The organism is Enterobacter chuandaensis, assembly GCF_003594915.1.
Taxonomy (GTDB): domain Bacteria; phylum Pseudomonadota; class Gammaproteobacteria; order Enterobacterales; family Enterobacteriaceae; genus Enterobacter; species Enterobacter chuandaensis.
The window spans coordinates 230686-286384 of record NZ_QZCS01000006.1; the positions used below are offsets into that span (position 1 = coordinate 230686).

Annotated in this window: 58 protein-coding genes, 3 tRNA genes and 1 pseudogene (2 of these 62 running past the window's edge); 39 read left to right on the forward strand and 23 right to left on the reverse strand. The window is 55.8% G+C overall.

The genetic code is table 11. The annotated features are described in order from the left end of the window. A protein-coding gene (gene deoC / locus D5066_RS12235; RefSeq protein ID WP_003856543.1) for a deoxyribose-phosphate aldolase crosses the window boundary here: on the reverse strand, nucleotides 1-549 show its 5' portion. The gene continues 231 nt to the left of window position 1, outside the view; 549 of the gene's 780 nt are visible here — the first part of the coding sequence; the start codon lies at nucleotides 547-549; the stop codon falls past the left edge of the window. 261 nt (nucleotides 550-810) lie between these two features. Here deoC and D5066_RS12240 point away from each other — a divergent pair, with 261 nt between their 5' ends. Together D5066_RS12240 and D5066_RS12245 are read left to right on the forward strand one after the other, a co-directional pair. Further along, on the forward strand, nucleotides 811-2346 hold the full coding sequence (locus tag D5066_RS12240; RefSeq protein ID WP_119916086.1) for a YjjI family glycine radical enzyme: 1536 nt from the start codon (nucleotides 811-813) through the stop codon (nucleotides 2344-2346). Then, nucleotides 2321-3181, forward strand: a complete 861-nt coding sequence (locus D5066_RS12245) for a YjjW family glycine radical enzyme activase (protein ID WP_119916087.1) — start codon at nucleotides 2321-2323, stop codon at nucleotides 3179-3181. Before D5066_RS12240 ends, D5066_RS12245 begins: the two co-directional genes overlap by 26 nt. On the opposite strand, the gene D5066_RS12250 is transcribed toward D5066_RS12245, so the two are convergent. From D5066_RS12250 to D5066_RS12285, 8 genes are all read right to left on the reverse strand, one after another. Beyond that, on the reverse strand, nucleotides 3176-3958 hold the full coding sequence (locus tag D5066_RS12250) for a TatD family hydrolase (RefSeq protein ID WP_080328971.1): 783 nt from the start codon (nucleotides 3956-3958) through the stop codon (nucleotides 3176-3178). The genes D5066_RS12245 and D5066_RS12250 overlap by 6 nt on opposite strands. Beyond that, entirely contained in the window at nucleotides 3955-5007 is a 1053-nt protein-coding gene (locus D5066_RS12255; protein WP_119916088.1) for a patatin-like phospholipase family protein, read from the reverse strand. The genes D5066_RS12250 and D5066_RS12255 overlap by 4 nt, the downstream gene beginning before the upstream one ends. A 120-nt stretch (nucleotides 5008-5127) precedes the next feature. Further along, complete coding sequence (locus D5066_RS12260) at nucleotides 5128-5289, reverse strand: DUF1328 domain-containing protein (protein ID WP_003856556.1); 162 nt, start codon at nucleotides 5287-5289, stop codon at nucleotides 5128-5130. A gap of 127 nt (nucleotides 5290-5416) precedes the next feature. Then, nucleotides 5417-6034 carry a molecular chaperone OsmY gene (gene osmY, locus D5066_RS12265; RefSeq protein WP_028016591.1) on the reverse strand — a complete coding sequence of 206 codons (618 nt, stop codon included), beginning with the start codon at nucleotides 6032-6034 and terminating at the stop codon, nucleotides 5417-5419. A gap of 300 nt (nucleotides 6035-6334) precedes the next feature. After that, complete coding sequence (prfC, locus tag D5066_RS12270; RefSeq protein ID WP_080328968.1) at nucleotides 6335-7924, reverse strand: peptide chain release factor 3; 1590 nt, start codon at nucleotides 7922-7924, stop codon at nucleotides 6335-6337. Nucleotides 7925-8015: 91 nt separating this feature from the next. Then, entirely contained in the window at nucleotides 8016-8693 is a 678-nt protein-coding gene (yjjG, locus tag D5066_RS12275; RefSeq protein ID WP_119916089.1) for a pyrimidine 5'-nucleotidase, read from the reverse strand. 19 nt (nucleotides 8694-8712) lie between these two features. Further along, entirely contained in the window at nucleotides 8713-9156 is a 444-nt protein-coding gene (rimI, locus tag D5066_RS12280) for a ribosomal protein S18-alanine N-acetyltransferase (protein ID WP_119916090.1), read from the reverse strand. Beyond that, entirely contained in the window at nucleotides 9125-9538 is a 414-nt protein-coding gene (locus D5066_RS12285) for a DNA polymerase III subunit psi (protein ID WP_119916091.1), read from the reverse strand. The genes rimI and D5066_RS12285 overlap by 32 nt, the downstream gene beginning before the upstream one ends. 102 nt (nucleotides 9539-9640) lie before the next feature. Between D5066_RS12285 and rsmC the strand changes: the two genes are divergently transcribed. From rsmC to D5066_RS12305, 4 genes are all read left to right on the forward strand, one after another. After that, nucleotides 9641-10669, forward strand: coding sequence for a 16S rRNA (guanine(1207)-N(2))-methyltransferase RsmC (gene rsmC, locus D5066_RS12290; RefSeq protein ID WP_119916092.1), 1029 nt, complete (start codon nucleotides 9641-9643; stop codon nucleotides 10667-10669). 174 nt (nucleotides 10670-10843) lie between these two features. Next, nucleotides 10844-10930: transfer RNA gene (locus tag D5066_RS12295), tRNA-Leu, on the forward strand. Between the two features lie 28 nt (nucleotides 10931-10958). Then, nucleotides 10959-11045: transfer RNA gene (locus D5066_RS12300), tRNA-Leu, on the forward strand. Between the two features lie 32 nt (nucleotides 11046-11077). After that, a tRNA-Leu gene (locus D5066_RS12305) sits at nucleotides 11078-11164 on the forward strand. A 41-nt stretch (nucleotides 11165-11205) separates the two neighbouring features. Here the strand turns inward: D5066_RS12305 and D5066_RS12310 are convergent. Beyond that, nucleotides 11206-11475: a DUF1435 domain-containing protein gene (locus D5066_RS12310; RefSeq protein WP_208861684.1), complete on the reverse strand. Its 270-nt coding sequence runs from the start codon at nucleotides 11473-11475 to the stop codon at nucleotides 11206-11208. Nucleotides 11476-11691: 216 nt separating this feature from the next. On the opposite strand from D5066_RS12310, the gene D5066_RS12315 reads away from it, so the two are divergent. Beyond that, the gene (locus D5066_RS12315; RefSeq protein ID WP_119916093.1) at nucleotides 11692-12756 is read left to right on the forward strand and encodes a GGDEF domain-containing protein; all 1065 of its coding nucleotides are present in this window, start codon (nucleotides 11692-11694) and stop codon (nucleotides 12754-12756) included. 94 nt (nucleotides 12757-12850) lie between these two features. Next, nucleotides 12851-13639, forward strand: coding sequence for a siderophore-iron reductase FhuF (fhuF, locus tag D5066_RS12320; RefSeq protein WP_119916094.1), 789 nt, complete (start codon nucleotides 12851-12853; stop codon nucleotides 13637-13639). 98 nt (nucleotides 13640-13737) lie between these two features. On the opposite strand, the gene D5066_RS12325 is transcribed toward fhuF, so the two are convergent. Continuing rightward, nucleotides 13738-15084 (reverse strand): PTS sugar transporter subunit IIC, encoded by a 1347-nt coding sequence (locus D5066_RS12325; protein WP_080328961.1) that lies wholly within the window; start codon nucleotides 15082-15084, stop codon nucleotides 13738-13740. A gap of 328 nt (nucleotides 15085-15412) precedes the next feature. Here D5066_RS12325 and D5066_RS12330 point away from each other — a divergent pair, with 328 nt between their 5' ends. Then, entirely contained in the window at nucleotides 15413-15871 is a 459-nt protein-coding gene (locus tag D5066_RS12330) for a YbaK/EbsC family protein (RefSeq protein WP_080328960.1), read from the forward strand. Between the two features lie 38 nt (nucleotides 15872-15909). On the opposite strand, the gene bglJ is transcribed toward D5066_RS12330, so the two are convergent. Together bglJ and D5066_RS12340 are read right to left on the reverse strand one after the other, a co-directional pair. After that, entirely contained in the window at nucleotides 15910-16545 is a 636-nt protein-coding gene (gene bglJ / locus D5066_RS12335) for a DNA-binding transcriptional activator BglJ (protein WP_119916095.1), read from the reverse strand. Beyond that, nucleotides 16542-17279: a helix-turn-helix transcriptional regulator gene (locus tag D5066_RS12340; RefSeq protein ID WP_080328958.1), complete on the reverse strand. Its 738-nt coding sequence runs from the start codon at nucleotides 17277-17279 to the stop codon at nucleotides 16542-16544. Before D5066_RS12340 ends, bglJ begins: the two co-directional genes overlap by 4 nt. A gap of 413 nt (nucleotides 17280-17692) precedes the next feature. Between D5066_RS12340 and D5066_RS12345 the strand changes: the two genes are divergently transcribed. The 10 genes from D5066_RS12345 to D5066_RS12390 all read left to right on the forward strand — a co-directional run bounded on the left by D5066_RS12345 (nucleotide 17693) and on the right by D5066_RS12390 (nucleotide 25723). Next, nucleotides 17693-18469 (forward strand): threonine/serine exporter family protein, encoded by a 777-nt coding sequence (locus D5066_RS12345; protein ID WP_080328957.1) that lies wholly within the window; start codon nucleotides 17693-17695, stop codon nucleotides 18467-18469. Continuing rightward, nucleotides 18460-18933 carry a threonine/serine exporter gene (locus tag D5066_RS12350; protein ID WP_119916096.1) on the forward strand — a complete coding sequence of 158 codons (474 nt, stop codon included), beginning with the start codon at nucleotides 18460-18462 and terminating at the stop codon, nucleotides 18931-18933. Before D5066_RS12345 ends, D5066_RS12350 begins: the two co-directional genes overlap by 10 nt. 67 nt (nucleotides 18934-19000) lie before the next feature. Further along, a complete protein-coding gene (locus D5066_RS12355) occupies nucleotides 19001-19642 on the forward strand; it encodes a TetR/AcrR family transcriptional regulator (RefSeq protein WP_080328955.1) in 642 nt (213 codons plus the stop codon). 41 nt (nucleotides 19643-19683) lie between these two features. After that, entirely contained in the window at nucleotides 19684-20136 is a 453-nt protein-coding gene (locus D5066_RS12360; protein WP_080328954.1) for a MarR family winged helix-turn-helix transcriptional regulator, read from the forward strand. Nucleotides 20137-20220: 84 nt separating this feature from the next. Next, a complete protein-coding gene (locus tag D5066_RS12365) occupies nucleotides 20221-20649 on the forward strand; it encodes an organic hydroperoxide resistance protein (RefSeq protein WP_080328953.1) in 429 nt (142 codons plus the stop codon). Between the two features lie 148 nt (nucleotides 20650-20797). Further along, nucleotides 20798-21343: a primosomal protein DnaT gene (gene dnaT, locus D5066_RS12370; RefSeq protein ID WP_080328952.1), complete on the forward strand. Its 546-nt coding sequence runs from the start codon at nucleotides 20798-20800 to the stop codon at nucleotides 21341-21343. After that, nucleotides 21340-22077 (forward strand): replicative helicase loader DnaC, encoded by a 738-nt coding sequence (gene dnaC / locus D5066_RS12375; protein WP_080328951.1) that lies wholly within the window; start codon nucleotides 21340-21342, stop codon nucleotides 22075-22077. Before dnaT ends, dnaC begins: the two co-directional genes overlap by 4 nt. An 83-nt stretch (nucleotides 22078-22160) precedes the next feature. After that, nucleotides 22161-22643: a YjjA family protein gene (locus D5066_RS12380; RefSeq protein ID WP_119916097.1), complete on the forward strand. Its 483-nt coding sequence runs from the start codon at nucleotides 22161-22163 to the stop codon at nucleotides 22641-22643. A gap of 270 nt (nucleotides 22644-22913) precedes the next feature. Beyond that, the gene (opgB, locus tag D5066_RS12385) at nucleotides 22914-25205 is read left to right on the forward strand and encodes a phosphatidylglycerol--membrane-oligosaccharide glycerophosphotransferase (protein ID WP_119916155.1); all 2292 of its coding nucleotides are present in this window, start codon (nucleotides 22914-22916) and stop codon (nucleotides 25203-25205) included. Further along, nucleotides 25205-25723, forward strand: a complete 519-nt coding sequence (locus D5066_RS12390) for a GNAT family N-acetyltransferase (RefSeq protein WP_119916098.1) — start codon at nucleotides 25205-25207, stop codon at nucleotides 25721-25723. Before opgB ends, D5066_RS12390 begins: the two co-directional genes overlap by 1 nt. Before the next feature lie 66 nt (nucleotides 25724-25789). Here the strand turns inward: D5066_RS12390 and tsr are convergent, their stop codons facing one another. Then, entirely contained in the window at nucleotides 25790-27454 is a 1665-nt protein-coding gene (gene tsr / locus D5066_RS12395) for a methyl-accepting chemotaxis protein (protein ID WP_119916099.1), read from the reverse strand. 84 nt (nucleotides 27455-27538) lie between these two features. Further along, complete coding sequence (gene hpaR / locus D5066_RS12400; protein ID WP_023334396.1) at nucleotides 27539-27979, reverse strand: homoprotocatechuate degradation operon regulator HpaR; 441 nt, start codon at nucleotides 27977-27979, stop codon at nucleotides 27539-27541. A gap of 271 nt (nucleotides 27980-28250) precedes the next feature. On the opposite strand from hpaR, the gene hpaG reads away from it, so the two are divergent. The 15 genes and pseudogenes from hpaG (at nucleotide 28251) to D5066_RS12475 (ending at nucleotide 45205) form a co-directional block, all read left to right on the forward strand. After that, nucleotides 28251-29528, forward strand: coding sequence for a 4-hydroxyphenylacetate degradation bifunctional isomerase/decarboxylase (gene hpaG / locus D5066_RS12405; RefSeq protein WP_119916100.1), 1278 nt, complete (start codon nucleotides 28251-28253; stop codon nucleotides 29526-29528). After that, the gene (hpaE, locus tag D5066_RS12410; protein ID WP_119916101.1) at nucleotides 29525-30991 is read left to right on the forward strand and encodes a 5-carboxymethyl-2-hydroxymuconate semialdehyde dehydrogenase; all 1467 of its coding nucleotides are present in this window, start codon (nucleotides 29525-29527) and stop codon (nucleotides 30989-30991) included. Before hpaG ends, hpaE begins: the two co-directional genes overlap by 4 nt. A 2-nt stretch (nucleotides 30992-30993) precedes the next feature. Next, a complete protein-coding gene (hpaD, locus tag D5066_RS12415; RefSeq protein WP_024908288.1) occupies nucleotides 30994-31845 on the forward strand; it encodes a 3,4-dihydroxyphenylacetate 2,3-dioxygenase in 852 nt (283 codons plus the stop codon). Between the two features lie 9 nt (nucleotides 31846-31854). Next, nucleotides 31855-32235: a 5-carboxymethyl-2-hydroxymuconate Delta-isomerase gene (locus D5066_RS12420; RefSeq protein WP_119916102.1), complete on the forward strand. Its 381-nt coding sequence runs from the start codon at nucleotides 31855-31857 to the stop codon at nucleotides 32233-32235. A 106-nt stretch (nucleotides 32236-32341) separates the two neighbouring features. Further along, nucleotides 32342-33145, forward strand: a complete 804-nt coding sequence (gene hpaH / locus D5066_RS12425) for a 2-oxo-hept-4-ene-1,7-dioate hydratase (protein WP_023305397.1) — start codon at nucleotides 32342-32344, stop codon at nucleotides 33143-33145. Between the two features lie 9 nt (nucleotides 33146-33154). Further along, complete coding sequence (gene hpaI / locus D5066_RS12430) at nucleotides 33155-33952, forward strand: 4-hydroxy-2-oxoheptanedioate aldolase (RefSeq protein ID WP_119916103.1); 798 nt, start codon at nucleotides 33155-33157, stop codon at nucleotides 33950-33952. 21 nt (nucleotides 33953-33973) lie between these two features. Continuing rightward, entirely contained in the window at nucleotides 33974-35320 is a 1347-nt protein-coding gene (gene hpaX, locus D5066_RS12435) for a 4-hydroxyphenylacetate permease (protein ID WP_119916104.1), read from the forward strand. Continuing rightward, nucleotides 35292-36182: pseudogene (gene hpaA, locus D5066_RS12440) on the forward strand (4-hydroxyphenylacetate catabolism regulatory protein HpaA). Before hpaX ends, hpaA begins: the two are co-directional and overlap by 29 nt. Before the next feature lie 195 nt (nucleotides 36183-36377). Further along, on the forward strand, nucleotides 36378-37940 hold the full coding sequence (gene hpaB, locus D5066_RS12445) for a 4-hydroxyphenylacetate 3-monooxygenase, oxygenase component (RefSeq protein ID WP_119916105.1): 1563 nt from the start codon (nucleotides 36378-36380) through the stop codon (nucleotides 37938-37940). 17 nt (nucleotides 37941-37957) lie between these two features. Beyond that, nucleotides 37958-38470 carry a 4-hydroxyphenylacetate 3-monooxygenase reductase subunit gene (locus D5066_RS12450; RefSeq protein WP_119916106.1) on the forward strand — a complete coding sequence of 171 codons (513 nt, stop codon included), beginning with the start codon at nucleotides 37958-37960 and terminating at the stop codon, nucleotides 38468-38470. A gap of 176 nt (nucleotides 38471-38646) precedes the next feature. Beyond that, the gene (locus D5066_RS12455; protein ID WP_119916107.1) at nucleotides 38647-39564 is read left to right on the forward strand and encodes a helix-turn-helix transcriptional regulator; all 918 of its coding nucleotides are present in this window, start codon (nucleotides 38647-38649) and stop codon (nucleotides 39562-39564) included. A gap of 191 nt (nucleotides 39565-39755) precedes the next feature. Next, complete coding sequence (locus D5066_RS12460; protein ID WP_119916108.1) at nucleotides 39756-41909, forward strand: carbon starvation CstA family protein; 2154 nt, start codon at nucleotides 39756-39758, stop codon at nucleotides 41907-41909. Nucleotides 41910-42005: 96 nt separating this feature from the next. Next, on the forward strand, nucleotides 42006-42209 hold the full coding sequence (locus D5066_RS12465; RefSeq protein ID WP_003856610.1) for a YbdD/YjiX family protein: 204 nt from the start codon (nucleotides 42006-42008) through the stop codon (nucleotides 42207-42209). 10 nt (nucleotides 42210-42219) lie between these two features. Then, nucleotides 42220-43173, forward strand: a complete 954-nt coding sequence (gene yjiA, locus D5066_RS12470) for a GTPase (protein ID WP_119916109.1) — start codon at nucleotides 42220-42222, stop codon at nucleotides 43171-43173. 184 nt (nucleotides 43174-43357) lie between these two features. Continuing rightward, nucleotides 43358-45205, forward strand: a complete 1848-nt coding sequence (locus tag D5066_RS12475) for a 3'-5' exonuclease (RefSeq protein ID WP_119916110.1) — start codon at nucleotides 43358-43360, stop codon at nucleotides 45203-45205. A gap of 71 nt (nucleotides 45206-45276) precedes the next feature. Here the strand turns inward: D5066_RS12475 and D5066_RS12480 are convergent, their stop codons facing one another. Further along, complete coding sequence (locus D5066_RS12480; protein WP_133300910.1) at nucleotides 45277-46635, reverse strand: esterase-like activity of phytase family protein; 1359 nt, start codon at nucleotides 46633-46635, stop codon at nucleotides 45277-45279. Between the two features lie 410 nt (nucleotides 46636-47045). Here D5066_RS12480 and D5066_RS12485 point away from each other — a divergent pair, with 410 nt between their 5' ends. Both D5066_RS12485 and D5066_RS12490 read left to right on the forward strand, forming a co-directional pair. Continuing rightward, complete coding sequence (locus D5066_RS12485; RefSeq protein WP_119916112.1) at nucleotides 47046-47591, forward strand: YfaZ family outer membrane protein; 546 nt, start codon at nucleotides 47046-47048, stop codon at nucleotides 47589-47591. Continuing rightward, the gene (locus tag D5066_RS12490) at nucleotides 47591-47911 is read left to right on the forward strand and encodes a hypothetical protein (RefSeq protein WP_028015390.1); all 321 of its coding nucleotides are present in this window, start codon (nucleotides 47591-47593) and stop codon (nucleotides 47909-47911) included. Before D5066_RS12485 ends, D5066_RS12490 begins: the two co-directional genes overlap by 1 nt. A 45-nt stretch (nucleotides 47912-47956) precedes the next feature. On the opposite strand, the gene D5066_RS12495 is transcribed toward D5066_RS12490, so the two are convergent. The 3 genes from D5066_RS12495 to D5066_RS12505 all read right to left on the reverse strand — a co-directional run bounded on the left by D5066_RS12495 (nucleotide 47957) and on the right by D5066_RS12505 (nucleotide 50121). Continuing rightward, a complete protein-coding gene (locus D5066_RS12495) occupies nucleotides 47957-49327 on the reverse strand; it encodes an NAD-dependent succinate-semialdehyde dehydrogenase (protein WP_119916113.1) in 1371 nt (456 codons plus the stop codon). Nucleotides 49328-49544: 217 nt separating this feature from the next. After that, a complete protein-coding gene (locus D5066_RS12500) occupies nucleotides 49545-49847 on the reverse strand; it encodes a BrnA antitoxin family protein (protein ID WP_119916114.1) in 303 nt (100 codons plus the stop codon). Further along, complete coding sequence (locus tag D5066_RS12505) at nucleotides 49834-50121, reverse strand: BrnT family toxin (RefSeq protein ID WP_119916115.1); 288 nt, start codon at nucleotides 50119-50121, stop codon at nucleotides 49834-49836. The genes D5066_RS12500 and D5066_RS12505 overlap by 14 nt, the downstream gene beginning before the upstream one ends. A gap of 170 nt (nucleotides 50122-50291) precedes the next feature. On the opposite strand from D5066_RS12505, the gene D5066_RS12510 reads away from it, so the two are divergent. Continuing rightward, on the forward strand, nucleotides 50292-51560 hold the full coding sequence (locus D5066_RS12510) for a DUF445 domain-containing protein (protein WP_119916116.1): 1269 nt from the start codon (nucleotides 50292-50294) through the stop codon (nucleotides 51558-51560). Here D5066_RS12510 and D5066_RS12515 read toward each other — a convergent pair. After that, entirely contained in the window at nucleotides 51550-52413 is an 864-nt protein-coding gene (locus D5066_RS12515; RefSeq protein WP_119916117.1) for a LysR substrate-binding domain-containing protein, read from the reverse strand. The genes D5066_RS12510 and D5066_RS12515 overlap by 11 nt on opposite strands. A 97-nt stretch (nucleotides 52414-52510) precedes the next feature. On the opposite strand from D5066_RS12515, the gene D5066_RS12520 reads away from it, so the two are divergent. Beyond that, nucleotides 52511-52819, forward strand: a complete 309-nt coding sequence (locus tag D5066_RS12520) for a carboxymuconolactone decarboxylase family protein (RefSeq protein WP_119916118.1) — start codon at nucleotides 52511-52513, stop codon at nucleotides 52817-52819. Beyond that, nucleotides 52819-53199, forward strand: coding sequence for a tautomerase family protein (locus D5066_RS12525; RefSeq protein ID WP_119916119.1), 381 nt, complete (start codon nucleotides 52819-52821; stop codon nucleotides 53197-53199). The genes D5066_RS12520 and D5066_RS12525 overlap by 1 nt, the downstream gene beginning before the upstream one ends. Here the strand turns inward: D5066_RS12525 and D5066_RS12530 are convergent. The 3 genes in view from D5066_RS12530 to D5066_RS12540 are tightly spaced (each overlapping or abutting the next) and all read right to left on the reverse strand, a layout consistent with a single transcriptional unit that may run on beyond the window. Then, entirely contained in the window at nucleotides 53190-54254 is a 1065-nt protein-coding gene (locus tag D5066_RS12530) for a DUF2955 domain-containing protein (RefSeq protein ID WP_080328919.1), read from the reverse strand. The genes D5066_RS12525 and D5066_RS12530 overlap by 10 nt on opposite strands. Beyond that, entirely contained in the window at nucleotides 54244-55311 is a 1068-nt protein-coding gene (locus D5066_RS12535) for an HlyD family secretion protein (protein WP_119916120.1), read from the reverse strand. Before D5066_RS12535 ends, D5066_RS12530 begins: the two co-directional genes overlap by 11 nt. Further along, nucleotides 55308-55699, reverse strand: the 3' portion of a protein-coding gene (locus D5066_RS12540; RefSeq protein WP_080328917.1) for a MarR family winged helix-turn-helix transcriptional regulator. The gene runs 79 nt beyond the window's last position; 392 of the gene's 471 nt are visible here — the last part of the coding sequence; the start codon falls outside the window, past its right edge; it ends in the stop codon at nucleotides 55308-55310. The genes D5066_RS12535 and D5066_RS12540 overlap by 4 nt, the downstream gene beginning before the upstream one ends.

Below are 55699 nucleotides of genomic sequence, written 5' to 3' on the forward strand. Positions count from 1 at the left end.
GCGCGCGCTTTCCGGGGTTGCGTTGACCGGCACTTTACCGGTAGAGGTTTTGATGAAATCCGCACCGGCTTTGATGGAGATTTCAGACGCTTTACGAATCAGCGCCTCTTCTTTCAGCTCGCCGGTTTCGATGATCACTTTCAGCAGCACGTTTGCCGCTGCACATGCGTCTTTACAGGCTTTCACCAGGTCAAAACCGACCTGCTCGTTGCCCGCGATCAGCGCACGGTACGGGAACACCACGTCAACTTCGTCTGCGCCGTAGGCAATGGCCGCACGGGTTTCCGCCAGCGCGATCTCGATATCGTCGTTGCCGTGCGGGAAGTTAGTGACGGTTGCAATGCGCACGTCCGGCGTACCCTGCTCTTTCAACGTTTTGCGGGCAATCGGGATAAAGCGCGGGTAGATACAGACGGCGGCGGTGTTACCCACTGGCGTTTTCGCCTGATGGCACAGGGCGATGACTTTCTCATTGGTGTCGTCATCGTTCAGGGTGGTCAGGTCCATCAGTTTCAACGCGCGCAGGCTGCTTGCAGTTAAATCGGTCATAACATTCTCCAACGGCAGTGCCGTATAAATTTTACCTTGCGGGTCTGTGAGTATTCTAACATTCACCCGCATCCACACTTCGACATTCATCACAGTTAATGAAAACTTCGTACAAATTTGCATTACTGTAATGAGATCTTCTTCAAACTTTGGGGCAAGAATTGCTGGCTAAAGCAGCGATACCCCCTGTCGGATCAAAAGCGCCGGCAGGCTGGCTTCCTACAATTCATTCACCATCCGCAGACCCTCAAGGAAGTGAACATGCCCGACGCCCTGCAACAACGTTGCCAGCACATTGTGACAAGCCCGGTGTTAACCCCGGAACAAAAACGTCATTTTCTGGCGCTGGAAGCGGAAAATTATCTGCCCTACCCGACGCTATCTCCGGCGGCCCGCGCCGCGCTGGACGAGGGGTTTATCTGCGACATGTTCGAAGGCCACGCGCCCTACAAACCGCGCTACGTGCTGCCGGATTATGAAAAATTCCTGGCTAACGGTTCGGAATGGCTGGAGCTGGAAGGCGCAAAAGATCTTGATGACGCCCTCTCGCTGTTAACCATTCTCTACCACCATGTTCCTTCCGTCACATCCATGCCGGTCTATCTGGGGCAGCTTGATGCAATACTGAAGCCGTATGTTAGAATTCTAACACAAGAAGAAATCGATAGCCGAATAAAACGTTTCTGGCGCTATCTCGACAGAACGCTGCCCGATGCGTTTATGCACGCCAATATCGGCCCCGCCGACGGCCCAGTCACCCGTGCCATTCTGCGCGCAGATGCAGAACTGAAGCAGGTCGCACCGAACCTGACCTTTATCTACGATCCAGATATCACCCCGGGCGATTTGCTGCTTGAGGTGGCAAAAAACATCTGCGAATGCAGCAAACCGCATATTTCTAATGGCCCGGTGAATGATAAAATTTTCACAAAAGGCCGCTATGGCGTCGTGAGCTGTTACAACTCTCTGCCGCTGGCGGGCGGTGGCAGTACGCTGGTGCGCCTTAATCTCAAGGCCATTGCCGATCAAAGCGCATCGGTTGACGACTTCTTCACCCGCACGCTTCCGCACTACTGCCAGCAGCAAATCGCCATCATCAATGCCCGCTGTGATTTTCTGTATCAGCAATCCGGCTTCTTTGAGAATAGCTTCCTGGTGAAAGAGGGGCTGATTGATGCCGATCGGTTTGTGCCGATGTTTGGCATGTACGGTCTGGCGGAAGCGGTGAACGCGCTCTGTGAAAAGGAGAGCATTGAAGGCCGTTACGGGAAAGACGAGCGGGCTAACGCGCTGGGCTACCGCATCAGCGAGCAGCTGGCGGCGTTTGTGGAAAACACACCGGTAAAACACGGCTGGAAAAAACGCGCGATGCTGCACGCGCAGTCTGGGATCAGCTCCGACTCGGGCACCACGCCGGGCGCGCGTCTGCCCTACGGCGACGAGCCGGATCCCATCAGCCATCTGCTGGCCGTAGCGCCGCACCATAAACACTATCACTCCGGGATCAGCGATATTCTCACCCTGGAGGAGACGGTAAAACGCAATCCGCAGGCGGTGGTTCAGCTTTGCCTGGGGGCATTCAGGGCCGGTATGCGTGAGTTCACCGCGAATGTGGCGGGTAACGATCTGGTACGCGTCACTGGCTATATGGTTCGCTTGTCGGATCTGGAGAAATACCGGGAAGCGGGTTCAAGAACCAACACCACGTGGCTGGGTGAAGAGGCCGCGCGCAATACCCGCATTCTGGAACGCCAGCCGCGCGTGATAAGCCATGAACAGCAGATGCGCTTTAGTTAGTCAGGTCATTCCTTTTTCCTGCGTGGACGGGCCGGGCAGCCGCCTGGCGCTGTTCCTGCAGGGCTGCAACCTGCGCTGTAAAACCTGCCATAACCCGTGGACGATCGGTCGCTGCAACGACTGTGGGGACTGCGTGCCCCACTGCCCGCACGACGCGCTGACCATTCAGGCCGGACGCGTCTGGTGGCAGGAGAGTGAATGCCAGCAGTGCGATACTTGCCTGCACCTGTGCCAGCAGCAGGCAACGCCCATGGCGCACCGCCTGAGCGTGGAGGAAATCCTCACACAGATCCGAAAAGCCGCCCCCTTTATCGAAGGGATCACCGTGAGCGGCGGCGAAGCCACAACCCAACTGCCGTTTTTGATCGCCCTGTTCAGCGCGATCAAAGACGATCCCGCCTTGCGCCACCTCACCTGCCTGGTCGACAGCAACGGTCTGCTAAGTGAAACCGGCTGGCAAAAGCTGCTGCCGGTACTGGATGGCGCGATGCTGGATCTCAAAGCGTGGGGGAATGAACATCACCGTTTCCTGACCGGGCGCGAAAACCCGCAGATTAAAGAGAGCATCCGCTGGCTGGCAGACCGTCACCGTTTGACGGAGCTCCGCCTGCTGGTTATTCCGGAGCAGAGTGATTATCTGGAACATATCAAACCGTTGATCGCGTTTATCCACGGGCTGGGGAATGTTCCGGTGCGTATTAACGCGTTTCATGCTCACGGAGTTTACGGCGAGGCGGCATCATGGCGCAGCGCCACGCCGGAGGATATTGAGCCCCTGGCATCGGCGCTGGAAACACAGAAGATAAGGGTAATCCGCCCTGCGCTTTATCTATAGCGTGATGCCAAATACGGCGCGGGTATTTTCCAGCAGCGCACTGGCAATGACCTCTTCAGGTTCCTGACGCAGTTCGCAAAGCACATCAAAAACGCGCGCCGCCTGTTCCGGGCGATTCGGCTGGCCCTGAAAACCATTCAGCGGCATATCCGGCGCGTCGGTTTCCAGCAGGAGCGCCGACAGTGGCAGTTGCGCCATCACATCGCGGGTTTTACTGGCGCGCGGATAGGTGATGGTGCCACCGACGCCAATTTTATAGCCCAGCTCAATAAAACGCTGCGCCTGCTGCAGGCTACCGGCGAAACCGTGCACAACGCCCCTGCGCGGCAGGTCAATGCGCTTCAGGTGCATCGCCAGTTTGTCATGGGTGCGTCGGGAGTGGAGGATCACCGGCAGGTCGTGACGCTTCGCCAGCCGAAGCTGCGCGTCGAGGATCGTCTGCTGGCGTTCAAACTGCGGATCTTCACGATAAAGATCGAGGCCGATCTCACCGATGGCGACAAGTTTTTCTCCGGCACTTTGCAGCACCCGATCCAGCTCTTCAAGATGCTCATCACGATGGCGCTCAATCACTATTGGGTGCAGACCGAGCGCGGCATAAAGCGCGGGGTATCGCGTGGAAAGATCCAGCACGCGTGAAAAATAGGCCGCTTCAACGGACGGCACAATGATGGCCTGCACGCCTGCTTCGGCAGCCTTCGTAATGCTTTGCGCTTCATCTCCGGTAAACGGCGGGAAATCAAAGTGGCAGTGGGTATCAACAAAGCTGTGCGTCACGCCAGATCCTCGTTATCCAGTAAAGCATCATTCGCCTGGGGGATATCCACCAGCGGCATCGTCAGGGCGTCGTTGGCGACAATCGCGGGTGGCATAATAATGCGTTTATGCCGATGAAGCGGCGGTTGCTCGGCCAGCATTTTTCCGACCGTCGCCAGGAAGTAACGCCCGCACAATCGCCCCGTTTTATAATCCATGCGCAGCGCAGGCACGCGGCTGCCCAGCGCCATGCTGGCCAGCGGCTTAGGCGGATAGATTTCGAAAATGCGTAACTTACCCGGCGGTTTTTCAATGAAACGCTGCATCGCGCCGTAGGTGGTTTCATGCTGCTTCGCGATGTTCACCAGCGGCTGCAGGCTGCTGTCGCCCAGCCAGCGCTCCATGCGTTTAAACCACTGCGGCGTATAGTACATTTGCGACGGCACGGTGCGGATCACCACGATGGTTTTCGCCCCGCGTTGCGCGGCTTCCTGCACCGGTACCGCGTCGCTGATGCCCCCGTCCAGATAGCTGATGCCGTCCAGCAGCGCGCCGGTACGATAAAAACCGGGAATGGCGCTGGAGGCGCGAATGATATCCAGCCAGTTCTCCTTCTGCGGAGAAAAATACCCCGGCGAATAGTCATCCCCCCGGCTGGCGCACATCCAGAATTCTTTGCCGCCATCAAACAGCCGGGCAGCGGTATCCATGGCCAGCGGCATCTGGCTGGAGGTCGACTCCAGCAGCCAGTCGAGATCGATCAGGTTCCCGCCGCGCACAAAGCGCACCGGATTAAAAAATTCTTTCGCCGTGGTGTAGCGCATAATGACCTTTCGCGCGTAGCCGGGCTGGTTACAGACATAGGCAGAGAGATTCTGCGCCCCGGCGGACGTGCCAAAGTAGAGGTCAAACGGGTTGAACTGCGCGCGCATAAATTCATCCAGCACGCCAGCGGTGAAAATGCCGCGCTGCCCGCCCCCCTCACAGACCAGTGCGAGTTGACCCGCGCGAAACGGTTTTAACGTCAGCGGCGCAATATTGCCGAGCGTAACGGGAATGCGTTGCCCCACCTCTGTTTTCCTGTTTTGATTATTTTATCACTCCACAGTAACGCACCCGACCTGTAACGCAAATAAGAAAAAGCCAGTCGCAATGACTGGCTTTATTTTGTTGAAGGAATATTGCGTTTGCTACGGACGTCTACGACCCGTAAACAGGCTGACCAGGAACAGAATAATACCCACAACGAAGACAATTTTAGCTGCCCATGCCGCTGTACCTGCCAGTCCACCAAAGCCCAATGCGGCGGCAATTAACGCGATAACCAGAAATATAATGCCCCAACGAAACATAAGCTTCTCCTTTACCATAGTTAATGTCGGCCGCTAAACGTGAGCGCTCAGGTCACTCACCGGCGTTTTTCCAGAGTCGTTTTTATTTCGCCCGCAGGGTTAAGCCTCACGGGCGAATGGTCCAGATTTACTTCGTTTTCAGATCGTTTTTAACGCTTTTTACACCATCAATCGCTTTCGCAATTGACTCGGCGCGTTCACTTTGCGCCTGTGAATCAACCGTACCGGAAAGCTGCACCACGCCATCGGTGGTTTCCACTTTCACCTTACGGGACGGTACGATGTCATCTGCTAACAGTTTAGCTTTGATTTCGCTGGTGGTTGCCGCATCCCCGGCATAACCTTTCACCGAGGCGTTTTTGCTATCACGAACGTGCAGCTTATCGCTCACGGACGCAACGCCTTCGACACCCTTAGCGACTTTCACAGCCTGTTCTGCCTGAGCCTGGCTTTCCACGAAGCCGCTCAGCGTGACCACTTTCTTGTCGGTCTTAACGGAAATGTCGGTGCTCTTGATGGCTTCATCATCCACCAGTGCGGCTTTCACTTTTGCTGTGATAGAGCTGTCGTCCATGAAATTACCGACTTTATTCATAGAGCTATCGATTTTTTGCCCTGCGGTATCGGCCGTGGACTGCGCTTTATCCATGGTGCTGCTTTCCGCGAGGGCGGAACCGCTAACCAGAACGCTACCCAGTGTTACAGCCAGCAGAGTTTTAGAAATCTTCAGTCTTGTCATATTCATCGATGTATTCCTGTGTTTTACCCGTTATTCGGGCTACATACTTCCTTAGTAGTTTTATATATTGCGAATAAACACACGGGTGAAATGGAGAACCAATCGACATGCATTGAACAGTTAATTCATCCACGCCCGGTGCTAAACACTGAGTTAAATATAGATCACTCTCACAATGCCGCTTTCAGAATTGAGTAAAAAACGGTCGAATAGCGTGAAATTGCGGTGAATTAAGAACATTCCGCAAGGGACTAATAAGACAGGAATAAAAGAAGAGCACGGCGATTGCCGTGCTCTGGGACGGGATTAGTGTTCGCGCGTTTTGCGGAACTGAACGTCTGGATAACGTTCCTGCGTCAGGTTCAGGTTTACCATCGTTGGGGCAATATAGGTCAGGTTGTCGCCGCCATCCAGCGCCAGCTGAATTTCGTTCTTACGCTTAAATTCTTCGAATTTCTTCACGTCAGAACACTCAACCCAGCGCGCCGTCGCCACGTTCACTGACTCGTAAATCGCTTCAACATTGTATTCGCTCTTCAGACGCGCAACGACCACGTCGAACTGCAGCACACCGACCGCACCAACGATCAGATCGTTGTTGGCGATTGGGCGGAACACCTGCACGGCACCCTCTTCGGAGAGCTGAACCAGGCCTTTCAGCAGCTGTTTCTGCTTCAGCGGATCGCGCAGACGAATGCGACGGAACAGTTCCGGTGCGAAGTTCGGAATACCGGTGAACTTCATCATCTCGCCCTGGGTGAAAGTATCGCCGATCTGGATTGTACCGTGGTTATGCAGACCGATGATGTCGCCCGGATACGCTTCTTCTACATGGGAGCGATCGCCCGCCATAAAGGTCAACGCGTCGGAAATCACCACGTCTTTACCGATACGCACCTGGCGCAGCTTCATGCCCTTTTCATATTTACCGGAAACCACGCGCATGAAAGCCACGCGGTCGCGGTGTTTCGGGTCCATGTTGGCCTGAATTTTGAACACGAAGCCGGTGAATTTCTCTTCCTGCGCTTCCACTTCACGGGTGTCGGTTTTACGCGGCATCGGGCGCGGCGCCCACTCCACCAGACCGTCCAGCATGTGGTCAACGCCGAAGTTACCCAGCGCGGTACCGAAGAAGACCGGAGTGATTTCACCGCTCAGGAACAGCTCTTTGTCGAACTCGTGAGACGCGCCCTTCACCAGCTCCAGCTCGTCGCGCAGCTGCGCGGCCAGCTCTTCGCCAACGGCGGCATCGAGATCCGGGTTGTCCAGACCTTTCACAATGCGCACTTCCTGAATGGTGTGGCCTTTACCGGTCTGGTACAGGTAAGTTTCGTCTTTATAGAGGTGGTAAACGCCTTTGAACAGCTTACCGCAGCCAATTGGCCAGGTGATTGGCGCGCAGGCAATCTTCAGCTCGTTTTCCACTTCATCCATCAGCTCCATCGGGTCGCGGATGTCACGGTCGAGTTTGTTCATAAAGGTGAGGATCGGCGTATCGCGCAGACGGGTAACTTCCATCAGCTTGCGGGTCCGGTCTTCTACACCTTTCGCGGCGTCGATCACCATCAGACAGCAGTCCACTGCCGTCAGGGTACGGTAGGTATCTTCGGAGAAGTCTTCGTGGCCCGGGGTGTCCAGCAGGTTCACCAGGCAGTCGTGATACGGGAACTGCATCACGGAGGTGGTAATCGAAATACCACGCTGCTTTTCCATCTCCATCCAGTCAGATTTTGCATGCTGGCTGGAGCCACGGCCTTTAACGGTACCCGCAGTCTGGATCGCCTGTCCGAACAGCAACACCTTCTCGGTGATGGTCGTTTTACCGGCATCCGGGTGCGAGATAATGGCAAAAGTACGGCGCTTGGCCACCTCTTGCAGATAAGGAGACAACGTCATAATTAAATCTTCTTTTATAAGCGCGGCAGCACGCCACGCATCATGGAATACAAAATTGCGGCTATTTTACCCATCAACGGGGGGCAGGCAATCATTGTTTACACAGGAGCTGCTCCAGTTCGGTCAATGACGTGACGGTCCAGGTCGGCTCAATGCCTTCCGGCGGTACGCGGCCATGCGCGTTTAGCCAGACGGTCGACAGACCTGACTTTATGCCGCCAAGAATATCAGACTCTGCGGTATCCCCCACCATCAGGACGCGATCGCGGTCGGGATTTCCGGCCTGCGCCAGCGCATAGTCGAAAATACGCGGGTCAGGCTTCGGTACGCCCACCTCTTCGGAGATCACCAGCGCGTTGAAATAATCGCGCAGGCCGGTGCGCTCCAGGCGGATTTGCTGCAGCGCGGTAAAGCCGTTGGTAATGATCCCAAGCTTCACCTTACCTTTGAGCGCGTTCAGCAGCGAGACCGCGCCCGGCAGCGGGGCGCAAATATCCGCCATCGCATTCAGAAAAGCCTCGTTCAGCAAGCCTGGGCTCACGTTTAAGCGCTCCGCCCAGACGTCAAACCGCTGATGCTGAAGCTGTAACGCAGTGATGGCACCGTTCTGGTAATCCACCCACAGCGGCTTGTTCACCGCCTGATAGTCCTGAAAATCTTCAGCGGTGAAGGTCACGCTATAGTCGAGAAACATCCGCTGTAGGCCGCCGAATGAGTCAAACGTAAACAGCGTTTCGTCGGCATCAAAGAAAATCCAGTCCCATTTCATCGTTACAACCTTATTTTCGTTATCCAATTGGCAGAGCCATTATGATGGCGTCTTCACGTCCCTCTGCGGTGGGGTAGTAGTTACGGCGGACTGTCGCCTCGTTAAAGCCTAAGCTTTCATAGAGCGCGATGGCGGCGACATTCGACGCGCGCACTTCCAGCCACAGGGTGAAAACGTCACGGGTTTCAAGCTCGCGGATGAGGTGCTCGAGCAGTTCCCTTCCCAGCCCGCGACGCTGATACGCAGGATCCACGGCGATGTTAAACAGCGTCGCCTCGTCAAGAACCACCTGCGTAATGGCGAACGCGGCCAGGGTGCCGTCAACGTCCAGACGGTAGTTCAAATACCGCTCGCCCTGATTGCTGGCAAACGTTTTTTCGCTCCACGGAAAGGCGTGGGCGCGTGTTTCGATCACGAACGCTGCGGTCAGATCAGGCGTCGTGAGGGAAGAAATCGTGTTCATATTCGCAGATTTGTTGCCATAGCGCGCTGCGCGCCTTTGGATTGGCTTTCAGTTCGTCCAGCGCTGGCGAGCAGATCTGGCTCCCCTGGAGAGGCATGTCGTTTATCTCCCCGATGCGCCAGCTGTTACAGCGGCTTTCGGGAGGGAGCATCACGACGCGTTCCGGCGTCAGCTGTAAAACCTCGTCGGCCGTCAGCTTCAGGCTGCGAAGGACATCGCCGATAAGGGGTTCATTCAGGGCAGGCAGTTCTTCCGCCACCATCACCAGCCGAACGTGCGCAGGGATGGAGATGGCGATCTCGCCCTGCAACGCCGTCGGGCGACGCAAGGCCCACTGGGTGATGCCCAGTTGCTGCAACTGCCAGTCTCGTCGGGATGTCATAGGGATAACTCCTGTCTCTCAGGCGCGCAAATATAGCAAATGTGTCGAAAGTGCGCCATCTACCTACTATAATCCCCGCCTGAGTTTATTGAGGAACAATTCATGTCTGCATTTACCCCGGCAAGTGAAGTCTTGCTGCGTCACAGTGATGATTTCGAAGAAAGCCGTATTCTGTTTGCCGGAGATATGCAGGATGACCTGCCCGCGCGTTTCGACTGTGCTGAAAGCCGTGCCCACACCCAATACTACCACCACTGGCAGGTGCTGAGCCGCCAGATGGGCGCGCGCGCGCGCTTCAGCCTGGTGGCAGAGCAGAGCGATATCGCCGACTGCGATACGCTGATTTACTACTGGCCGAAGAACAAGCCGGAAGCCCAGTTCCAGCTGATGAACCTGCTCTCCCTGCTGCCGGTCGGCTGCGATATTTTCGTGGTCGGTGAAAACCGCAGCGGCGTGCGCAGCGCTGAACAGATGCTGGAAGGCTACGCGCCGTTGAATAAAGTCGACAGCGCCCGCCGCTGTGGCCTTTATCATGGACGTCTGGAAAAACAGACAACCTTTGATGCACAGACCTACTGGGACGAGTACCAGCTTGACGGTCTGACCATCAAAACCCTGCCGGGCGTGTTCAGCCGTGACGCGCTGGATACGGGAAGCAAGCTGCTGCTCTCCACCCTGACGCCGCACACCAAGGGCAAGGTGCTGGACGTCGGCTGCGGAGCAGGCGTGCTTTCAACGGTACTTGCCAGCCATTCTCCAAAAGTGCGTTTAACCCTGTGTGACGTCAGCGCCCCGGCGGTAGAAGCCAGCCGCGCAACGCTTGCGGCCAACGGCATTGAAGGCGACGTGATTGCCAGTAACGTCTTCTCTGACGTCACCGGCCGCTTTGACATGATTATCTCCAATCCGCCGTTCCACGACGGGATGGAAACCAGCCTCGAAGCTGCGCAAACCCTGATCCGCGGCGCGACTCGCCACCTCAACAGCGGCGGCGAGCTTCGCATCGTCGCGAACGCCTTCCTGGCGTACCCGAAAGTGCTGGACGAAACCTTCGGCTTCCACGAGGTGATCGCCCAGACCGGTCGCTTTAAGGTCTACCGCACCGTGATGACGCGTCAGGCAAAGAAATAATTCGCCATGCAATCCAGGCCGGATAAGCGCCAGCGCCATCCGGCAAGCAGGTGTCTCAATTCCGGCCATTTTTGCAGCAATCAATAAAAGGCGCGCACTTTTCTGTTGACGTAATGCTGAAAACATCTAGAATGCGCCTCCGTGGTTACGATACTTTTACAGTATCGATGGTATGCGAAGGTGGCGGAATTGGTAGACGCGCTAGCTTCAGGTGTTAGTGTCCTTACGGATGTGGGGGTTCGAGTCCCCCCCCTCGCACCATAAATCACGTTGATATTGCTCGCACTGGGCGAAGGTGGCGGAATTGGTAGACGCGCTAGCTTCAGGTGTTAGTGTCCTTACGGATGTGGGGGTTCGAGTCCCCCCCCTCGCACCAACGAGGCGATATCAAAATAGTAAGATGACTGTGCGAAGGTGGCGGAATTGGTAGACGCGCTAGCTTCAGGTGTTAGTGTCCTTACGGATGTGGGGGTTCGAGTCCCCCCCCTCGCACCAATTATCTTATCTCCCTTCTGCAGTACCTCCTGTTTTCCCGGTTATTTGACACTCATCGTTATCACCAGAATTGCACTGATCAATGCGACACATGATGGCAGTAACACATAGTGACGTAGTTGCTTATGCCAGATCATGCCTGACGTCATCAGCAATCCTGACACAATGATGGCCTTCCAGCTTTCGATAGTGAGATCGGCAAACATCAAACCGCCAAGGATTACGCCCGGCAGCAATACTCCCCATGCACTTCCCAGCGCCCTGTTCAACATGCATCGCCCTTTCATAACGATAATGATAAACAATATCATATGATAAAAATTATCATCTGTCAGCGCGATGAATCAAAAAAGATCGCCCTTTACCTTTATGTAGAATGACAGGAATTGCCTAAGGTGATAAATTGCTCACCTGTTAACTTCACATAAAGCTTTTCTTATAATTACTCTTTGAGTTTTTTGCATAACTTATTGCGAAATAACACCTATTTATCTGTTTTAATTAAAATTTAATAAAAACGCACGACTATGACATCACACTCCTGGCGGTCTTTGGTTCAAAGAAAATATCAATTATCGTTACGTTTATTTTTATTTCTGAACGCAACTTCCGCCGTGTTCTCGGTAACAAACCCGCTCTATTCAACACGCGTGTTTTCTGTTCCTCTGATGGCTATTTTCGCCATCAGTACTGGCCTGTTCGTCTGGCACTGGAGAAAGCGCGCGCGAAAGATAAATATTCCTGTCGTTTCAGGGATATTCGGTATTTTATGGGCCTGGCAAATTGACTCAAAATTTTCGCTAATTACTCACGACCATGCGACGTATTTGATCATCGCGCTATTAACGGTGCTTTTTATCGGAACGCTGGCATTCGCCAGTAATATCAAAGCATTTACGCTCCACTCGCTCCCCGCCTTTATTGTCTGCCTGTGGTTAAGTAACCCAGATATATGGCTGAGAATGACCTATTACTTCGCACTTCCTGTGGTGGCAGTTGCCATTCATAACATTTTGCAAAGGCGCAACGATCGCTTCGCCCAGGAGTTGCTCTCCCGTCTGCTGGAAGAACGGGAAACCCTCACCGATCTCAGCATGATGGATCCGCTAACCGGGCTTTATAATCGTCGCGGCCTGCAAAGCCGTCTGGAGAATCTGCCGGCGGTTGAAAACGGCGAACATTTTGTTCTGTTGATGGATATCGACCACTTCAAAGCCTATAACGACCACTACGGCCATATGATGGGCGATCAGGCATTGAAACGCGTTTCTGCAGCCATTCGTGATGCCGTCCGTTCTCGGGATATTGTGGCGCGTTTTGGCGGGGAAGAGTTTATGGTGCTGCTGACAAATATTTCACTTGAACACGCCCGGCTGACGGCAGAGCGGATCCGTCAGAAAGTATACGATTTAAAAATCCCTCACCTGTTCAACGAAAGCGTGGCGACCAATGTCACTATCAGCATCGGTATTGCTATTTTCGAGAACGAAGATGTAGAAGGTGCGCTGGAAAAAGCGGACAAAGCCCTTTACGAAGCAAAGCACCTGGGGCGCAATAACATACTGTTGAGTGAAGAACTGCAAACCGCTTAAGCACGCGTGCCGTTAATCTGGACAAAAGTCTTGCCATTGGTATGAGCAATAGTTAGGATTGGCAATCATTATCATTTAGATTCCTATCTCAACTATGGCAACGCAAACCGCACACATCGTTGAACCACTCCTCTGGCGAGCACCTCTCACCAGCGGGAATGCGTCGCTTGCGGATGCCATACGGGATAAGATTGCTAAGACGCGTGCCCACCTGCTGGACTTTATCAGGCTTGATGAAGCGCCTCCGCATCACGCCATGACGCTCGCTGAGTGGCAGCAGCCGTCTAAACTGCAGTCACTGCTTGCCACCTATTCCGATCACATTTATCGCAATCAGCCAACGCTTACGCGGGAAAATAAACCTCTGCTCTCGCTCTGGGCGCAATGGTATATCGGACTGATGGTTCCTCCGCTCATGCTGGCGGTATTAACCCAAAAGAGCATGCTGGCGCTCTCCCCAGAGCATTTCCATGTCGAGTTCCACGAAACCGGGCGAGCAGCCTGTTTCTGGATCGATCTGCACGAAGAGCGCGGTGCCGAGGCGCTCTCTGCACAGGAGCGTTTAGAGCAACTTATCACACAGGCACTGATTCCGGTGGTGGATGCTCTTGAAGCGACGGGAGAGATTAACGGGAAGCTTATCTGGAGTAATACCGGGTATTTAATTCACTGGTATTTAACGGAAATGAAACCGCTGCTCGGCGATGAGAAAGTGGAGGCTCTGCGTCAGTCCTGCTTCTTTGCCAGACAGCTTTCCGATGGCCGCGATAACCCGTTATTCCGCACCGTTGTGCTCCGGGACGGGCTTCTGGTGCGTCGCACCTGCTGTCAGCGCTATCGCCTGCCGGACGTTAAGCAGTGCGGGGATTGCACGCTGAAGTAGTCGGGCCCGGCCTGATGCCCTCACCCTGACCCTCTCCCTTAATGGAGAGGGAACAAACACTAAAAACGGCAACCTGAAAGTTGCCGTTTTGCTTTTACCTAGGCCACCTGCTGATTGTCCTCTTCCGCATTACGCTGCGCTTCTGCCGCTTCCTGCTCCAGCAGCTGCTTCTCGTACACTTTAAAGAACGGGAAGTAGATAATTGCCGATACGCAGGCCAGAACCACAACCAGAATAGCCGCGCGGAAATCCCAGCCCAGAGCCCATGCTGCGCCTATCGGCGCCGGTGCCGTCCAGGGAACCACTGAGATAACGCGGCCAATCAGATCAAACGTCATCGCCGCCCAGGCCAGCACGGCGTTGACCATCGGGGCCAGCAGGAACGGAATAAAGAACACCGGATTCATCACAATCGGCGTACCGAAGATAACGGGTTCGTTGATGTTGAAGAAGCTCGGTACCACGCTCAATCTGCCGATAGAGCGTAAATGCGCTGAGCGACTGCGCAGATAGCAAATCACCAGCCCCATCGTCGCGCCCGACCCGCCAATGACGATGAAGAATGTCCAGAAGGCTTCCATAAAAATATGTGGCAGAGGCTGACCGGCGGCCAACGCAGTCTGGTTAGCACCGAGGTTAGTCAGCCAGAACATCTGCAGCATCCCGGAGACAATAGCCGCACCGTGGATCCCGGCGAACCACAGCAGGTGGCCAATCAGCACTGCCAGCAGAATCGCAGGCAGCGAGTCTGCCGCCGAAACCAGAGGCTTGAAGATCGACATAATCGCCTGGGGGATCAGCATGCCAAACTGAGACTGAATAAACAGGCTCAACGGATAGAGCGTTAACACCACCACCAGCACTGGGATCAGCAGGTCAAAGGAGTTTTTGATCATCGGTGGCACCTGGTCCGGCAGGCGAATACCAATATTATGCGCCTTAAGGAAACGCATCATCTCAACGCAGTAAATCGCCACCAGAATCGCGGTAAAAATACCGGTCCCGCCAAGGCTATCGACAGGCAGCGTCCCTTTGGTTTTAGGGGCTGCAACCAGCAGAAACGCCATTAACGACAGCATGGCGCACATGAACGGATCCAGCTGGTGCGTTTTGACATAATGTTTGCCAAGGTTATAGGCGATGGCCGCGCAGATATAAATGGACATAATGCCCATGGTCATATCAAACGGCGTCAGGATCTGGCCTTCAAATTGTTTCGCCATATCCAGCCAGGCGCGCGCGAAGCCCCAGGTGGTATCAGGCGAAAACGGTGGGTAGGCAAACACTAATAAAAATGAACCCACAATCATGAACGGCATCGCGGAGATAAACCCATCACGAATAGCCATCACATGACGTTGGGACGAGATCCGCCCGGCAATAGGGCTCACGTAATTTTCAACGAAACGGAATATCAGATTAAACGCAGCATGGTTGGCAGACATGGTTGCTCTCCTGTCAGACGTTTATTACCGGCGCACACGCGCCGCACGTTGTTCCATAAATCAGCTTCACAACCTTGCTGGCTTGCGTTCCAGCGGTACTGCTCAGACAGAATGATTTCATAATTGGCTCTTATTATTGGATACAGGGGACGTTACATACTCAGTATTAATCTACGCATCACGCTCTGCAACCGGTTACTGTAACCGGTTTCCGTGATTGTGAAGAGGATCCAGAAATCAGCCATCCTGGATATTTGTTACTTAAGAGATATTTACAGAGCATAAATTCTTATGACAGATTACGCAGGATATTTGTCAGGAGGAAACAATGAGTTTGCAGTCTGTACAGCAGTTTTTTGCCGACAACGCGCCGGAGATAGAGGTTATAGAACTTAGCCAGAGTACCGCGACCGTTGCGCTGGCTGCAGCCGCCCACCGCGTGGAGCCGGGACAAATTGCCAAAACCTTATCATTAAAGGTTAAAAATGAGGTGATTCTGGTCGTAGCGAAGGGTGATGCGCGTCTCGATAACAAAAAGCTGAAAGATACGTTTGGCGCTAAAGCCCGCATGCTCAGCAGTGATGAAGTGGTCACCGTTACCGGTCATCCCGTTGGTGGCGTCTGCCCGTTCGGGCTGGAAAACCCGCTGTCAGTTTACTGCGATATCTCTTTAAAACAGTATGCAGAAGTGCTTCCTGCGGCAGGCGCAATCCACAGTGCCGTGCGTATTTCTCCAGACAGAATGGCAGAGCTGACATCCGCAAAATGGGTTGATGTTTGTATCTGACTGGTGCGCCAGAACGTATCTGGCGCGCAAAATGCAGGTTATAAAAACGTCGGTTTGCCTGGACCCGCTGCTCGCGGTTCTCTCACCGGGAGGTGCGTAAGAATATCCGCCGCATCAAGCAGCCCTACGTCAGAATTTACGCCCAATTTCACCATCGCATTAAACTTATGGGCACGGATAGTCTTAATATTGCGTTCAAGCTGCGTCGCGATTTCGGGGATGGAATACCCGCATGACATATAACGCAAAATAGCCCTTTCCGTTGGGCTTAACATTCGGTTCTGACTGCAGTACCAGTGGTTCAGCATATTGTCGTTAATGCGCAGTGTTTCACTTAACAACACCCCAAGCTCCTTCTGCAGGTGCTCAAGCGTTAACGACTTACTGACGACGCCGTGAAGACGTGAAGGCGAAAGATGGCTAATCAACCGCGCCTCCATCTCATCCGCGACCAGGATAATGCGTTGAATATAGCTATGCGTAAATGCGAGATCCCGCAGATGCGCCAGGCAGTTACGACGTTCTTCTCGCGCATCGGAAAGCGAATAGATCAGCGAGAAAAAGTTAACGTGATGTAGCGCCTTCTTAAAGCCATTAAAATCATTGAACAGGTGCAGCTGGTAATGGCTGAGTTCGGACTGCGTAAAAAGATGCTGCAGCCCGACCGCACTCATCGTGCAATTTTCGATGATGGCGACATGTCTTGTTGAATCGGTTTTTTCCATTCCTCGAACTCTCCATAGGCTGACATTAAACTCAGCTCTCTCATTCCCTGTGTACTGTTGATCCAGGCATACATATCGGCATTACTCCGTAATGACAGCCGTCGCATCGCACTGTTTTTCTGCGCACTGATCGTTTTATTGCTCTTTTTCAGCAATGTGGCGATTTGGTTAATACCCCAGCCTTTGCCCAACAGACGAAGCACCTTGCGCTCAGAGTGCGTAAGGGCAATAAACTGCTCTTCGTCATCCTCAACATCCTGAGGTTCCGGAGTTAATAACGTCTGGCTTATCCGCTCTGCACGCTCGCTACCTGCACGAATAGCGTTGACCACACCTTCAATAGGTTCCATATCAGAAAGCAACGTGCTTTCCGGCCGCATAAGCAGCTCAACGGCGATAGGATAAAACGGCCGGGAGACCAAAAAGATCCAGTGAATGTCCCGGTACTGGTTCAATAAGCGGTAATACTCTTCGAGCGTGCCCCGCGGGTTCCTGTATTCGCCTGAAACATCAGCGATAATTACGTCTGCGCGGCGTAACTGAAGCAGGGTTAGCTCCTGCAACGAGCGGCAATACGTCAATTCAAAATCGGGGAAATGTCGTGCCATTACGCCCCCTAACCCGTTCTGCATGACGGGTATCCGGCTAATGACAACGCCATGTTTACCATGCAATGACAACATAGACCCTCCGTGTCCATTTTTCATTTGATGAGTAACGTTAAAACGCATCAATGTATAAGTATTTTCGTCCCTGAGTGTAAAACTAATTAATACAAGCAGAAGATGAGATATGTTCTTAGTTTAAGAAATGCCTAAACCAGCGCTAATATCTCACAAAACACAAATAAATTTAATTCTGAACCCATTAAAATAACGACAAAATAAAATTAGAATAACTAAATACAAATATTTTATATTTTCCTGTTAATAATTCACTGTATTGATAAATTCAAACAGGACATCTTTCACAATATGGGTGGATAACTGTTTGCACAAACCTTGATCTGCCCCCCAGCAAGAGCCACTGCACTTTGTGCTAAAAGTAGGCATTACGGGCCAACCGGCAACTATCTACCTTCACTTCAGGACACAACATGCAGGCAGACAGGTCAACGCAGCGCGCTATTACGCGGCTCTGTATTCAGTGCGGTCTTTTTCTGCTCCAGCACGGCGCCGAAAGCGCGCTGGTCGAGGAGCTTTCAACCCGGCTGGGGCTGGCGCTGGGTATGGACAGCGTTGAAAGCGCTATCTCATCCAACGCCATCGTACTGACCACCATTAAAGACGGTCAGTGTCTGACCTCGACCCGTAAAAACCACGACCGCGGCATTAACATGCACGTGGTGACCGAAGTGCAGCACATCGTCATTCTTGCTGAGCATAAGCTTCTCGATCTCCATGAGATTGAAAAACGATTTAACCAGATCAAACCTTTACGTTATCCGCGATGGCTGGTCGTGCTCATGGTGGGGCTGTCATGCGCCTGTTTTTGCAAGCTCAATAAAGGCGGGTGGGACGGTGCGCTCGTCACCTTTTTCGCCAGCAGCATTGCTATGTATGTTCGCCAGTTGCTGACGCACCGGCAGCTGCATCCGCAAATTAACTTCTGCATCACCGCGTTCGTTGCCACCACGGTTTCTGGCCTGCTACTGCGTCTGCCGCAGTTTGCCACAACCCCGACGATTGCCATGGCCGCCAGCGTGCTTCTGCTGGTGCCGGGATTCCCGCTGATTAACGCCGTCGCAGACATGTTTAAAGGGCACATCAATACCGGCCTGGCGCGCTGGGCGATCGCCAGCCTGCTGACGCTGGCGACCTGCATCGGCGTGGTGATGGCGATGACGCTCTGGGGGTTACGCGGATGGGCATAATAGATTTTCTGCTGGCGCTATTGCAGGACATGCTTCTGGCCGCCATTCCTGCCGTCGGCTTTGCGATGGTATTTAACGTTCCGCAACGCGCGCTGCCGTGGTGTGCGCTGTTGGGCGCGATTGGGCATGGCTCGCGAATGATGATGATGACGGCGGGCTTTAATATCGAATGGTCGACGTTTATCGCCTCAATGCTGGTCGGCAGCATCGGTATTCAGTGGTCGCGCTGGTATCTGGCGCATCCGAAAGTGTTCACCGTCGCCGCCGTGATCCCGATGTTCCCCGGCATATCGGCATATACGGCGATGATTTCTGCGGTAAAAATCAGCCATTTTGGCTACACCGAGCCGCAGATGATCCTTCTTCTGAGCAACTTTCTTAAGGCGTCGTCCATCGTCGGCGCGCTCTCTATCGGGCTGTCTATCCCCGGGCTATGGCTGTACCGCAAACGCCCGCGCGTTTGATATTTGTGTTATTCCGCTGCCGTGGAGATAATCTTTCTGGTCCGTTTGGTGAAAATAAGGAAAGGATGTGGCTAACCCCGGCAGCGAACACCCCGAGCACAGTGAAGAATCCAGCCTGAAAGAGAAAATTTTTCAGAGCGCTATCGCACTGTTTGCCGAATATGGACTAAACGGTGCCCGCATGGAGCAGATCGCCGAGAAAGCAGGCACCACCAAACGTATGGTGGTGTACCATTTTAAAAACAAAGAGAATCTCTATCTCCTTGTACTGGAATATGTTTACACCCAAATTCGCGCCAGCGAAAAAGCGCTCAGCCTGACGGATATGCCTCCCGTTGAAGCGCTGGTCCACCTGGTTGAAGCCACCTTTGACTATCACGCCGACCACCCGGATTACATCCGCATTATATGCATGGAAAACATGCAGCGCGGCCGTTTTATGCAGCAGTCAAGCTATCTTCGTCAGGTCAACCGCAGCGCGCTCGACCTGCTGGAAGGGATCCTGCGCCGGGGAAAAGAAAAACAGCTGTTCAGCCAGACGGTTGACGCCCGCGATCTTCACCGCCTGATAAGCAGCTTTAGCTTTCACTACGTTGCCAACAGCTACACCTTTACGCTGCTGTTCGAAGAGGGTGCAGACGAGCAGGCCCAGCGCCAGCACTACCGTAAGATGGCCGTTCAGGTAGCGCTCCGTTATACCTGCCCATAAAATTGCTTGCAATTAAATCGCACACTATCTATAGTCAACTCATGAACGCGAAAATGAACGACACGACCGCTGCGCTCAAGCTGGATAACCAGCTCTGCTTTGCTCTCTACTCGGCAAATCTGGCGCTTAACAAGCTGTACCGGCAACTGCTGGCACCGCTGAACCTGACTTACCCGCAATACCTGGTGATGCTGGTGCTGTGGGAGCAGGATGACGTGACGGTGTCGGACATTGGTGAACGATTGTTCCTGGACTCCGCCACGCTGACGCCGCTTTTGAAGCGTCTTGAAAGTGCAGGGTTGATCAACCGTCACCGCTCGCGAAAAGACGAACGTCAGGTCGCCGTCACGCTGACCGATGCGGGACGTCACCTCCAGAATGAGGCCGCAGGGATCCCCCATGCGGTGGGGTGCGCAGCCCAGTGTGATACCGAGACCATGCTGTCACTCAAGCAGCAGCTGGAACTTTTGCGACAACAGATTCAACGCGCGTGAGGCTATACTTTACGCGTATTTATTTACCCATATATATCGCACGCTATTTAATAGCACACATAAATGTAAGATGAGGAACCTGCTATGTCTTTAGAAAAAGTTGTTTATACCGCCAAAGCAAAAGCTACCGGGGGCCGTGACGGTCGCGCGACCTCTTCTGATGGTGTTCTGGACGTTAAACTGGGTGTGCCAAAAGAGATGGGCGGCATGGGGGGCGAAGTCACTAACCCTGAGCAGCTGTTTGCTGCGGGCTACTCTGCCTGTTTCCTGGGCGCGATGAAGTTTGTCGCAGCACGCGACAAATTTACTCTGCCTAAAGATGCCTTTATTGAAGGCGAAGTGGGTATTGGCCCGCTGCCAACCGGTTTTGGTATCGAAGCGAAGCTGAACATCCACGTTGAAGGTATGGATCCTTCGGAAGCCAAAAAGCTGGTGGATGCCGCACATATCGTCTGCCCGTACTCTAACGCGACCCGCGGCAACATCGACGTGACCCTGAATATCATCGCGTGATAACTACCTGATGGCGCTGCGCTTTTCAGGCCAATGTCTCTATCCCCGGCAAGCGCAGCGCCACCGGGGAAATCCCCTCCTTCCCTTTCCTCTCTCTGTGCTACCATAAGCCCATATCACGCCCGTAGTAATCAGTTGAGTAAGCGTTATGTCCTCCAGAATTCTGACCACCAGCATTGCTGGCATTGATGCCTTTATGCGCGACCCACGCGGTGTGTTGACCCACGCCGAAGGCGGCACGGTTGCGGTTTTTGCTGACAACGCGCCGGCGTTTTACGCAATCACACCGGAACGTCTGGCGCAGCTTCTGGAGATCGAAGCGCAATTGTCACGCCCGGCGAGCGATGTCGCGCTGGATAACCAGTTTTTTGAAGAACCGGTTAATACCCCGCTGACCGTTCCGATGGGCAAATTTGTCCTGTATGCGGGCTGGCAGCCTGATGCAGATTTCCAGCGGCAGGCGGCGCTGTGGGGCATTGCGTTAACCCAGCCGGCCACCGCGGAAGAGCTCGCCGCGTTTATCGCCTGGTGGCAGGCGGAAGGCAAAGTATTCACCCATATTCAATGGCAGCAAAAGCTCGCGCGACATCTTCAAATTACCCGCGCCAGCAACAATGGCCAGCCCAAACGCGATATCAACGCTTTTTCAGAACCGGATAAACAGATCCCGAGTGGATTCCGAGGTGCGAAATGAAGAACGTCGGCGACCTGATGAAACGTCTGCAAAAAATGATGCCTGCCAACGTGAAGCCCGCTTTCACTACGGGTGAAGAACTGCTGGCGTGGCAAAAAGAGCAAGGTGAAATTCGTGCCGCCGCGCTCGCCCGCGAAAATCGGGCGATGAAAATGCAGCGCACTTTTAACCGCTCCGGTATTCGTCCCCTGCATCAGAACTGCTCATTTGATAACTACAAAATTGAGACCACCGGGCAGATGCACGCGCTCGCCGCCGCACGTCAGTACGTGGATGAATTCGACGGCAATATCGCCAGCTTCATCTTTAGCGGCAAGCCGGGTACCGGAAAAAACCACCTCGCGGCGGCCATCTGCAATGAGCTGCTTCTGCGCGGTAAATCGGTTCTGATCATCACCGTGGCCGATATTATGTCTGCCATGAAAGACACCTTCAGCAACCGCGAAACCAGCGAAGAACAACTGCTTAACGATCTAAGTAATGTGGATTTACTGGTCATCGACGAGATTGGCGTTCAGACGGAATCCCGTTATGAAAAGGTCATCATTAACCAGATTGTCGATCGCCGCTCTTCGTCCAAACGCCCCACCGGTATGCTGACGAACCACAATATCGACGAGATGACCCGCCTGCTGGGGGAACGCGTCATGGATCGCATGAAGCTGGGCAACAGTCTGTATGTCATCTTCGACTGGGACAGTTACCGTAGCCGCGTTACCGGCAAAGAGTATTAAGACAGTTCCAGGAATCGCCAGCAGGGCGCAGGTATATACTGAAACCCTTCCGGCCCAAAACGGACCTTTTTGAGAAAGCCATGATGAATAAACAGATTCTTATCAGCACCTTTTTAGGCGCGCTGCTGATTACAGGCGCAGCGCAGGCGGCCTCCTGGCAGGAGTCCCTGTCAAGCGCAGCGAATGAGCTGACCAAAGAGAGCAGCGGCTCTCAGGGCGGCCTCTCCGCCTCTTCTCTCACCAGCCTGCTGAGCAACAGCTCCCAGAGCCTGAGCGCGGGGACGATGAACAACGCGGCGGGAATTCTGGAATATTGCGCGAAGCAAAAGCTGGCCTCGGTGACCGACGCGCAAAACGTGAAAAACCAGGTGCTGGGTAAACTGGGTCTGGATACTCAGGAACAAAAAGCGGATACCAGCTATATGGACGGCATTCAGGGCCTGCTTAATGCGCAAAACGGCCAGCAGCTTAACCTGAGCACACTCGGCAACTCCGCTCTGGCAAAACAGGTGAAAACCAAAGCCTGCGATCTGGTGCTGAAACAAGGCGTTAATTTCATCTCCTGACCTTCCCCCATTTTCTGCCACAACACGCCGCGTTTAATGCGATAGTCTTGCAACGCGGCGTTAAACGAGCGTTTTTCCTACCTGTCATCGTCTCAGCGTCCGTTTGTCAGGATGCGACCACCTTCATAAAAACGATTTTCTAAACCAAATCCTAACAACAGCACACTTTCGTGACACTAAAATTGCAGCTAAACGACATCGCTATTACATTGTCTTACCAAAAAATAAACAGTTAGCCAGCGAAGTACCTGGCATCATGAGGATATGCTGTTGTCAGAATTCATCTCTCTTATCCTTTTTCTGGCTTCTGTCGGCGTTTATGCCTGGAAAGCCGGTCGTCACACCTGGTGGTTTGTCGCCACGCTGGTAGTGCTCGGCATTTTTATTATTTTAAACATTACCTTATACGCCAGCGATTACTTCACCGGTGACGGCATTAATGATGCGGTGCTCTACACCCTGACGAACAGCCTCACGGGCGCGGGGGTGGGCAAGTACATCCTTCCGGGGCTCGGTCTCATCGTCGCGCTGGTGACCATTTTTGGCGCGCTCGCCTGGGTGCTGCGCCGCCGTCGCCATCTTCCGCACCATCATGGTTACAGCCTGCTGGCGCTGTTCCTGGCGCTGGCCTCCGTCGACGCCAGCCCGGCGTTTCATCAGATCACCGAGCTGGTGAAATCCCAGTCGCGCGACGGCGATCCGGACTTTGTAGCCTATTACAAAGAGCCATCGAAAACGATCGCCAATCCGAAGCTCAACCTGGTTTATATCTACGGTGAAAGCCTGGAACGCACCTATTTTGATAACGATGCCTTCCCGAACCTGACGCCAGAGCTGGGCGCGCTGAAAAACGAAGGTCTCGATTTCAGCCACACTATGCAGTTACCCGGCACGGATTACACCATCGCCGGAATGGTTGCCTCCCAGTGCGGTATCCCGCTGTTCGCGCCTTTCGAAGGTAACGCCTCAGCCTCGATGTCGACGTTCTTCCCGCAAAATATTTGCCTTGGCGATATCCTGAAAAACTCCGGCTACGAAAACTATTTTGTGCAGGGCGCTAACCTGCGCTTTGCCGGAAAAGATGTGTTTCTGAAATCCCACGGTTTTGACCACCTGTATGGCTCAGAAGAGTTAAAAACGACGGTTGCCGATCCTCACTACCGCAACGACTGGGGCTTCTATGACGATACGGTTCTGGACGAAACCTGGAAGAAATTCGAGGCGCTTTCCCGCGCGGGCAAACGCTTCTCGCTCTTTACGCTGACGGTGGACACCCACCATCCGGACGGGTTCGTCTCGCGCACCTGCAAACGAAAAAGCTATGACGTTGAAGGCAAAAACAACAAATCTTTCAGCGCCGTGACCTGTAGCCAGGAGCATATTGCCGCGCTGGTGAAGAAAATCAAAGCCTCGCCGTATTTCAAAAACACCGTCATCGTCGTTTCGTCCGATCATCTGGCGATGAAAAACAGCGCCTGGGATCAGCTCAACAAGCAGGATCGCAGCAACCTGTTCTTCGTGCTGCGCGGCGACCAGCCGCAGCAGGAGTTAATCGCCACCAAACGCAACTCCATGGATAACGGTGCAACCGTGCTGGACATTCTGGGGGGCGACAACTTTATTGGCCTGGGCCGCAGCACGCTGTCGGGGCAATCCCTGTCGGAAGTGTTCCTCAACATGAAGGAAAAAATTCTCGCCTGGAAGCCCGATATCATCCGCCTGTGGAACTTCCCGAAAGAGATGAAAGACTTCACCGTCGATCGGGATAAAAACACCATCGCCTTCTCCGGCAGTAATTTCCGCCTGCCGCTGCTGGTGCGCGTGTCGGATAGTCGCGTCGAGCCGCTGCCGGAAAGCGAGTATTCCGCGCCGCTGCGTTTCCAGCTGGCCGATTTCGCCCCTCGCGATAATTTCGTCTGGATCGACAGATGTTACAAAATGGGCCAGCTCTGGTCCCAGCCGCTGGCGCTTTCTACCGACTGGTGCGTCTCTCAGGGCCAGCTTGGCGGGGAGCAAACCGTGCAGCATGTGGATAAAGCTCAGTGGAAAGGCAAAACCGCATTTAACGATACGTTGATTGATACCGCGCGCTATCAGCGGAATGTCGACATGCTGAAAATCGTCGATAACGACATCCGCTATAAAGCGGACAGCTTTATCTTTAACGTGGCAGGTGCTCCCGAAGAGGTGAAGCAGTTTAGCGGCATCTCCCGTCCGGAGTCATGGGGACGCTGGTCAAACGCGCAGCTGGGTAATGAGGTAAAAATTGAGTACACCCATCCTCTGCCGGAACAATTTGATCTGGTGATCACGGCCAGAGCGTACGGGCCTAACGCGAATAAACCCGTGCCGGTGCGCGTGGGCGATCAAGAGCAGACGCTGACGCTCGGAAACGACGTAAGCACCCACACCCTGCATTTTGAGAATCCATCGCGCAGCAATACTCTGGTCATTGTGCCGCCGGATCCGCAGTCGACCAATGAAGGGAATATTCTCGGCCATTCACCGCGCGAACTCGGCATTGGCATGGTCGAAATTAAAATTGTGAGTCGCGCAGGCTAATGGTCGCCCTTAACCTTACCGTTCGGCCCACACGCATTGACGACGTTGCCGCCCTGCCCGCCATTGAGCGCGCGGCGGGCGAGCGTTTTCGTGACTACCCTGACCTCGCCTGGCTTGCCGATGGCGAGGTCATTTCCGCTGAACAGCATCTCGACTATGCCGAACGGGGGCTCAGCTGGCTGGCGCTGGCGAATGACCGTCCCGTGGGGTTTATCCTCACCGAAGCGCACGCTTCGTCGCTGTTTATTGTGGAGCTCTCGGTTGATCGGGACTGGCAGGGAAAAGGGTTCGGTCGGCAGCTCATCGCCCGTGCGGCTGACCATGCCCGCCAAATGGGGCTGAGGTCGCTGACGTTGACGACGTTTCGGGACGTGCCGTGGAATGCACCATTCTATGCGCGGTTGGGGTTTGAAATGATGACGAGACTAACGCCTGAATTGCGTGAAAAACGCGAAGAAGAGACGGCGCACGGTTTAGCGTATGAATCGCGCTGCGTCATGCGCCTGCCTCTGAGTTAATTAAAGCGATTCCCCGAAAACGTAGGCCGGGTAAGGCGTAGCCGCCACCCGGCACAACGCACAGAGTTAGAACGTTTCCCAGTTATCGCCCGCGTCCGCCGTCGCGACTTTACGCGACATCACCGGCGCGGCAACGCTTTTCGCGGAAGCGAACTCGCGTGCTTTCATTTGCTCCTGCTGAATGCGGAACACCGCTACAGCCTGCGTCAGACGGCTCGCCTGCTCTTCCAGCGCCGCCGCAGCCGCCGCAGATTCCTCAACCAGCGAGGCGTTCTGCTGGGTCACGCGGTCCATCTCTGCCACCGCCAGACCCACCTGGTCGATACCGCGGCTCTGCTCGTCAGACGCAGACGCAATCTCGCCCATGATATCGGTCACGCGAGTCACCGCATTCACGATTTCGCCCATGGTTTCACCGGCGCTTTCTACCAGCGTAGAGCCCACTTCCACACGACCCACGGAGTCTTCAATCAGGCTCTTGATCTCACGTGCTGCCTGGGCGCTGCGCTGGGCCAGGTTACGCACTTCACCTGCCACCACTGCAAAACCACGGCCCTGCTCGCCCGCACGCGCCGCTTCTACCGCCGCGTTCAGTGCCAGGATATTGGTCTGGAAGGCAATGCCGTCGATCACGCTGATAATATCGGCAATTTTCTGCGAACTGCCCGCGATGTCACGCATGGTTTGCACCACGTTGTCCACCACCTTGCCGCCCTTCTGCGCGGTTTCAGACGCGCTCAGCGCCAGGTGGCTCGCCTGACGGGCGTTTTCGGCGTTCTGCTTAACGGTTGCCGTCAGTTGCTCCATGCTGGCAGCGGTCTCTTCCAGGGAAGCGGCCTGCTGTTCAGTACGGGAAGAGAGGTCGTTATTGCCCATCGCGATTTCACTTGCACCGCTGTAGATAGCGTTTGCACCGTTACGCACGTCGCCCACGGTACGCACCAGCTCGCCCTGCATATGACGCAGCGAGTCGGCCAGTTCACCCATCTCGTTGGAGCCCTGCACCTCAATGCGCTTCACCAGGTCGCCGCTGGCGATGTGGCGAATATTGTCGATGAGACGCGTCAGCGGAGAGATCAGCGCCTGCTTGATACCCAGCCACACGGCCACAATCACCACCAGCACGGCAATCAGCACGCTGATCAGTACCCAGATAGCCTGAGTGTAAGAGCTATTGCTGTCTTCAACCGCCATCTGGTACAGCTTGTCGTTCTGCTGCAGGTAGCTCACGTACTGCTTCTCGAATCCATCCTGGTAACTCTGGGTCGGCTGGTCGAAGAAGGCGTTGATTTTGCCCGCCCCCAGTAGCTGAATCAGCTCAGCCAGCGCACCGTGGTAGATATCGTAGTTACGTTTGATTTCCAGCGCAGCGGCGTCGCTCTGACGCGGGTCGCGCGGCAGGGCTTCATAGTCAGCCCAGTTTTTTTCCGCCTGTTTCAGAGACGCAGACGCAATTTGCATCAGATCGTTAACGGTCGCGCCGCTGCCGATATTGCTCTGGTCCATCATGTAGCGGATGCCCGCACGGTTCAGGGTATTACGGGTTTGCAGCAGCGCAACCCAACTCCCGTTAAGGGTGGATTGTTGCTGACGAATGGTTTGCAGGACGGTGAAATTCTCTTTGTCATTCTTAAGAGCATTAAAGAAAAGACCACCGGATGTGAGTTGTAAAAGGCCAAATATCGCTAAAACCAGCATTAAACTGGTGACAATCTTGATACGGTTTAACATGTTTTCTCTTTCCTCAGACAGATAACAGAATTTTCGGCCTGGAAAGGGAAAACTTTACGAAAATCATCCTGGAATTTGTGGTTTTTACTCTTCTTCCCGCGCTGCGTTATGCCGGTTTCCGAGTTCAATAAACTCTTCCAGCAGCGCCGTCAGCTGTTTCATCTTCTCGGGGGTGTATTCCGCCTCAATCTGCTGATACGCCTCTTCCACCTGCGCCTGGGCGTGCTCGTACAGCGCATTCCCCTCTTTGGTCAGCGACACGTACAGCTTGCGCTGGTCATTCACCGGCTTTAAGCGCAGCACCAGGCCGTCGCGCTCCATGCGCGTCAGAATGCCGGTCAGACTCGGGCGCAAAATGCAGGTGCGAAACGCCAGATCGTGAAAATCCATCGACGGATGTTCAGCCAGCACGCGCACGATTCGCCACTGCTGCTCGGTGAGGTTATGCCGCTTCACAATCGGACGGAAGTAGGACATCGCCGCTTCCCGCGCCTGCAGCAGCGCAATGGTTAATGAATCATGCATAGCCTCTCCCCTTTACATCATTAACAAGTAAACAATTCATAAAAGATGTTTTTATAAACAACACGGTTTCCGTCAAAAAGTCTAACAGAAACCATTCAATTTTATTAACTATCTGATTTTAATAGAAACAAAAGTTAAAATGTAAATTTATTGTTATTCATATCACAAATTCTTCACTTCTGATTGCGAAATAAACAGCAAAAGCATAAAACCAGATCATTAACATATTAATGAAATGATAACCCGGACCACCGGGGTGAGGAGTAGATGAATGAAAGGTACCGTTTTTGCCGTGGCGCTGAACCATCAGAGCCAGCGAGAAGCCTGGGCTGAGGCATTTGAAAAAGCCCCTTACAACACGCCGCCAAAAACGCCGGTGTGGTTTATCAAGCCGCACAACACGGTAATTCGCGCAGGCGAACCGATCCCCTTCCCGCAGGGGGAAACGGTGTTAAGCGGCGCAACGGTAGCGCTGGTGGTCGGTAAAACCGCCAGCAGGGTGCGTGCAGAGGACGCCGCAGCGTACATCGCGGGATATGCGCTCGCCAACGAGGTGAGCCTGCCGGAAGAGAGCTTCTACCGCCCGGCCATCAAGGCTAAATGCCGCGATGGATTTTGCCCGCTCGGCGAGCTGGTGGCCGTTGATAACGTGGATAACCTGACCATCATCACCGAGATCAACGGCCGCGAAGCGGATCACTGGAACACCGCCGATCTGCAGCGCAGCGCCGCCGAACTGCTGAACGCCCTGAGCGAGTTCGCCACCCTCAATCCCGGCGATGCGATCCTGCTCGGCACGCCGCAAAATCGCGTGGAGATCCGCCCGGGCGATCGCGTGCGGATTCTGGCGGCAGGTTTCCCGCCGCTGGAAAACCCGGTGGTGAACGAGCGCGACGTCGCCCTTTTCCACCGCAAGCCTGAACACGCCACGCTGTTCGCCCTCGGTCTGAACTATGCCGATCACGCCAGCGAGCTGGACTTCAAGCCGCCCACCGAGCCGCTGGTGTTTATCAAAGCGCCGAACACCTTCAACGGCGACAACCAGACCTCGGTGCGCCCGAACAACGTTGAGTACATGCACTACGAGGCGGAGCTGGTGGTGGTCATCGGGAAGACCGCGCGCAAGGTCAGTGAAGCCGACGCGATGGAGTATGTTGCGGGCTACACGGTCTGCAACGACTACGCCATCCGCGACTACCTGGAAAACTACTACCGCCCGAACCTGCGGGTGAAAAGCCGCGACGGGCTAACGCCCATCAGCCCCAACATCGTGCCAAAAGAAGCCATCCCTGACCCGCACAACCTTCGTCTTCGCACCTTCGTTAACGGCGAGCTGCGTCAGGAAGGCACCACGGCAGATCTGATCTTCAGCATCCCGTTCCTGATTGCGTACCTGAGCGATTTTATGACCCTGCAGCCGGGCGACATGATTGCCACCGGCACGCCGAAAGGGCTGTCCGACGTTGTGCCGGGGGATGAAGTGGTGGTGGAAGTGGAAGGCGTGGGCCGCCAGGTCAACCGGATTGTCAGCGAGGAGACTGCAAAATGAAAAAGATTAACCACTGGATCAACGGTAAAAACGTCGCCGGAAGCGAGTACTTCCACACCACCAACCCGGCCTCCGGGGAGGTATTAGCGGAAGTCGCCTCCGGCGGTGAAGCCGAGGTTCATCAGGCGGTCGCCGCCGCCAAAGAGGCGTTTCCGAAATGGGCCAACCTGCCGATGAAGGAGCGCGCGCGCCTGATGCGTCGTCTGGGGGATCTTATCGACCAGAACGTGCCCGAGATCGCCGCCATGGAAACCGCCGATACCGGTCTGCCGATCCACCAGACCAAAAACGTGCTCATCCCGCGCGCCTCGCACAACTTCGAGTTCTTCGCCGAGGTGTGCCAGCAGATGAACGGCAAAACCTACCCGGTTGACGATAAGATGCTGAACTACACCCTGGTGCAGCCGGTGGGCGTCTGCGCGCTGGTGTCGCCGTGGAACGTGCCGTTTATGACCGCTACCTGGAAGGTCGCGCCGTGCCTGGCGCTGGGCAACACGGCGGTGCTGAAGATGTCTGAACTCTCCCCGCTGACCGCCGACCGTCTGGGCGAGCTGGCGCTGGAGGCGGGCATTCCGGCGGGCGTGCTGAACGTGGTGCAGGGCTACGGCGCAACGGCAGGCGACGCGCTGGTGCGCCATCACGACGTGCGCGCCGTCTCCTTCACCGGCGGCACCGCCACCGGGCGCAACATCATGAAAAACGCCGGGCTGAAGAAATACTCCATGGAGCTGGGCGGCAAATCCCCGGTGCTGATATTTGAAGATGCCGATATCGAGCGCGCGCTGGACGCCGCCCTGTTCACCATCTTCTCCATCAACGGCGAGCGCTGCACCGCGGGCTCGCGCATCTTCATCCAGCAGAGCATCTACCCGGAATTCGTTAAACGCTTCGCCGAGCGCGCCAACCGCCTGCGCGTGGGTGACCCGACCGATCCGAACACCCAGATTGGCGCGCTCATCAGCCAGCAGCACTGGGAGAAGGTCTCCGGCTATATCCGCCTCGGCATTGAAGAAGGCGCGACCCTGCTGGCGGGCGGCCCGGACAAGCCGACCGATCTCCCTGCACACCTGAAGGGCGGCAACTTCCTGCGGCCAACCGTACTGGCGGACGTCGACAACCGCATGCGTGTCGCGCAAGAGGAGATCTTCGGGCCGGTGGCCTGCCTGCTGCCGTTTAAGGACGAGGCGGAAGGCCTGCGCCTGGCGAACGACGTGGAGTACGGCCTGGCGTCGTACATCTGGACCCAGGACGTCAGCAAGGTGCTGCGCCTGGCGCGCAATATCGAAGCGGGCATGGTGTTCGTGAACACCCAGAACGTGCGCGACCTGCGACAGCCGTTTGGCGGCGTGAAGGCCTCCGGTACCGGCCGCGAGGGCGGCGAATACAGCTTTGAAGTGTTCGCGGAGATGAAGAACGTCTGCATCTCCATGGGCGACCATCCGATTCCAAAGTGGGGAGTCTGATCATGGGTAAATTAGCGTTAGCGGCAAAAATCACCCACGTCCCGTCGATGTACCTCTCCGAGCTGCCAGGTAAAAACCACGGCTGTCGGCAGTCAGCCATCGACGGGCATAAAGAGATCAGCAAGCGCTGCCGCGAGCTGGGCGTGGACACCATCATCGTGTTCGACACCCACTGGCTGGTGAACAGCGCGTACCACATCAACTGTGCGGACCATTTTTCAGGCGTCTACACCAGCAACGAGCTGCCGCACTTTATCCGCGACATGACCTACGACTACGACGGTAACCCGGAACTCGGCCAGCTGATTGCCGACGAGGCGGTGAAGCTCGGCGTCCGCGCCAAAGCGCACAACATCCCGAGCCTCAAGCTGGAGTACGGCACGCTGGTGCCGATGCGCTACATGAACGCGGATAAACACTTCAAAGTGGTCTCCATCTCGGCGTTCTGCACGGTTCACGACTTCGCCGACAGCCGCCGGCTGGGCGAGGCCATCGTCAGCGCCATCGAAAAATACGACGGCACCGTGGCGGTGCTCGCCAGCGGCTCGCTGTCGCACCGCTTTATCGACGACCAGCGCGCGGAGGAAGGGATGAACAGCTACACCCGCGAGTTTGACCGCCAGATGGACGAGCGCGTGGTGAAGCTGTGGCGCGAGGGGCAGTTCAAAGAGTTTTGCAGCATGCTGCCGGAGTACGCCGACTACTGTTACGGCGAGGGCAACATGCACGACACGGTGATGCTGCTGGGGATGCTCGGCTGGGACAAATACGACGGCAAGGTGGAGTTTCTCACCGAGCTGTTCGCCAGCTCCGGCACCGGCCAGGTTAACGCCGTCTTCCCGCTGCCCGCATAAGGAGCCACCATGCCGCACTTTATTGCTGAATGTACCGACAACATCCGCGAGCAGGCCGACCTGCCAGGTCTGTTCGCCAAAGTGAACGAGGCGCTCGCCGCTACGGGCATCTTCCCCATCGGGGGCATCCGCAGCCGCGCCCACTGGCTGGATACCTGGCAGATGGCCGACGGCAGGCACGATTACGCCTTTGTGCATATGACGCTGAAGATCGGCGCCGGGCGCAGCCTGGAGAGCCGGGAAGCGGTGGGCGAGATGCTGTTTGCGCTGATCAAAGCGCATTTTGCAGAGCTGATGGCGGAGCGCTATCTGGCGCTGTCTTTTGAGCTCGACGAGCTGCACCCGACGCTCAACTACAAACAAAACAACGTACACGCGTTGTTTAAGTAGACATCTTTTTCGCCCGGTGGCGCTTCGCTTACCGGGCCTACAACGGCTCGAACGTAGGCCGGGTAAGCGAAGCGCCACCCGGCAACAGCCGCACAAAGGATACGCCATGCTCGACAAACACACCCATACCCTGATCGCCCATCGCCTGCATCAGGCCGAACAGTCCCGGGAGCAGATCCGCGCGATCTCGCTGGAGTACCCGGAGATCACCATTGAAGACGCCTACGCCGTCCAACGCGAATGGGTCAGCCTGAAAATCGCCGAAGGCCGCGTGCTGAAGGGCCACAAGATTGGCCTCACCTCGAAAGCGATGCAGGCCAGCTCGCAGATCAGCGAGCCGGACTACGGCGCGCTGCTGGACGACATGTTCTTCCATGACGGCAGCGACATCCCCGTCGATCGCTTTATCGTCCCGCGCATCGAAGTAGAGCTGGCCTTCGTGCTGGCAAAACCGCTGCGCGGCCCGAACTGCACGATCTTCGACGTCTACAACGCCACGGACTACGTCATTCCCGCGCTGGAGCTGATCGACGCCCGCTGCCACAACGTTGATCCGGAAACCCAGCGCCCGCGCAAGGTCTTCGACACTATCTCCGATAACGCCGCCAACGCCGGGGTGATTCTCGGTGGGCGTCCGATTAAACCCGACGAGCTGGATCTGCGCTGGATCTCCGCCCTGCTCTACCGCAACGGCGTGATCGAAGAGACCGGCGTTGCCGCAGGCGTGCTTAACCACCCGGCGAACGGCGTGGCGTGGCTGGCGAACAAGCTGGCGCCGTACGACGTGCAGCTTGAGCCGGGGCAAATCATCCTCGGCGGCTCGTTTACCCGCCCGGTGCCCGCCAGCAGAGGCGACACCTTCCACGTCGACTACGGCAACATGGGCTCCATCAGCTGCCGCTTTGTTTAGGAGAGGACCATGCAAAACGCATTCAAAGCGGCGCTGCAGGCGGGCCGCCCGCAAATCGGTTTATGGCTGGGGCTGACCAGCAGCTACAGCGCCGAGCTGCTGGCGGGGGCAGGCTTCGACTGGCTGCTGATCGACGGCGAGCACGCGCCGAACAGTGTGCAAACCGTGTTAACCCAATTACAGGCCATCGCCCCTTATCCCAGCCAGCCGGTGGTACGCCCGTCGTGGAACGATCCGGTGCAGATCAAACAGCTGCTGGACGTGGGCGCGCAAACCCTGCTGGTGCCGATGGTGCAAAACGCCAACGAAGCGCGGCTGGCGGTGAGTGCCACCCGCTACCCGCCTGCGGGTATTCGCGGCGTCGGCAGTGCCCTGGCGCGCGCCTCACGCTGGAACCGCATCCCGGATTACCTGCAGCAGGCTAACGACGCTATGTGCGTGCTGGTGCAGATTGAAACCCGCGAGGCGCTGAAAAACCTGCCGCAGATCCTGGACGTGGAAGGCGTCGACGGCGTGTTTATCGGCCCGGCGGATCTGAGCGCCGACATGGGCTTTGCGGGTAACCCGCAGCACCCGGAAGTGCAGGCCGCCATCGAGCAGGCGATCGCGCAGATCCGTGCGGCGGGTAAAGCCCCCGGCATCCTGATGGCGAACGAACAGCTGGCGAAACGCTACCTTGAACTCGGCGCACGGTTTGTCGCCGTTGGCGTCGACACCACCCTGCTCGCCCGTAGCGCCGAAGCGCTGGCGGCGCGCTTTATCGAACAACCGGTTACGTCAGTAAATAACAATAAATCCGTCTACTAAACGTAAGATCTGGAGCGCAGCATGACGACCTCAACCCTGCAAGATAAGAAAGCTATAGAACATCGCGTGATCAACAAGCTGTTCCGTCGTTTGATCGTGTTTCTCTTTATCCTGTTCGTTTTTTCGTTTCTCGATCGCATCAACATCGGCTTTGCCGGGCTGACGATGGGCAAAGATCTGGGCCTCACGTCGACCATGTTTGGCCTCGCCGCGACGCTGTTTTACGTCACCTACGTGCTGTGCGGGATCCCGAGCAACATCATGCTGGCGAAGATCGGCGCACGCCGCTGGATCGCCGGGATCATGGTGGTGTGGGGCATCGCCTCCACCTGCACCATGTTCGCCACCAGCCCGGAAACCCTCTATGTGCTGCGAATGCTGGTGGGCATCGCCGAAGCCGGTTTCCTGCCGGGGATCCTGGTCTATCTTACCTGGTGGTTCCCGGCCTATCACCGCGCCCGCGCCAACGCGCTGTTTATGATCGCCATGCCGGTGACCATGATGCTCGGCTCGATCCTCTCCGGGTACATTCTGGCGATGGACGGGCTGTGGAACCTGAAAGGCTGGCAGTGGCTGTTCCTGCTGGAGGGGCTGCCGTCGGTGGTGCTCGGCGTGGTGACCTGGTTTTACCTCAACGACACGCCGGATCAGGCTACCTGGCTGGATGAAGACGAAAAGCAGGCGCTGAAAACGATGATCGCCCGCGAGCAGGAAATGGCCATTGCGCATGCCGTCACGCCGCGATCGACGCTGCGTGAGGTGCTTACGCCCGCCGTGCTGCTCTACACGCTGGCCTACTTCTGTCTGACCAATACGCTGAGTGCGATCAACATCTGGACGCCGCAGATCCTGCAAAGCTTCAACACCGGCAGCAGCAATATCGTGATTGGCCTGCTGGCGGCGATCCCGCAGTTTTGCACCATCCTCGGGATGATCTGGTGGAGTCGCCGCTCCGACAGGCTGAAAGAGCGAAAAAAGCACACCATCCTGCCGTACCTGTTTGCAGCGGCGGGATGGATGCTGGCCTCCGCGACCGATCACAGCCTGATCCAGTTGCTTGGCATCATCATGGCCTCAACCGGATCGTTTACCGCCATGGCGATATTCTGGACCACGCCGGACCAGGTTATTAGCCTGCAGTCCCGCGCGGTGGCGCTGGCGGTGATCAACGCCATCGGCAACGTCGGCTCTGCCGTCAGCCCGTTGCTGATTGGTATTCTGCGCGACGCCACCGGCAGCTTCAGCTCCGGGCTGTGGTTTGTGGCCGGGCTGCTGGTGGTGGGCGCGCTGGTGCTGACGCGCATTCCGATGACGCAGCGGGATCAACAGAGGAACGATCATGTGCCAGAGCCCCATCGCCAACATTGATATCCGCAAGGAGTACGACGAGAGTCTGGGCACCGACGATGTGCACTACCAGTCGTTTGCCCGCATGGCGGCCTTTTTTGGCCGCGACATGCAGGCGCATCGTCACGACCAGTATTTTTAGATGCACTTTCTCGATACCGGGCAGATTGAGCTCCAGCTCGACGATCACCGCTACTCGGTGCAGGCCCCGCTGTTCGTCCTCACGCCGCCGTCGGTGCCGCACGCGTTTATCACCGAATCCGACAGCGACGGGCACGTGCTGACGGTGCGCGAGGATCTGATCTGGCCGCTGCTGGAGGTGCTCTACCCCGGCACGCGGGAAGCGTTCGGCCTGCCGGGGATCTGCCTGTCGCTTGCCGACAAACCTGACGAGCTGACGGCGCTGAAGCACTACTGGCAGCTGATCGCCCGGGAATCCACGGAGCAGCTGCCGGGGCGCGAGCACACGCTGGTTCTGCTGGCGCAGGCGGTGTTTACCCTGCTGCTGCGCAACGCGAAGCTCGACGACCACGCGGCCAGCGGCATGCGCGGTGAGCTGAAGCTGTTCCAGCGCTTCAATCAGCTGATTGACGTGCATTACCACGAACACTGGACGGTGCCGGAATACGCCAGCGAGCTGCACCTCACCGAATCCCGCCTGACCGACATCTGCCGCCGCTTCGCCAACCGCCCGCCGAAGCGGCTGATCTTCGACCGCCAGCTGCGCGAGGCCAGACGCCTGCTGCTGTTTTCCGACAGCACAGTGAGCGAAATTGCCTGGCAGCTGGGGTTTAAAGATCCAGCCTATTTCGCCCGGTTTTTCAATCGTCTGACGGGCTGCTCGCCGAGTGCGTATCGGGCGCAGAAAGTACCGATTTCCTGAACACATCACGGTTCGTAGGGCGGGTAAGCGCAGCGCCACCCGCCGAAAACCCGCACAGATCACAAATCCCCTCACCACCCGAAAAGTACCCGCCGTTGTCCTAATCGTCCCTTCACGTTACGCCCCTCTCAGGCTTCAATTAAACAACAAAAACAAAACATAAATTTAACAACACTATTCCGATACGAGGTCCCTATGAAGCCTGAAGAGTTCCGCGCTGATGCCAAACGTCCGTTAACCGGTGAAGAGTATTTAAAAAGTCTGCAGGACGGCCGTGAGATTTATATCTACGGCGAGCGCGTTAAAGACGTCACCACCCATCCGGCGTTTCGCAACGCGGCGGCCTCCATCGCGCAGATGTACGACGCCCTGCACAAGCCGGACATGCAGGACACGCTGTGCTGGGGCACCGACACCGGCAGCGGCGGCTACACCCACAAGTTCTTCCGCGTGGCGAAAAGCGCCGACGATCTGCGCCAGCAGCGTGACGCCATCGCCGAGTGGTCGCGTCTGAGCTACGGCTGGATGGGCCGCACGCCGGACTACAAGGCCGCGTTCGGCTGCGCGCTCGGCGCTAATCCGGCCTTCTACGGCCAGTTCGAGCAGAACGCCCGTAACTGGTACACCCGCATCCAGGAAACCGGCCTGTACTTCAACCACGCCATCGTGAACCCGCCGATCGACCGCCACAAGCCGGCGGACGAGGTGAAGGACGTCTACATCAAGCTGGAGAAAGAGACCGATGCCGGGATTATCGTCAGCGGTGCGAAAGTCGTCGCAACCAACTCGGCGCTGACCCACTACAACATGATCGGCTTCGGCTCCGCGCAGGTGATGGGCGAAAACCCGGACTTCGCGCTGATGTTCGTCGCGCCGATGGATGCCGAAGGCGTGAAGCTGATCTCCCGCGCCTCTTACGAGATGGTGGCAGGCGCAACCGGCTCCCCGTATGACTACCCGCTCTCCAGCCGCTTCGACGAGAACGACGCGATTCTGGTGATGGATAACGTGCTGATCCCGTGGGAAAACGTGCTGATTTACCGCGATTTCGACCGCTGCCGTCGCTGGACGATGGAAGGCGGCTTTGCGCGGATGTACCCGCTGCAGGCCTGCGTGCGCCTGGCGGTGAAGCTCGACTTCATCACCGCCCTGCTGAAAAAATCCCTTGAGTGCACCGGCACCCTGGAGTTCCGCGGCGTGCAGGCGGATCTCGGCGAAGTGGTGGCCTGGCGCAATATGTTCTGGGCGCTGAGCGACTCCATGTGCTCCGAAGCCACCCCGTGGGTGAATGGCGCGTATCTGCCGGATCACGCGGCGCTGCAGACCTACCGCGTCATGGCCCCGATGGCCTACGCGAAGATCAAGAACATCATCGAGCGTAACGTCACCTCCGGGCTGATCTACCTGCCGTCCAGCGCCCGGGATCTGAACAACCCGCAGATCGATCAGTATCTGGCGAAGTACGTGCGCGGATCTAACGGTATGGATCACGTCGAACGCATCAAGATTTTAAAGCTGATGTGGGACGCCATCGGCAGCGAGTTTGGTGGCCGTCACGAGCTGTACGAAATCAACTACTCCGGCAGCCAGGATGAGATCCGCCTGCAGTGTCTGCGTCAGGCGCAAAGCTCCGGGAACATGGACAAGATGATGGCAATGGTCGACCGCTGCATGTCCGAGTACGACCAGCACGGCTGGACGGTACCGCACCTGCACAACAACACCGATATCAACATGCTGGATAAGCTGCTGAAATAGCGCAGCGGGAGGTTGCAATGCATTCAGATGAACAACGCCTGCGTTTTCGCGACGCAATGAGCAGCCTGTCGGCGGCGGTCAACGTGGTCACCACCGAGGGCGAGTCGGGCCGCTGCGGCATTACCGCTACCGCCGTCTGCTCGGTGACGGACACCCCACCGTCGGTGATGGTCTGCATCAACGCCAACAGCGCCATGAACCCGGTCTTTCAGGGCAACGGCAAGCTGTGCATCAACGTGCTGAACCACGAGCAGGAGATCATGGCCCGCCACTTCGCCGGGATGACGGGGATGGCCATGGAGGAGCGCTTTGCCCTCTCCTGCTGGCAGAAAGGCCCGCTGGGGCAGCCGGTGCTGAAAGGCGCGCTGGCGAGCCTCGAAGGCGAGATTAGCCAGGTACAAACCATCGGCACGCATCTGGTTTATCTTGTCGAAGTGAAAAACATCATTCTGAGCGACGCGGGACACGGCCTGATCTACTTCAAACGCCGTTTCCACCCGGTCATGATGGAGCTTGAAGCTACCGTTTAACGCCCTCCCGCGCTGGCCTTTTCCGGCCAGCGCCGCTTTCTGCAAAAACTCCTAAGGTTTCCGCTAAATCACGCCGTTATATAACCATAAGATAAATTTTGTGTGCCTGAATACTGACATCTCTGGTCAGGGCTACCCGCATGATTCAGCGCATACCTAATATACAGGAAGACCTTATGGCTAAAACGACGCGGAGCCGCTCGGCTGAACGTCTGGTCGATATTCTCCTTGAGCTACATTTACACGGTGTGGTGAACCGCAGTGCGTTAATGGAAAAATTTAAAATTACCGAGCGTACCGTCTACCGGGATTTAAATGCGCTCTCGCCCATTGTTGAACATACCGGTAATGGGCTATATCGGCTGATCCATTCGGCGCAATCTCCCGGCGGCCCAGGGTTACATCATACTCTGGCTAACTTTCTGAATGCTGACAATTTTTTCCCTGAAAGAAATACCGAATTTTGGCAAAAGCTGGAAACGCGCGTTGACGAAAACCATATTCTTATCCTCGGTAATGACGCAGAGCACACGGTACAGCGTGATATCCGCCGCCATTTAGCGAAAATTGAAAAATCAATTAAGAACCATAATGTCTGCCAGATTGTTTATAAGGGCAAAACCCGTCTGATTAATCCCTATAAACTCATTAACAAAAAAAACATATGGTATTTACAAGCTACCGAAAATAGCCGGTTGAAATCCTTTTCATTGAGTCAGATTAGCTGGTTTGATATTCAAAAAACCGTTTTTACCCCAGAAGAAAATGTGCGTGAACTGCTGGAAAAAAGCCTCGACCCGTGGGTGTCAGAAAATACTTTCACAGTGAAAATATTCATCAAAGATAATATTTCACATTACTTCCTGCGCCGCGATCTTCTGCCGGAACAGGAGCTGCTGGAGGAGCGGCGCGGCGGCGTCACGCTGCGCTGCCAGGCGGCACACGAAAATCAGATCCTGCCGCTGCTGTTCTACTGGCTGCCGAACATTCAGATTCTGGAACCGTACTGGCTGAAGGAGAAGCTCATAAAGACGCTGGAAAACTACCTGACGATGGAATGCAGCCCAGAAAACCACGTGATCTCAATCACATAATTTTCACCACCAGCGGCGGGCCTGAACCACTCGCCGCGTCCTTTGACCGCTCACCCGGCACTTTCAACCACTCACTCATTTACCGTCCTTTACACGCGCGCGGATCTGGCACGATCGCTCCAGCATTAATCAATACCTCCTCACAACGAACCCTGACCCTTTTTTCTTTACATAAAAAACCAGGTCTTACTATGGATACTAAAAAACTACTTAAGCACGTGCCCTGGGCCTTACTCGGGATCCTCGGCGCTTTTTGTCTGGCGATTGTCGCATTACGCCGGGGCGAACACGTAAGCGCCCTGTGGATCGTGGTCGCGTCGGTCTCCGTCTATCTTGTGGCTTATCGCTACTACAGCTTGTACATCGCGCAGAAGGTCATGAAGCTCGACCCGACGCGCGCCACCCCGGCGGTCATTAACAATGACGGTCTGAACTACGTGCCAACCAACCGCTACGTGCTGTTTGGTCACCACTTTGCCGCTATCGCCGGTGCTGGCCCGCTGGTTGGCCCGGTACTGGCCGCGCAAATGGGCTACCTGCCAGGTACGCTCTGGCTGCTGGCGGGCGTGGTGCTGGCGGGTGCGGTGCAGGACTTTATGGTGCTGTTTATCTCCTCGCGCCGTAACGGTTCGTCGCTGGGTGAGATGATCAAAGAAGAGATGGGCCGCGTGCCGGGCACTATCGCCCTCTTCGGCTGCTTCCTGATCATGATCATCATCCTCGCGGTGCTGGCGCTGATCGTGGTGAAAGCGCTGGCCGAAAGTCCGTGGGGCGTCTTCACCGTCTGTTCTACCGTACCGATTGCGCTGTTCATGGGCATCTATATGCGCTTCCTGCGCCCTGGCCGCGTGGGTGAAGTGTCGGTCATCGGTATCGTGCTGCTGGTCGCCTCCATCTACTTCGGCGGCGTGATTGCCCACGATCCGTACTGGGGCCCGGCGCTGACCTTTAAAGACACCACCATCACCTTCGCGCTGATCGGGTACGCGTTTATCTCTGCCCTGCTGCCGGTGTGGCTGATTCTGGCTCCGCGTGACTACCTGGCGACCTTCCTGAAAATCGGCGTCATCGTCGGGCTGGCGATCGGGATTGTGATCATCAACCCTGAGCTGAAAATGCCAGCGGTGACCCAGTACATCGACGGCACCGGTCCGCTGTGGAAAGGCGCCCTGTTCCCGTTCCTGTTTATTACCATCGCCTGCGGTGCCGTGTCTGGCTTCCACGCGCTGATCGCCTCCGGCACCACGCCGAAGCTGATGGCTAACGAAACCGACGCGCGCTTTATCGGTTACGGCGCAATGCTGATGGAGTCCTTCGTGGCGATCATGGCGCTGGTTGCGGCGTCGATTATCGAGCCGGGCCTGTATTTTGCGATGAACACGCCGCCAGCGGGTCTGGGCATCACCATGCCAAACCTGCATGAGATGGGCGGGGAAAATACCGCGCTGATTCTGGCGCAGCTGAAAGACGCCAGCGCACACGCGGCGGCGACCGTCAGCTCCTGGGGCTTCGTGATCTCGCCTGAGCAGATCATGCAGACCGCGAAAGACATCGGCGAACCGTCCGTGCTGAACCGCGCAGGTGGCGCACCGACGCTGGCCGTGGGTATTGCACACGTGTTCCACAAAGTGCTGCCGTGGGCGGACATGGGCTTCTGGTACCACTTCGGTATTCTGTTTGAAGCGCTGTTCATCCTCACCGCGCTGGATGCCGGTACCCGTGCGGGCCGCTTCATGCTGCAGGACCTGCTCGGTAACTTCGTGCCGTTCCTGAAGAAAACCGACTCTCTGGTGGCAGGCGTGCTCGGTACGGCTGGCTGCGTGGGCCTGTGGGGCTACCTGCTGTATCAGGGTGTAGTCGACCCGCTCGGCGGCGTGAAGAGCCTGTGGCCGCTGTTCGGTATCTCTAATCAGATGCTGGCCGCCGTTGCCCTGGTGCTCGGTACCGTCGTCCTCGTGAAGATGAAACGCACCAAATACATCTGGGTAACCGTCGTTCCTGCGCTGTGGCTGCTGCTCTGCACCACCTGGGCGCTGGGCCTGAAGCTGTTCAGCACCAACCCGCAGCTTGAAGGCTTCTTCTTCATGGCTAACCAGTACAAAGAGAAGATTGCCGCAGGCGGCGCGGATCTGACCGCGCAGCAGATTGCCAACATGAACCATATCGTGGTGAACAACTACACCAACGCGGGTCTGAGCATTCTGTTCCTGGTGGTGGTGTACAGCATTATCTTCTACGGCATCAAAACCTGGATGAAAGTGCGCAACACCGAAGGCCGTACGGATAAAGAAACCCCGTACGTGCCGGTACCGGAAGGCGGCGTGAAGACCTCTTCACACCACTAAAACAATGGCGGGTGGCGCTGCGCTGACCCGCCCTACAACGGTACTGTAGGCCCGGATCGCTGTGCGCTACCGGGCTTTTTCTTATCAGGACACGTTATGTTTGGTAATTTAGGCGAAGCAAAAAAATACCTCGGTCAGGCGGCGAAAATGCTGATTGGCATTCCGGACTATGACAACTACGTTGAGCATATGAAAACCAACCATCCGGATAAGCCGTACATGACCTACACTGAATTCTTCCGCGAGCGGCAGGAAGCGCGCTACGGCGGAAGTGGAGAAGGCGGCGTCCGCTGCTGCTAAAGGAGAAACCATGACCCCGATTGCCGTTACCCTGCTGACCGGTTTCCTCGGCGCTGGTAAAACAACCCTGCTGCGCCACATCCTGAATGAACAGCACGGCTTCAAAATCGCCGTCATCGAAAACGAATTTGGCGAAGTCTCCGTTGACGATCAATTAATCGGCGACCGCGCCACGCAGATCAAAACCCTGACCAACGGCTGCATCTGCTGCACCCGCTCTAACGAATTAGAAGACGCCCTGCTGGACCTGCTCGACAGCCACGACCGCGGTGACATCGACTTCGACCGCCTGGTGATCGAGTGCACCGGCATGGCCGACCCCGGCCCGATTATTCAGACCTTTTTCTCTCACGCGATCCTCTGCCAACGCTACCTGCTGGACGGCGTGATTGCCCTGGTCGACGCGGTCCACGCCGACGAGCAAATGAACCAGTTCACCATCGCCCAGTCCCAGGTAGGCTACGCCGACCGCATCCTGCTGACCAAAACCGACGTGGCGGGCGGAAGCGAAAAACTGCGCGAGCGCCTGACGCGCATCAACTCCCGCGCGCCGATTTACACGGTGACGCATGGCGACATAGATCTGTCCCAGCTATTTAACACCAACGGCTTTATGCTGGAGGAGAACGTCACCACGAAACCGCTCTTCCACTTTATGGGAGACAAGCAAAACGACGTGGCGTCGATTGTGGTGGAGCTGGACTACCCGGTGGACATCAGCGAAGTTTCGCGCGTGATGGAAAACCTGCTGCTGTCGTTTGCCGACAAGCTGCTGCGCTACAAAGGAATGCTGTGGATCGACGGTGAGCCAAACCGCCTGCTGTTCCAGGGCGTGCAGCGCCTGTACAGCGCCGACTGGGACAGACCGTGGGGCGATGAAGCGCCGCACAGCGTGATGGTGTTTATTGGTATCCAGCTGCCGGAAGAAGAAATCCGGGCAGCGTTCGTGGGTCTGAAAAAATAAACAATTGCTCCCTTATAATCCTGTAAGGGAGCGCGTTCCCCTAAAGCAAATTCCGCGCTTCACTCTTTCAGTTTGCAATATTGTCTGTTAATGTCCTTAACAATAATGAAATCCTGCTTAGATTAATATTCACGACAATATTAATTGCGCAGAGTTATTCTATTCATGAATTGGTAGGCATCACATGGCACTCATTATTCCCACAATCAGCAGCTGTAGCGAGAAAATCACGGCTGGAGAAAAAAGGCTGGCAAGAATCCTGGAAGGAGGCCTCAGCGAACAGTGTACCTGCTGGTATGACACCCGAATGGGCGATAATCAAGAGCATCCTGACTTTGTGATTCTCGCCCCCGAAAAAGGTTTGCTGTTTATAGAAGTCAAAGACTGGTTTATCACAAAAATAAAGTCGGCCAACAAAACGCATATTCACTATGAAACAAAAAACGGCGTTGAGCCGTTGAAAAACCCACTCGAACAAGTTCGACAATATACCTTTAACACCATTGACAGTCTGAAAAACGATCCTCTGCTTCGTCAACAACAAGGGGATTATGAAGGCAGCTTTATTATGCCGTATGGATACGGTGTTTATTTGAGCAACATCACCCGGGCACAGCTGGAAAAGGGTTTTACTCCCGAAGCGTTAGAAGAAATACTGCCCGCCAGCCAGGTGATTTGCAAAGATGAGCTGACCGAGTTTATGACCCGAGAACAAATCTCCGCCCGGCTCGAATCCCTCCTCAAACATCGCTTTATTCATCACACAACACCACAGCAACTCGACCGCATCCGATGGCATCTTTATCCCGATGTCCGCATTAACCCATCGGTCACGCGGGTTGACCTGGATAATTTTACGTTTCACACCCCTGATGTGGTATGCATGATGGACAGGAACCAGGAACAACTCGCCAGAAGTATGGGGACGGGACACCGGGTCATTCATGGTGTGGCAGGATCAGGCAAAACGCTCATTTTGTATCACCGCTGCATCGAGCTCGCCAACAATATAGAAAACACCAAACCGATACTGGTGATTTGCTACAACATTACGCTGGCCAAAAAGCTCAAAGCGCAGCTCGAACAGCACAGCCTGAGGCTTCCTGTCGAGGTTATCCATTTTCACGCCTGGTGTTATCAACAATTAAACGCGCATCGACGTCTTCCCCCCAGGAACAAAAACTTTATTGAGCTGATGGAAAATGCGCTGACGGTGGCATTTGAAGAGGGCATTATCAAACCGGAACAATACAGTGCCGTTTTGATAGATGAAGGACATGATTTTAAGCCGGAATGGCTAAGAATCCTCGCTAAGATGCCGGACGATAAAGATAGCTCCCTGCTTTTCCTCTACGATGACGCTCAGTCAATTTATCAGAAAAAGAAAGCTCTCGATTTTACCCTTTCCAGCGTCGATATAAAGGCGCAGGGCCGCACCACTATTCTGGATACCAATTATCGCAACACCCGGCAAATACTCCATTTTGCCAGCAGTATTGCTTTTAATTATCTCAATAATCACATTGAAGATTCCCTCAAATACCAGCTGCCCGCCGCAGGTGGACTGTCCGGAAACTATCCGGCGCTGGCAAGCTTTGATAATCAGGACGAGGAGATTACACGTGTTCTGGATTGGGTCACTGAGCAGCGACAACAGGGGGTTGCCTGGTCGGAAATCGCTATACTCTGCCCCTCAACTTACAGCATTTCGGGTATGCTCGGACCAAGGCTCGAAGCCCGCAAGATCCCCTACCAGATGATTGTCTCCAGCGATGATAAAAAACACTGGTCACCACAGAATGATTTCCTCTGCGTCATGCCGCTGCCAAGCAGTAAGGGTCTTGAATTTCAATCGGTCGCCATTATGGATGCCGCAAAGGAAAGGGATGAAGAAGATTTGAGCGACGATATTAAGCGACTGTATGTCGGATTTACCCGCGCGCGCCAGAATCTTCTGGTGACCATGCACGGAACCGGAAGTCTGCGCGATCATCTGGTCGAGACCTGGGAAAAGAGCGTTAAGACGGTCTAGCTGCCCAGTAAGCAGCGGACATCCCCTCTCCCCTTTGGGGAGAGGGTTAGGGTGAGGGGTAAGCCCTGGTATTATTTCACCGCCTCCGGCAGCGTCACAATCCACAGCTCGCTGTCCGACTCCGGCTTCTTCAGCGGCTTCACGCTGAGCGTGGTTTCCACCGGTTTATCATCCAGCGTCAGCGTGCCCTCCGCGTTCACCCGATAATCCTTGAGCTTTTTGCCCTCGACCGGGTGCTGCATCGCCACCTTCACGCCAAAGTCGTTATCGTTCGCCACCGCAAGCGTTTTGCTGTCGATTAGCGCCAGCCCTTCAGCCTTCTCCTGCTGCCAGCCCAGCGCGCGCAGATCGACAACCTGCGTTTTTGCAGCAAGGTCAATGCCGCGCTGCGCCAGGGTTTTCTCATCATCAAACTCCGGGTACTCGCCCGGCTTGTCGAAGGCGGTCAGGTCACTCGCCTTGCTGAGATCCACCTTGTAGATGAGGTTACGCATCGCGTCGTTTTTATCCTCACCCTGCTCAATTAGCAGGATGTGCTGGTCATCCAGCGCCACGATGTCGCCGATTTTGGCATCGCTGTTTTTATCGTAAGCCGCGCTGTCGATGGGGTAGCCGTACATGGCCGTTTTCCCGGTTGCCGGGTCGAAGCTCACCAGACGCGTAAACAGCGCCTGCTTTTTGCTCTTGCCGTCGATATCCAGCGTGCTTTGCACGGCGGCGATAATCCGCCCGTCCGGCATCCGGGTCAGGCCTTCAAAGCCCCGGTTCGGCTGGCGCCATTTGATAATGTTTGGCAGACCGCCCGCGATGGATTTTTCCCCTTCTGCCGCCTGCGGCCCGTGGATCGCCAGAATTTTCCCTTTGCTGTCGACGTTAATCAGGAACGGGCCATACTCGTCGCACAGCCAGTAGCCGCCTTTGCCGTCCGGGGTGATGCCTTCCGTGTCCAGCCCGCGGTTGTCACCTTTCAGGATCTTAAGGGTATCGCTGAACGCCACCTCATTGGTGGAGCCAATCACGCCGCTTTGCAGCGGCAGGCCGTTAATCTCGCCTTTATCATCATGCAACGGACGGGCGTCGACAGCCTCAGCTTTGCCGTTCTGGACGCGGATGGTCATCAGCAGCGGCGCGAAATCCGGCGTGACAAAAATTTTGGCTTCGTTTTTACCCATTTTTGGCGCATCTGCGTTTGGACCGCGATCGGTCACGGTTGCAAAGATCAGGGCATCGCCCTGCTTGCCCGTAAACAGCAGCCCGGAGCCAATCCCTACCGGGAGACCATTCGGAAACGCGCTGGCAAACGCGCCGCTGTATTTCACGTGTGAGCCGTCGGGGAAGCTGACGACATAGCGCTCAGCGGTGGGCTGCGCCGCCAGGCCAGAGAAAGAGAGCGCACAACCGATAAGCACAGGAATGATTTTTCTTTTCATATTGTTAGCATCCAGAAAGTGAAGCCCACAACGTAATGAACAAACGTGTCAGAAAAATGACATGGAAAGGAAACGCGGCCTGGCATCTGAGCGAATATTGACCACAAATATGTAAAAATTTGTTTTTTTATGTGATTTTAGAAATGGAATTGGAAATTATTAGAAAAATAATTAATGCATGTCAAATCACTTTCCCCGGCTCGTTCAGATTTCGTTTAGTCAAAAAAGTAAACTGTTCCTCAACGCCTGAAATTTGCGCATTGACACCCCCACAACCCAACTTCAGCGTTACAAATAAAAATAAAAAAATTAACAATTACAGCATGAAAAGTCGATTTGCATCACATTTGCAGTCATAAACATCGCTTGTTAAGGTGCCCTCAGATTAATTTGATGACGAGGCATGAAACATGAAAAAACTGAATATCCTTCTTCTTTCTGCGCTGACCGCCTTCTCGGGTTCCGCACTGGCAATGGGCGGCAGCGTTGAGCAGGGTAAAAACTTTACTAACCTCAACCTGGAAATGGGCAAATCCTCATCCGGTGTTTATCTCGAAAGCAACTGGCTGAAAAACACCGATGATGGTACCCAGACAGGTGGCGTGGGCGCAGGCTATAACCTGGGTCTTGGCCCGGTAATGCTGAACGCGGGCGCAAAGGCCATCTACATCGGCCCGAAAAAAGGCGATAACGGCGTGGCGTTCCCGATTGGCGGTGGCGTAAACGTTGCCCTGACCGACAGCATCCACGTTTACGGTGAAGGCTATGTGGCACCAGAAGGCCTGAACAACAGCGTGAAAAACTACGTGGAAGCCAACGGCGGCGTAAGCTGGACGCCGATTACGCCAGTAACCCTGAAAGTGGGCTACCGCCACGTAAGCGTGGACGGCAAAGACGGTCGTCCTGGCCACACGCTGATTGACGGCGCATATGTAGGCGGTGGAGTGACCTTCTGATGAAACACCGCATTACCGCGCTTTGCGTTCTGAGCCTCACGCTGATGCTCACCGGCTGCGTCCAGTACAAATGGGTAAAACCGGGCGTCAGCGACGCTGAGATGAATAAAAAGCTCACGGAATGCGAAGCGCAGGCGCTGATTGATTTGCCCCCGGACAACGTGGTGACCGGTTCGAGCTCCGAAAAAACGGACAAAAAGAACAAGAAAAAGGATATTTCCACGAGCTACACGGTTGAAGACGCGAATGAATATCGCCGGGATACGTTAGTCGACAGCTGCATGTTCAAAAGCGGCTGGGACAAGATCGAAGTCCAGTAATCAACTGAAAAAAAACCTGCCGACCGGCAGGTTTTTTATGACCGCTTACTGACGCACCACCACCAGCTTCTGGTTCACAAACTCTTTGATCCCCAGATCCGACAGCTCGCGTCCGTAGCCGGAGCGCTTCACGCCGCCGAACGGCAGCTCTGCTGCGGTATCGGTGAGCCAGTTGATGTACACCATCCCGGTCTCGATCCGCGACGCCATTTTCTTCGCGCGCTCGATGTCCTGGCTGAACACCGCCCCGCCCAGGCCGTAGTGGGAGTCGTTCGCCAGCGCGACCGCCTCGTCGTCGTTTTTCACCACGTACATCTGCGCCACCGGGCCGAAGAACTCTTCGAAGTACGCCGGGTTGTCGCGGGAGATATTCGTCAGGATCGTCGGTTCGAAGAAGCTACCGTCGCGCTGCACCGGCTTGCCGCCATAGTGCAGCGTGGCACCGCTTTTCACCGCCTCGTTAACCTGTTTGGTCAGCGTTTCCAGCGCATCTTTGGAAGAGAGCGGCCCCAGCGTGGTGCTCTCGTCCAGCGGATCGCCAATCTTCACCTGCTTAAACGCCTCGGTAAATTTGCTGAGGAACGCGTCAGCAATTTTCTCGTGCAGGATAAAGCGCTTCGCCGCGGTACAAACCTGCCCGGCGTTGTTGAGTCGGGCATTCACGCCAATCTTAACGGCTTTATCCAGGTCCGCATCGTCCAGCACCACGAACACGTCGTTACCGCCCAGCTCGAGTGTGGATTTCTTGATATGCTTCGCCGCCTGCGCGGCCACCACGCTGCCTGCCTTTTCAGAACCGGTTAGCGCTGCGCCCTGCACGCGATCGTCTGCGATGATATTCGCCACCTGTTCAGACGAGATAAACAGGTTGGTCCACGCCCCTTCCGGCGCGCCCGCCTCGCGCACCAGATGTGCAAACGTTTCGGCGCAGTGCGGCACGATGCTGGCATGTTTGGCGATCACCGGGTTACCCGCCGCCAGGTTTGGCGCCAGAACGCGCATCAGCTGGTAGTACGGGAAGTTCCACGGCTCGACGGCCATCAGCACGCCAATGGGGTGATGCTCCACCCACGCTTCCCCGAGTTCAGAGTCGTACTTCACCGGGGCGAGGAACTGCTTCGCGTTGTCGGCGTAGTAGCGGGCGATCTGCGCGCACAGCTTCACCTCGCCGCGGCTTTGTTCGATGAGCTTACCCATCTCCTGGCTGGCAATCTTCGCCAGATCCTCCACGCGCTCGTCGATCAGGTCGGCGAGCTTATGCAGCACCGGCAGACGCTGGCTGATGTCGCCTTTCGCCCAGTCCGAATGGTAAAGCGCATCGGCCGCCTTGAGCGCCGCTTCGATATCCGCGTCGGTATGTGAGGGGTATTCTTTGATGAGCTGGTTAGTGGCAGGATTTACTGTCTGATAAGCCATATCGAATCTCCATGTTTTACCGCTTAGGGTATTAAGGGTAGTCAACATGACTGGCTGTGGACGTAAAGTTGGGTATATCCGGAAGGTTCTGAGTTAAGCAGTGCCGGGCGGTTCGCTGAAGTGGGAGCCGGGGCTAATCGAGGTTGGAAGGTAGGTGCAATGGCGGTTAGTGGAAAATATACGCTGAGATAGCGGGCAGCCTGATGCTGCCCGTTGCTTATTTTTTGTTTTGATCGCGCAGCATTGCTTCACGTAAAATGGCATTGAGCCGCGTCTGGTAACCTTTGCCAGGCCGTTTAAGCCACTCCATCACGTCAGCGTCAATGCGTACCGACGCCTGAGTTTTGAGGGGTCGATAGAACTTCCCTCGCACTGCCCCTGACCACTGTTCATCCCCCGTAGCAGGGATATCGCTGTAATCAATCTCTGCTTCCGATTTTGCGGCTAGTGCTTTGAGCTCAGCCTCACGACGAGCACTAACCTCAGGCGCACTCCCGCGTTTATGTTTAACAATGCTCATAACGGCTCCTCTCTTTACGGTCCGCCTTTCGCGCGCTAATGATTCGAATGACTTCGTCACCACTTTCAAAACGTACCGTGTGTGCGACCATAATGACAATTAGACCATGTACAAGGCCAATGGTCTGCCAACGGAACTCTCCATTTTCATGACGATCCTGCAAAGATAAATGGTAAGGATCGTCAAACACCAGAACAGCCTCTTCAAAGCGGATCCCATGCTTAATTAGATTGCTTTTCGCTTTGTTGGTATCCCATTCAAACTCCGTTGGCATAGTGTACCCTTACTTTATTGTATATACAAAAAAGCATATACAAAACGTTCGTAAAATGAACCAGCCGACATCATCAAATTTCAATTTCTGAAGGCGCATTCCAGATACTGAAGTGCGAAGATTTCTCTCCTGCTTTGCACTTTCCCCCCGCTTCCCTCTATCCTTACCCCATGGAAAAAATCGCTGAACTCAAACGCGCCAAGCTCCTTGCGCTTTCGCTGCTGCTGGTTGCCGCCGCGGCGTTTATCACCACCCTGTTCCTGCCGCAGACCTTCTGGGTGCGCGGCGTCAAAGCCATTGCCGAGGCGGCGATGGTCGGCGCGCTGGCGGACTGGTTTGCGGTCGTCGCGCTGTTCCGCCGGGTGCCCATTCCGTTTATCTCGCGCCATACGGCAATTATCCCGCGCAATAAGGACCGGATCGGCGACAATCTCGGCCAGTTCGTGCAGGAGAAGTTTCTTGATACTCAGTCGCTGGTCGCGTTGATCCGCCGCTATGAGCCAGCGCAGATGATTGGCGCCTGGTTCAGCAAGCCCGACAACGCCCAGCGCGTCGGGCTGCATCTGATGCAGGTGATGAGCGGTTTTCTCGAACTCACCGACGACGGACGCATACAGCGCCTGCTTAAACGCGCGGTGCATAAGGCCATCGACAAGGTGGATTTCACCGAAACCAGCGCCGTGATGCTGGAGAGCATGACCAAAAACAACCGCCACCAGGTGCTGCTGGATGCGATCATCAACCGCCTGATAACCCTGATTCAGCGGGAAAGCACGCGTGACTTTATTGCCGATCAGATTGTCCACTGGCTGAAGACCGAACACCCGCGCAAAGCGATGGTACTGCCCACCGAGTGGCTGGGCGATCAAAGCGCAGAGATGGTATCGAACGCGGTGAACACGCTGCTGGATGATATCAGCCACGATCGCACGCACCAGATCCGTCAGGCGTTCGACCGCGCCACGCTGAAGCTTATCGACAACCTGAAAAACGACCCGGAAATGGCGGCCAAAGCCGACAACATCAAGCACTACCTGAAAAACGACGAGGCATTTAACCGCTATCTGGGGGAGATGTGGGCCGACCTGCGCCAGTGGCTGAAGGCGGATATGCAGAGCGAGGACTCACGCGTGAAGCAGCGCATCGCCAACGCCGGGCTGTGGTTTGGCGAAACGCTGTCTAACGACGCCAGCCTGCGCGCGTCGCTGAACGAGCATCTGGAGCAGGCCGCGCACCGCGTCGCGCCGGATTTCGCCGCGTTCCTGACTCGCCATATCAGCGACACGGTCAAAAGCTGGGACGCCAGGGACATGTCCCGCCAGATAGAGCTTAACATCGGCAAAGACCTGCAGTTCATCCGCGTCAACGGCACGCTGGTGGGCGGGACGATTGGCCTGATCCTGTTTTTACTCTCGCAAGTCCCAACGCTTATCCACTGAGCGTCCTGAGGATCAACGCCTTCATGCTGGAAATAGCTGCATTGGCGGAGGCGCTCCCTTGATGCAGCGCGATCCCCAGTTCTCCTGCATCTGGCAGCAGGCGGTTGTCGACCTGTAACGTCTCTGGCAGACCAATACGCGTGCGGAGCGTCATACCCAGCCCCGCGCTGACGCCCGCCCACAGCCCGCTCAGGCTATGGCTGGTAAAAGCGATACGCCAGGGGATACCTGCGGCATCCAGCGCCGCGATGGCCCGGCTTCGCAGGAGGCAGGGCGCGTCAAACATCACCAGCGGCAGCGGCTCACCTCGTTGCAGAAGTAGCTCAATGTCCTCGCTGGACCGGCAAATCCATACCAGCGGTTCGCTTCGCACATAGTCACCTTCTCGACCTTCCTGCCAGACCAGCGCCAGATCGAGTTCGTTTGTTGCCACGCCACGCAGCAGCGGCGGGTTACGATCGACGCGTGCCGTCATGCGGAGCTCAGGGTGCTGTCTGTTAAAATCGCCGAGGACCTTCGGCATCACGGACTCGCCAAAGTCCTCCTGCATACCCAGCCGCACCTCGCCCTGAAGCAATTCACCTCTGATAGCCCGAAGCGCTTCATCATTTAATGCCAGCATGCGCCGGGCGTAGCTCAGCAGAATTTCACCCTCTCGGGTCAGTGCCAGCGTACGCCCCTGCTTAACGGTCAGAGCCACGCCACACTGCTGCTCCAGCTTTTTTAACTGGGCACTGACCGCAGAGGTGGACCGACACAGCCTGTCCGCCGCCTCGGCAAAACTGGCGGACTGAATCCCCTCCACAAAGCTGCGCAGCGCGTCCAGGTCTAATGCTGAAAAGCGTTTATCCATATCATCCTCATTTTCAGGATATTCAGTCCTGAACATTGCGATTTTATTTATGGTGGCAGCCTGCGAGAGTGATTTCCAGACGACAGGAGGAATAAAAATGAGCACAACACTGAATCGCGACACGCTTGCGCAGGTTTCCCCTAAGCTGGCGGAACTGAGCCAGCAAGTACTTTTTGGCGATATCTGGCAACGTCCGCAGCTGGCCCCGCGGGACCGCAGTCTGATCACGCTTGCCGCGCTGGCAGCCCTGGGGCGCACCGCGCAGCTTCCCTGGCATATCGACTTCGCCCGGCAAAACGGCGTGACGGACGACGAAATAGCCGAAGCGTTTACCCATCTGGCGTTTTATGCAGGCTGGCCGGCCGCCGTCAGCGCGCTGAGCAGCCTTGCAGAGGAGAAACAATAATGCCGTTTGTTCGTATCATGACGGGTGATCGCTACAGCGAGATGCAGCAAAAGCAGATCTCGGACATTCTGCACCAGGCGCTGACGGAAACCTTCGCCGTTCCCGCGCAGGACAGATTCCATTTTTTTGAATGCTTCGCGGCCGGGGATCGATACATTGATCGGCACTATCTCAGCACGGGCAGAACGGAGGGGGCGATACTGTTTAATATCGTTGCTGGTAAGCCGAGGAGCACTGAACAGAAATCTGCCCTCTACCGCCAGCTGGCTGCGCAACTGAATGAGAAGATGGGGATTGAAGGTGGAGACGTGATGGTCGTTATCCAGTTTACGGCCGCTGAGGACTGGAGCTTCAGCGGCGGCAAACGCTATCATCCCTGAATGACGTAGCGCGTGGCGGCGAAGCGGTTCAGGATCAAATGCACCAGAAAGACCATCGTCAGCGTCGCCACCAGCGAAAAGGTGACGGAGGTGATGCGATAGAGATCGCTGAACACCAGGTCGCTGTCCGGGTGCATGTTTTGCCCGAACATAATGCCGATGGTGGTGATGCTGGAAAACCCCACGCCCGCGCCCACTTTCTCCATCACGTGCAGCCGCGCGCCAAACGCCAGCCCGAGGCCAATCAGCGGCATCATCAGCAGCATATGGCTGCTGTGATCGTAGAGGATAAGCTGCACCACCAGAATGTAGAGGCAGCCCAGCACCACCCCGACCACGCGCCAGATGGAGCTCATTACCGCGCCGCGATAGTGCATCGGGAACAGGATCAGAATCCCCGCCATCAGCGCCGAGAGCGAATCGCTTAAGTCGCTAATCTGAAACACCACGAAAATCAGCGTCGCGACGCTGCCGGAGAGCAGCGACTCGTGGCGCACGCGGGCGTCGTCTTTCTCAATCAGCGGCGGCGGCTTGCGGGGCTCAACGTCCGGCAGCAGGTAGTTCATCAGCGCACTCAGGCACACCGCCATCACGCTCGCTTCGATATTGGAAAACAGCAACGTATGCCAGCTGGTGGTGGGGTAGCTCATAAAGTTGAGCATCACGCTCTGGCACACCACACCCATCGAGCCAAACAGGAACAGCGGCCCTTTGCTCATAAAGCGAAAACGCATCACGTACAGAGCAAACACCACCAGCGTCATGATGACCGGCCATTGCGACAGATAGCCGATGATAATCACCATTTCGACGCAGTTCAGCGATGCGCTGAAGATAAACTGCTTCGCCACGTGGCGGTTAAAGACCGGCACCAGCGACAGCAGCATGATCGGGTAGACCACGAAAAACACGCCGTAGCTGGTGTTGTAGAAGCTCGATATGCTCAGGGCTATCATCCCGGCGAAGACGATGCGCAGAGTCTGGCGAAAGTCGTTTGCCGTATAGACGATGTTGCCGTGCGGGGTAAAGACCCGCGCCAGCGTATTAATAGACATAGTGCAGCAGGCTCACCAGGTGGATCTGCATCCCTGAGAAGAAGCGCGCAAACGGCCCTTCGCTGTTATAGAGCTGCACGGTCGCCCGTGCGCCCGTTGGCAGCGGCTTCGGCAGCGCCTCATCCAGCGCGACGTGAATGCGCATGCGTTGGGCGTCTCGTACCCAGCGGTTAGAGGTCTCCGGCTGGGAGAGCTGGCCGTTAACCGCCTCCTGACCTGCGAGGATCCCCGCGTCGCTGCTGGTCACGTGGGCGCGAAACACCTGTCCCGGGAAGGCGTCGAACACCACGGCGGCGTCGGTGCCCTGACGGGTGTGGCGCAGGCTCTTCTCGCGGAAATCGGCCACGATATCGGTCTGGTTGTTAACCAGCGCCAGCGCGGCGGAGCCGGATGAGGCGTAAAAACCGGGGCTTAACTGCAGGTTACTGACCGTGCCGTCCGCCTGGGCGTAAACCTTCGTCCAGCCGAGGTTGAGTTCCGCTTCATCCAGCGCGTTACGGTATTTTTGCAGCGTCACGTTGCGGTGCTCGTCCCGCTCGCCGCGCTGAATGCGCAGGTTATGGATGTTGGCCTGAATGGAGCTGACGGACTGCTCGCTGCTCTGCCAGGCGGTGCGGACCTTATCCAGATCCGCCTGCGAGACGTTCTGTAACGTGCTCAGCTTCTGGTAGCGGTCGAAGGTCACTTTGTCGTTACGCGCGGTCAGCACCGCGGTTTTCAGGCTGGCCTGCGCGGCGGCGATCTGCGCGTCCAGCTGTTCGTTAGAGAGACGCGCCTGCTCCAGCGCGATTTGCGCCGCCTCCACTTTATTGCGAAACGGCGTGTCGTCGAGCGCAAACAGCAGATCGCCGCGCTTCACCAGGCTGTTGTTGTGGACATGTACCGCCGCCACGTAGCCGGAGACGCGTGGAGAAACCGGCGTCACCACGCGCATCACGGTGGAGTCCGGCGTCAGCGGGATCCAGATATCCGCGACGACAAAATAGATAAACATCAGCAGGAAAGAGGCAATACTTACCCTTACCCAGCGGGCAAACTTTTGTTCAGGGGTCATTATTTTTCGGTCTTGTTGTCTTCTTCGCGGATTGTCCGCAAATTGCAGGCGATTTGATTCAATGTGGCGCTGAAAATCTCGATATGCTCCGGCGCGATGTGTTGCGATACGCGCGCCTGATAGGTCTCAATCACCTGAGTGAGCCTTTTTAATAGGGCTTTTCCCTCAGGCGTCAGCGTCAGAAGCCGGATGCGCTTGTCATAAGGCGATGTGGTGCGCAGCAGGTAACCCTGTTTTTCCAGCTGTGTCAGGGTGCGCATCAGCGGCGGCAGTTCAATACCCTGCACCTCCGCCAGCTCACTCATTGAGACGTTATCCCCGAGCTGATGAAGCTGCATCATCACCGTCCAGCTCGACTGGGTTAACCCGGTATCGAGAATGGCGTCGTCGA

Coding starts and splice junctions, on each gene's coding strand:
- D5066_RS12240 (WP_119916086.1), top strand. CDS start 811: ATGCCCGACGCCCTGCAACAACGTTGCCAGCACATTGTGACAAGCCCG.
- D5066_RS12245 (WP_119916087.1), top strand. CDS start 2,321: ATGAACAGCAGATGCGCTTTAGTTAGTCAGGTCATTCCTTTTTCCTGC.
- D5066_RS12260 (WP_003856556.1), bottom strand. CDS start 5,289: ATGTTTCGTTGGGGCATTATATTTCTGGTTATCGCGTTAATTGCCGCC.
- osmY (WP_028016591.1), bottom strand. CDS start 6,034: ATGAATATGACAAGACTGAAGATTTCTAAAACTCTGCTGGCTGTAACA.
- prfC (WP_080328968.1), bottom strand. CDS start 7,924: ATGACGTTGTCTCCTTATCTGCAAGAGGTGGCCAAGCGCCGTACTTTT.
- yjjG (WP_119916089.1), bottom strand. CDS start 8,693: ATGAAATGGGACTGGATTTTCTTTGATGCCGACGAAACGCTGTTTACG.
- rimI (WP_119916090.1), bottom strand. CDS start 9,156: ATGAACACGATTTCTTCCCTCACGACGCCTGATCTGACCGCAGCGTTC.
- D5066_RS12285 (WP_119916091.1), bottom strand. CDS start 9,538: ATGACATCCCGACGAGACTGGCAGTTGCAGCAACTGGGCATCACCCAG.
- rsmC (WP_119916092.1), top strand. CDS start 9,641: ATGTCTGCATTTACCCCGGCAAGTGAAGTCTTGCTGCGTCACAGTGAT.
- D5066_RS12310 (WP_208861684.1), bottom strand. CDS start 11,475: ATGATATTGTTTATCATTATCGTTATGAAAGGGCGATGCATGTTGAAC.
- D5066_RS12315 (WP_119916093.1), top strand. CDS start 11,692: ATGACATCACACTCCTGGCGGTCTTTGGTTCAAAGAAAATATCAATTA.
- fhuF (WP_119916094.1), top strand. CDS start 12,851: ATGGCAACGCAAACCGCACACATCGTTGAACCACTCCTCTGGCGAGCA.
- D5066_RS12325 (WP_080328961.1), bottom strand. CDS start 15,084: ATGTCTGCCAACCATGCTGCGTTTAATCTGATATTCCGTTTCGTTGAA.
- D5066_RS12330 (WP_080328960.1), top strand. CDS start 15,413: ATGAGTTTGCAGTCTGTACAGCAGTTTTTTGCCGACAACGCGCCGGAG.
- bglJ (WP_119916095.1), bottom strand. CDS start 16,545: ATGAGTGCGGTCGGGCTGCAGCATCTTTTTACGCAGTCCGAACTCAGC.
- D5066_RS12340 (WP_080328958.1), bottom strand. CDS start 17,279: ATGTTGTCATTGCATGGTAAACATGGCGTTGTCATTAGCCGGATACCC.
- D5066_RS12345 (WP_080328957.1), top strand. CDS start 17,693: ATGCAGGCAGACAGGTCAACGCAGCGCGCTATTACGCGGCTCTGTATT.
- D5066_RS12350 (WP_119916096.1), top strand. CDS start 18,460: ATGGGCATAATAGATTTTCTGCTGGCGCTATTGCAGGACATGCTTCTG.
- D5066_RS12360 (WP_080328954.1), top strand. CDS start 19,684: ATGAACGCGAAAATGAACGACACGACCGCTGCGCTCAAGCTGGATAAC.
- D5066_RS12365 (WP_080328953.1), top strand. CDS start 20,221: ATGTCTTTAGAAAAAGTTGTTTATACCGCCAAAGCAAAAGCTACCGGG.
- dnaT (WP_080328952.1), top strand. CDS start 20,798: ATGTCCTCCAGAATTCTGACCACCAGCATTGCTGGCATTGATGCCTTT.
- dnaC (WP_080328951.1), top strand. CDS start 21,340: ATGAAGAACGTCGGCGACCTGATGAAACGTCTGCAAAAAATGATGCCT.
- D5066_RS12380 (WP_119916097.1), top strand. CDS start 22,161: ATGAATAAACAGATTCTTATCAGCACCTTTTTAGGCGCGCTGCTGATT.
- D5066_RS12390 (WP_119916098.1), top strand. CDS start 25,205: ATGGTCGCCCTTAACCTTACCGTTCGGCCCACACGCATTGACGACGTT.
- tsr (WP_119916099.1), bottom strand. CDS start 27,454: ATGTTAAACCGTATCAAGATTGTCACCAGTTTAATGCTGGTTTTAGCG.
- hpaR (WP_023334396.1), bottom strand. CDS start 27,979: ATGCATGATTCATTAACCATTGCGCTGCTGCAGGCGCGGGAAGCGGCG.
- hpaG (WP_119916100.1), top strand. CDS start 28,251: ATGAAAGGTACCGTTTTTGCCGTGGCGCTGAACCATCAGAGCCAGCGA.
- hpaE (WP_119916101.1), top strand. CDS start 29,525: ATGAAAAAGATTAACCACTGGATCAACGGTAAAAACGTCGCCGGAAGC.
- hpaD (WP_024908288.1), top strand. CDS start 30,994: ATGGGTAAATTAGCGTTAGCGGCAAAAATCACCCACGTCCCGTCGATG.
- D5066_RS12420 (WP_119916102.1), top strand. CDS start 31,855: ATGCCGCACTTTATTGCTGAATGTACCGACAACATCCGCGAGCAGGCC.
- hpaH (WP_023305397.1), top strand. CDS start 32,342: ATGCTCGACAAACACACCCATACCCTGATCGCCCATCGCCTGCATCAG.
- hpaI (WP_119916103.1), top strand. CDS start 33,155: ATGCAAAACGCATTCAAAGCGGCGCTGCAGGCGGGCCGCCCGCAAATC.
- hpaX (WP_119916104.1), top strand. CDS start 33,974: ATGACGACCTCAACCCTGCAAGATAAGAAAGCTATAGAACATCGCGTG.
- hpaB (WP_119916105.1), top strand. CDS start 36,378: ATGAAGCCTGAAGAGTTCCGCGCTGATGCCAAACGTCCGTTAACCGGT.
- D5066_RS12450 (WP_119916106.1), top strand. CDS start 37,958: ATGCATTCAGATGAACAACGCCTGCGTTTTCGCGACGCAATGAGCAGC.
- D5066_RS12455 (WP_119916107.1), top strand. CDS start 38,647: ATGGCTAAAACGACGCGGAGCCGCTCGGCTGAACGTCTGGTCGATATT.
- D5066_RS12460 (WP_119916108.1), top strand. CDS start 39,756: ATGGATACTAAAAAACTACTTAAGCACGTGCCCTGGGCCTTACTCGGG.
- D5066_RS12465 (WP_003856610.1), top strand. CDS start 42,006: ATGTTTGGTAATTTAGGCGAAGCAAAAAAATACCTCGGTCAGGCGGCG.
- yjiA (WP_119916109.1), top strand. CDS start 42,220: ATGACCCCGATTGCCGTTACCCTGCTGACCGGTTTCCTCGGCGCTGGT.
- D5066_RS12475 (WP_119916110.1), top strand. CDS start 43,358: ATGGCACTCATTATTCCCACAATCAGCAGCTGTAGCGAGAAAATCACG.
- D5066_RS12480 (WP_133300910.1), bottom strand. CDS start 46,635: ATGAAAAGAAAAATCATTCCTGTGCTTATCGGTTGTGCGCTCTCTTTC.
- D5066_RS12485 (WP_119916112.1), top strand. CDS start 47,046: ATGAAAAAACTGAATATCCTTCTTCTTTCTGCGCTGACCGCCTTCTCG.
- D5066_RS12490 (WP_028015390.1), top strand. CDS start 47,591: ATGAAACACCGCATTACCGCGCTTTGCGTTCTGAGCCTCACGCTGATG.
- D5066_RS12495 (WP_119916113.1), bottom strand. CDS start 49,327: ATGGCTTATCAGACAGTAAATCCTGCCACTAACCAGCTCATCAAAGAA.
- D5066_RS12500 (WP_119916114.1), bottom strand. CDS start 49,847: ATGAGCATTGTTAAACATAAACGCGGGAGTGCGCCTGAGGTTAGTGCT.
- D5066_RS12505 (WP_119916115.1), bottom strand. CDS start 50,121: ATGCCAACGGAGTTTGAATGGGATACCAACAAAGCGAAAAGCAATCTA.
- D5066_RS12510 (WP_119916116.1), top strand. CDS start 50,292: ATGGAAAAAATCGCTGAACTCAAACGCGCCAAGCTCCTTGCGCTTTCG.
- D5066_RS12515 (WP_119916117.1), bottom strand. CDS start 52,413: ATGGATAAACGCTTTTCAGCATTAGACCTGGACGCGCTGCGCAGCTTT.
- D5066_RS12520 (WP_119916118.1), top strand. CDS start 52,511: ATGAGCACAACACTGAATCGCGACACGCTTGCGCAGGTTTCCCCTAAG.
- D5066_RS12525 (WP_119916119.1), top strand. CDS start 52,819: ATGCCGTTTGTTCGTATCATGACGGGTGATCGCTACAGCGAGATGCAG.
- D5066_RS12530 (WP_080328919.1), bottom strand. CDS start 54,254: ATGTCTATTAATACGCTGGCGCGGGTCTTTACCCCGCACGGCAACATC.